This is a genomic window from Evansella sp. AB-rgal1, assembly GCF_041820985.1.
GTDB lineage: Bacteria > Bacillota > Bacilli > Bacillales > Salisediminibacteriaceae > Evansella.
In genome coordinates this window covers 115,343-173,013 of the sequence record NZ_JBGUAU010000008.1, presented here as the reverse complement: position 1 = coordinate 173,013, position 57,671 = coordinate 115,343, and the positions used below count along the sequence as shown (strand labels likewise).

General features: G+C 37.4%; 52 protein-coding genes, 1 riboswitch and 1 other annotated feature (2 of these 54 running past the window's edge). Of the genes, 3 read left to right on the top strand and 49 right to left on the bottom strand.

Going from position 1 to position 57,671, the window contains the following annotated elements; genetic code table 11:
- The 7 genes from fapR to ACERII_RS08935 all read right to left on the bottom strand — a co-directional run.
- Positions 1 to 503 carry the 5' portion of a transcription factor FapR gene (fapR, locus tag ACERII_RS08965; RefSeq protein ID WP_373641691.1) on the bottom strand. The gene continues 52 nt to the left of window position 1, outside the view, so 503 of the gene's 555 nt are visible here — the first part of the coding sequence; it begins with the start codon at positions 501 to 503; its stop codon lies off the left edge, out of view.
- A gap of 80 nt (positions 504 to 583) precedes the next feature.
- Entirely contained in the window at positions 584 to 2,617 is a 2,034-nt protein-coding gene (gene recG / locus ACERII_RS08960; protein WP_373641690.1) for an ATP-dependent DNA helicase RecG, read from the bottom strand.
- A gap of 5 nt (positions 2,618 to 2,622) precedes the next feature.
- The gene (gene sdaAA / locus ACERII_RS08955) at positions 2,623 to 3,507 is read right to left on the bottom strand and encodes an L-serine ammonia-lyase, iron-sulfur-dependent, subunit alpha (RefSeq protein WP_373641689.1); all 885 of its coding nucleotides are present in this window, start codon (positions 3,505 to 3,507) and stop codon (positions 2,623 to 2,625) included.
- Between the two features lie 21 nt (positions 3,508 to 3,528).
- Complete coding sequence (gene sdaAB, locus ACERII_RS08950; RefSeq protein WP_373641687.1) at positions 3,529 to 4,191, bottom strand: L-serine ammonia-lyase, iron-sulfur-dependent subunit beta; 663 nt, start codon at positions 4,189 to 4,191, stop codon at positions 3,529 to 3,531.
- Positions 4,192 to 4,522: 331 nt separating this feature from the next.
- Positions 4,523 to 5,377, bottom strand: coding sequence for a DegV family protein (locus ACERII_RS08945; protein WP_373641684.1), 855 nt, complete (start codon positions 5,375 to 5,377; stop codon positions 4,523 to 4,525).
- A 36-nt stretch (positions 5,378 to 5,413) separates the two neighbouring features.
- Positions 5,414 to 7,093, bottom strand: coding sequence for a DAK2 domain-containing protein (locus ACERII_RS08940; RefSeq protein WP_373641682.1), 1,680 nt, complete (start codon positions 7,091 to 7,093; stop codon positions 5,414 to 5,416).
- A 24-nt stretch (positions 7,094 to 7,117) separates the two neighbouring features.
- Positions 7,118 to 7,483 carry an Asp23/Gls24 family envelope stress response protein gene (locus tag ACERII_RS08935; protein WP_373641681.1) on the bottom strand — a complete coding sequence of 122 codons (366 nt, stop codon included), beginning with the start codon at positions 7,481 to 7,483 and terminating at the stop codon, positions 7,118 to 7,120.
- 256 nt (positions 7,484 to 7,739) lie between these two features.
- Between ACERII_RS08935 and rpmB the strand changes: the two genes are divergently transcribed.
- Positions 7,740 to 7,928, top strand: a complete 189-nt coding sequence (gene rpmB / locus ACERII_RS08930; RefSeq protein ID WP_373641680.1) for a 50S ribosomal protein L28 — start codon at positions 7,740 to 7,742, stop codon at positions 7,926 to 7,928.
- Positions 7,929 to 8,176: 248 nt separating this feature from the next.
- On the opposite strand, the gene spoVM is transcribed toward rpmB, so the two are convergent.
- From spoVM to ACERII_RS08850, 16 genes are all read right to left on the bottom strand, one after another.
- Positions 8,177 to 8,257 carry a stage V sporulation protein SpoVM gene (spoVM, locus tag ACERII_RS08925; protein WP_307323171.1) on the bottom strand — a complete coding sequence of 27 codons (81 nt, stop codon included), beginning with the start codon at positions 8,255 to 8,257 and terminating at the stop codon, positions 8,177 to 8,179.
- 162 nt (positions 8,258 to 8,419) lie between these two features.
- Entirely contained in the window at positions 8,420 to 9,064 is a 645-nt protein-coding gene (locus ACERII_RS08920) for a thiamine diphosphokinase (protein WP_373641678.1), read from the bottom strand.
- 389 nt (positions 9,065 to 9,453) lie between these two features.
- Entirely contained in the window at positions 9,454 to 10,008 is a 555-nt protein-coding gene (gene thiT, locus ACERII_RS08915) for an energy-coupled thiamine transporter ThiT (protein ID WP_373641677.1), read from the bottom strand.
- A 93-nt stretch (positions 10,009 to 10,101) separates the two neighbouring features.
- A riboswitch (TPP riboswitch) is annotated at positions 10,102 to 10,206 on the bottom strand.
- A gap of 16 nt (positions 10,207 to 10,222) precedes the next feature.
- Complete coding sequence (gene rpe, locus ACERII_RS08910; protein ID WP_373641676.1) at positions 10,223 to 10,873, bottom strand: ribulose-phosphate 3-epimerase; 651 nt, start codon at positions 10,871 to 10,873, stop codon at positions 10,223 to 10,225.
- Between the two features lie 2 nt (positions 10,874 to 10,875).
- On the bottom strand, positions 10,876 to 11,757 hold the full coding sequence (gene rsgA / locus ACERII_RS08905) for a ribosome small subunit-dependent GTPase A (protein WP_373641674.1): 882 nt from the start codon (positions 11,755 to 11,757) through the stop codon (positions 10,876 to 10,878).
- Positions 11,758 to 11,801: 44 nt separating this feature from the next.
- Positions 11,802 to 13,811 (bottom strand): Stk1 family PASTA domain-containing Ser/Thr kinase, encoded by a 2,010-nt coding sequence (pknB, locus tag ACERII_RS08900; RefSeq protein WP_373641673.1) that lies wholly within the window; start codon positions 13,809 to 13,811, stop codon positions 11,802 to 11,804.
- Positions 13,808 to 14,566 carry a Stp1/IreP family PP2C-type Ser/Thr phosphatase gene (locus ACERII_RS08895; RefSeq protein WP_373641672.1) on the bottom strand — a complete coding sequence of 253 codons (759 nt, stop codon included), beginning with the start codon at positions 14,564 to 14,566 and terminating at the stop codon, positions 13,808 to 13,810. Before ACERII_RS08895 ends, pknB begins: the two co-directional genes overlap by 4 nt.
- A 5-nt stretch (positions 14,567 to 14,571) precedes the next feature.
- Entirely contained in the window at positions 14,572 to 15,654 is a 1,083-nt protein-coding gene (rlmN, locus tag ACERII_RS08890; protein WP_373641670.1) for a dual-specificity RNA methyltransferase RlmN, read from the bottom strand.
- A gap of 275 nt (positions 15,655 to 15,929) precedes the next feature.
- On the bottom strand, positions 15,930 to 17,291 hold the full coding sequence (gene rsmB, locus ACERII_RS08885; protein WP_373641668.1) for a 16S rRNA (cytosine(967)-C(5))-methyltransferase RsmB: 1,362 nt from the start codon (positions 17,289 to 17,291) through the stop codon (positions 15,930 to 15,932).
- 1 nt (position 17,292) lies between these two features.
- On the bottom strand, positions 17,293 to 18,234 hold the full coding sequence (gene fmt / locus ACERII_RS08880; RefSeq protein ID WP_373641667.1) for a methionyl-tRNA formyltransferase: 942 nt from the start codon (positions 18,232 to 18,234) through the stop codon (positions 17,293 to 17,295).
- Between the two features lie 34 nt (positions 18,235 to 18,268).
- Positions 18,269 to 20,701 (bottom strand): primosomal protein N', encoded by a 2,433-nt coding sequence (priA, locus tag ACERII_RS08875; RefSeq protein WP_373641666.1) that lies wholly within the window; start codon positions 20,699 to 20,701, stop codon positions 18,269 to 18,271.
- Positions 20,698 to 21,903: a bifunctional phosphopantothenoylcysteine decarboxylase/phosphopantothenate--cysteine ligase CoaBC gene (gene coaBC, locus ACERII_RS08870; RefSeq protein WP_373641664.1), complete on the bottom strand. Its 1,206-nt coding sequence runs from the start codon at positions 21,901 to 21,903 to the stop codon at positions 20,698 to 20,700. Before coaBC ends, priA begins: the two co-directional genes overlap by 4 nt.
- A gap of 122 nt (positions 21,904 to 22,025) precedes the next feature.
- The gene (gene rpoZ / locus ACERII_RS08865; protein ID WP_373641662.1) at positions 22,026 to 22,232 is read right to left on the bottom strand and encodes a DNA-directed RNA polymerase subunit omega; all 207 of its coding nucleotides are present in this window, start codon (positions 22,230 to 22,232) and stop codon (positions 22,026 to 22,028) included.
- A 4-nt stretch (positions 22,233 to 22,236) separates the two neighbouring features.
- Positions 22,237 to 22,848, bottom strand: a complete 612-nt coding sequence (gmk, locus tag ACERII_RS08860; RefSeq protein WP_373641661.1) for a guanylate kinase — start codon at positions 22,846 to 22,848, stop codon at positions 22,237 to 22,239.
- 160 nt (positions 22,849 to 23,008) lie between these two features.
- The gene (gene remA, locus ACERII_RS08855; RefSeq protein ID WP_373641659.1) at positions 23,009 to 23,272 is read right to left on the bottom strand and encodes an extracellular matrix/biofilm regulator RemA; all 264 of its coding nucleotides are present in this window, start codon (positions 23,270 to 23,272) and stop codon (positions 23,009 to 23,011) included.
- Positions 23,273 to 23,318: 46 nt separating this feature from the next.
- Positions 23,319 to 24,200 (bottom strand): YicC/YloC family endoribonuclease, encoded by an 882-nt coding sequence (locus ACERII_RS08850; RefSeq protein ID WP_373641657.1) that lies wholly within the window; start codon positions 24,198 to 24,200, stop codon positions 23,319 to 23,321.
- A 220-nt stretch (positions 24,201 to 24,420) separates the two neighbouring features.
- Here ACERII_RS08850 and ACERII_RS08845 point away from each other — a divergent pair, with 220 nt between their 5' ends.
- On the top strand, positions 24,421 to 26,142 hold the full coding sequence (locus tag ACERII_RS08845) for an Rqc2 family fibronectin-binding protein (protein ID WP_373641656.1): 1,722 nt from the start codon (positions 24,421 to 24,423) through the stop codon (positions 26,140 to 26,142).
- Positions 26,143 to 26,798: 656 nt separating this feature from the next.
- Positions 26,799 to 26,987, top strand: a complete 189-nt coding sequence (locus ACERII_RS08840) for a hypothetical protein (protein ID WP_373641655.1) — start codon at positions 26,799 to 26,801, stop codon at positions 26,985 to 26,987.
- A 188-nt stretch (positions 26,988 to 27,175) separates the two neighbouring features.
- Here the strand turns inward: ACERII_RS08840 and ACERII_RS08835 are convergent, their stop codons facing one another.
- The 26 genes from ACERII_RS08835 to ftsA all read right to left on the bottom strand — a co-directional run.
- The gene (locus ACERII_RS08835) at positions 27,176 to 29,008 is read right to left on the bottom strand and encodes an ABC transporter ATP-binding protein (protein WP_373641654.1); all 1,833 of its coding nucleotides are present in this window, start codon (positions 29,006 to 29,008) and stop codon (positions 27,176 to 27,178) included.
- 12 nt (positions 29,009 to 29,020) lie between these two features.
- Positions 29,021 to 30,772 carry an ABC transporter ATP-binding protein gene (locus ACERII_RS08830; RefSeq protein WP_373641652.1) on the bottom strand — a complete coding sequence of 584 codons (1,752 nt, stop codon included), beginning with the start codon at positions 30,770 to 30,772 and terminating at the stop codon, positions 29,021 to 29,023.
- Between the two features lie 1,248 nt (positions 30,773 to 32,020).
- Positions 32,021 to 32,653 carry an orotate phosphoribosyltransferase gene (gene pyrE, locus ACERII_RS08825; RefSeq protein ID WP_373641651.1) on the bottom strand — a complete coding sequence of 211 codons (633 nt, stop codon included), beginning with the start codon at positions 32,651 to 32,653 and terminating at the stop codon, positions 32,021 to 32,023.
- Entirely contained in the window at positions 32,650 to 33,366 is a 717-nt protein-coding gene (gene pyrF, locus ACERII_RS08820; protein WP_373641649.1) for an orotidine-5'-phosphate decarboxylase, read from the bottom strand. The genes pyrE and pyrF overlap by 4 nt, the downstream gene beginning before the upstream one ends.
- On the bottom strand, positions 33,348 to 34,274 hold the full coding sequence (locus ACERII_RS08815; protein WP_373641647.1) for a dihydroorotate dehydrogenase: 927 nt from the start codon (positions 34,272 to 34,274) through the stop codon (positions 33,348 to 33,350). Before ACERII_RS08815 ends, pyrF begins: the two co-directional genes overlap by 19 nt.
- Positions 34,271 to 35,047, bottom strand: a complete 777-nt coding sequence (locus tag ACERII_RS08810) for a dihydroorotate dehydrogenase electron transfer subunit (RefSeq protein WP_373641644.1) — start codon at positions 35,045 to 35,047, stop codon at positions 34,271 to 34,273. Before ACERII_RS08810 ends, ACERII_RS08815 begins: the two co-directional genes overlap by 4 nt.
- A complete protein-coding gene (gene carB / locus ACERII_RS08805) occupies positions 35,044 to 38,256 on the bottom strand; it encodes a carbamoyl-phosphate synthase large subunit (RefSeq protein WP_373641642.1) in 3,213 nt (1,070 codons plus the stop codon). The genes ACERII_RS08810 and carB overlap by 4 nt, the downstream gene beginning before the upstream one ends.
- Positions 38,249 to 39,343, bottom strand: a complete 1,095-nt coding sequence (locus ACERII_RS08800; RefSeq protein ID WP_373641640.1) for a carbamoyl phosphate synthase small subunit — start codon at positions 39,341 to 39,343, stop codon at positions 38,249 to 38,251. The genes carB and ACERII_RS08800 overlap by 8 nt, the downstream gene beginning before the upstream one ends.
- Complete coding sequence (locus ACERII_RS08795) at positions 39,340 to 40,635, bottom strand: dihydroorotase (RefSeq protein ID WP_373641639.1); 1,296 nt, start codon at positions 40,633 to 40,635, stop codon at positions 39,340 to 39,342. The genes ACERII_RS08800 and ACERII_RS08795 overlap by 4 nt, the downstream gene beginning before the upstream one ends.
- Positions 40,619 to 41,524 carry an aspartate carbamoyltransferase catalytic subunit gene (locus ACERII_RS08790; RefSeq protein WP_373641638.1) on the bottom strand — a complete coding sequence of 302 codons (906 nt, stop codon included), beginning with the start codon at positions 41,522 to 41,524 and terminating at the stop codon, positions 40,619 to 40,621. Before ACERII_RS08790 ends, ACERII_RS08795 begins: the two co-directional genes overlap by 17 nt.
- Before the next feature lie 197 nt (positions 41,525 to 41,721).
- On the bottom strand, positions 41,722 to 43,053 hold the full coding sequence (locus ACERII_RS08785) for a solute carrier family 23 protein (RefSeq protein ID WP_373641637.1): 1,332 nt from the start codon (positions 43,051 to 43,053) through the stop codon (positions 41,722 to 41,724).
- Positions 43,054 to 43,172: 119 nt separating this feature from the next.
- Entirely contained in the window at positions 43,173 to 43,718 is a 546-nt protein-coding gene (gene pyrR, locus ACERII_RS08780) for a bifunctional pyr operon transcriptional regulator/uracil phosphoribosyltransferase PyrR (RefSeq protein ID WP_373641636.1), read from the bottom strand.
- Between the two features lie 263 nt (positions 43,719 to 43,981).
- Positions 43,982 to 44,905, bottom strand: a complete 924-nt coding sequence (locus tag ACERII_RS08775) for an RluA family pseudouridine synthase (RefSeq protein WP_373641635.1) — start codon at positions 44,903 to 44,905, stop codon at positions 43,982 to 43,984.
- A gap of 1 nt (position 44,906) precedes the next feature.
- Positions 44,907 to 45,368 carry a signal peptidase II gene (gene lspA, locus ACERII_RS08770; protein WP_373641634.1) on the bottom strand — a complete coding sequence of 154 codons (462 nt, stop codon included), beginning with the start codon at positions 45,366 to 45,368 and terminating at the stop codon, positions 44,907 to 44,909.
- A 281-nt stretch (positions 45,369 to 45,649) separates the two neighbouring features.
- Complete coding sequence (gene ileS / locus ACERII_RS08765) at positions 45,650 to 48,418, bottom strand: isoleucine--tRNA ligase (RefSeq protein ID WP_373641632.1); 2,769 nt, start codon at positions 48,416 to 48,418, stop codon at positions 45,650 to 45,652.
- A 72-nt stretch (positions 48,419 to 48,490) separates the two neighbouring features.
- Positions 48,491 to 48,735 (bottom strand) — a binding site (T-box leader).
- A 163-nt stretch (positions 48,736 to 48,898) separates the two neighbouring features.
- Positions 48,899 to 49,405 carry a DivIVA domain-containing protein gene (locus tag ACERII_RS08760; protein ID WP_373641630.1) on the bottom strand — a complete coding sequence of 169 codons (507 nt, stop codon included), beginning with the start codon at positions 49,403 to 49,405 and terminating at the stop codon, positions 48,899 to 48,901.
- A gap of 102 nt (positions 49,406 to 49,507) precedes the next feature.
- Positions 49,508 to 50,275: a YlmH family RNA-binding protein gene (locus tag ACERII_RS08755; RefSeq protein WP_373641629.1), complete on the bottom strand. Its 768-nt coding sequence runs from the start codon at positions 50,273 to 50,275 to the stop codon at positions 49,508 to 49,510.
- Between the two features lie 39 nt (positions 50,276 to 50,314).
- Positions 50,315 to 50,578 (bottom strand): YggT family protein, encoded by a 264-nt coding sequence (locus ACERII_RS08750; RefSeq protein ID WP_373641627.1) that lies wholly within the window; start codon positions 50,576 to 50,578, stop codon positions 50,315 to 50,317.
- A 27-nt stretch (positions 50,579 to 50,605) separates the two neighbouring features.
- Positions 50,606 to 51,019 (bottom strand): cell division protein SepF, encoded by a 414-nt coding sequence (locus tag ACERII_RS08745; RefSeq protein ID WP_373641625.1) that lies wholly within the window; start codon positions 51,017 to 51,019, stop codon positions 50,606 to 50,608.
- A 37-nt stretch (positions 51,020 to 51,056) separates the two neighbouring features.
- A complete protein-coding gene (locus ACERII_RS08740) occupies positions 51,057 to 51,740 on the bottom strand; it encodes a YggS family pyridoxal phosphate-dependent enzyme (protein ID WP_373641624.1) in 684 nt (227 codons plus the stop codon).
- Between the two features lie 449 nt (positions 51,741 to 52,189).
- A complete protein-coding gene (locus ACERII_RS08735) occupies positions 52,190 to 52,462 on the bottom strand; it encodes a YlmC/YmxH family sporulation protein (protein ID WP_373641622.1) in 273 nt (90 codons plus the stop codon).
- A gap of 352 nt (positions 52,463 to 52,814) precedes the next feature.
- Positions 52,815 to 53,678 (bottom strand): RNA polymerase sporulation sigma factor SigG, encoded by an 864-nt coding sequence (sigG, locus tag ACERII_RS08730; RefSeq protein ID WP_373641619.1) that lies wholly within the window; start codon positions 53,676 to 53,678, stop codon positions 52,815 to 52,817.
- A gap of 50 nt (positions 53,679 to 53,728) precedes the next feature.
- Positions 53,729 to 54,448, bottom strand: a complete 720-nt coding sequence (gene sigE, locus ACERII_RS08725; protein ID WP_373641617.1) for an RNA polymerase sporulation sigma factor SigE — start codon at positions 54,446 to 54,448, stop codon at positions 53,729 to 53,731.
- A gap of 34 nt (positions 54,449 to 54,482) precedes the next feature.
- On the bottom strand, positions 54,483 to 55,394 hold the full coding sequence (spoIIGA, locus tag ACERII_RS08720; RefSeq protein ID WP_373641615.1) for a sigma-E processing peptidase SpoIIGA: 912 nt from the start codon (positions 55,392 to 55,394) through the stop codon (positions 54,483 to 54,485).
- 607 nt (positions 55,395 to 56,001) lie between these two features.
- Positions 56,002 to 57,147 carry a cell division protein FtsZ gene (gene ftsZ / locus ACERII_RS08715; protein ID WP_373641614.1) on the bottom strand — a complete coding sequence of 382 codons (1,146 nt, stop codon included), beginning with the start codon at positions 57,145 to 57,147 and terminating at the stop codon, positions 56,002 to 56,004.
- 51 nt (positions 57,148 to 57,198) lie between these two features.
- A protein-coding gene (gene ftsA / locus ACERII_RS08710) for a cell division protein FtsA (RefSeq protein WP_373641613.1) crosses the window boundary here: on the bottom strand, positions 57,199 to 57,671 show its 3' portion. The gene runs 814 nt beyond the window's last position; 473 of the gene's 1,287 nt are visible here — the last part of the coding sequence; the start codon falls outside the window, past its right edge; it ends in the stop codon at positions 57,199 to 57,201.

Sequence of the window (57,671 nt, the reverse complement as noted above, 5' to 3'; positions counted from 1 at the left end):
TCCACAAAGCTTTTTACTTCTACAATAGTTCTATCTTCCCCTATTTCTTTTACATACGCTTTCGCTACAACACGTTCCCCAACCTTAACTCTTCGTTTAAACGAAACATTAGCCTTAACTGTAAGGGCAAGCTCATCATCAATAATAGCTACAGCCAATGAATTGGCTTGTGCAAATAAATGATGTCCACGGGCAATACCTGTTCGTGAAAAAACATGTTCCTCTCGGATATCTAAAATGGAGATAGCATGCTTATCTAGTTCTAAGTCAATAACTTCACCAATTACTTCTTCAATTGGTAAAGCTTTCACTGTGTCATATTGTTGCTGAGCAACGTTTTTAATCCGTTCCCTTACTTCTGGGATATTTAGTTCTAGACGATCTAAACGAATCGTTTGTACACTCACTTCAAATGCATCAGCTAAGGCTTCATCTGTTATGAATGGATTTTCCTCTATTTTTGCTATTAATAATGGTTGACGTTGTTTTTTCGATACTTTCATCTTCATCACTTCCAAGCTAATATGACTAGGTACTAATAGTAGTATATAGTTGAAGGACTGTATTTTCAACCATTGATTTATTAATCTAATTTTTCTTCGTTAAAAAGTGCTTGTTTTTTCAAGTAATCTCGTAATTTTTTATATTGATCATTTTTCCAAAACGCTTCTGATTCTATTAGCTTTACAGCGTCTTGTCTGGCAACTTCTAATACTCGGTAATCTTCCACAATGTCTGCAACTTTAAACTCAGGAAGTCCACTTTGCTTGGAACCGAAGAAATCTCCAGGACCTCGCAATTCTAAATCGCGCTCAGAAAGCTCGAATCCATCCGTTGTATCAGTCATAATTTTCATACGTTCTTTCCCAACATCCGACTTAGGATCAGCTAGCAACACACAATACGATTGTGTACTGCCACGTCCAACTCGTCCACGGAGCTGGTGGAGTTGAGACAAGCCAAAACGTTCTGCATCGTAGATGACCATCACTGTAGCGTTTGGTACATTTACCCCTACCTCGACCACTGTTGTAGAAACTAATGCTTGGACAACATTAGAGGCAAAATCATTCATGACCTCATCTTTTTCTGCAGCGGCCAATCTACCATGCATAAGTCCCACTTGAAAAGGAGCAAGCTCCACTTGTAATTGTGCATGAACATCGATCGCATTCTGAACATCTAGTTTTTCTGATTCTTCGATTAAAGGACATATAATATATGCTTGATTTCCTTGAGCTAAATGTTTTTTAACAAACTCAATCACTCTTGGAAGCATATTTGGCTTTGCCCAGCGTGTGTCTACTGGCTTTCTTCCTTTTGGCATTTCGTCAATAACAGAAACATCCATATCTCCAAAAGCAGAGATAGCTAATGTTCGTGGAATTGGTGTTGCGGTCATAAAAAGAACATCTGGTCTTAGCCCTTTTTTGCGTAATATTCTGCGTTGCTCTACACCAAAACGATGCTGCTCATCAGTAATAACTAAACCAAGTTTATGAAAAGTAACACTATCCTGAATTAAGGCATGTGTACCAATAAGTATATTTATCTTTCCCTCTTTTAAATCTTCTAAAATCACTCTACGCTCCTTCACTTTTGCAGATCCAGAAAGTAGTTCTACACGAACACCTAAGGGCTCTAATAAAGAGACTAGTGATTCTTTATGTTGTTCCGCTAAGATTTCTGTAGGCACCATTAGCGCTCCTTGAAACCCTGCTTGAACAACAGATAAAAGGGCAATTCCAGCGACGATCGTTTTCCCCGATCCCACATCGCCTTGTAACAACCGGTTCATTCGATGCTCAGATTGAATATCTGTCATAATTTCTCCAAGTACTCGTTGCTGTGCATTGGTTAATGGGAAAGGAAGAGTTGTGATGAAAGCATCTATTTTTTCCATCTGGATTACTTTTTTTTGACCAATGTCACCTTCACGTTCCTTCTTTCGGAAAAATTGCATTTTTAATTGAAACAAAAGAAGTTCTTCGTATATCATACGCCGCTTGGCTTGTTTAAGCATATCAATAGAGGTAGGAAAATGAAGCTGGCGTAACGTTTCCTTTCGTTCCATGAGTCTATATGTAGCCATTAACTGTGGCGGTAAAAACTCTTTTATTTCTTCATTAAATTGAACAAATGTTTGACGGATCAATTTGCGTAATGCAGTAATTTTCATATCACCTTTTAATGAGTAAACAGGCTCTAAACCTTCAGAATTTTCATCCCGGTTTTTTAATATCGTACCACCAGAAATGACAAGGCGATGCTTATCCAGTTTCCCATTTATCACAACCGTATCACCTAAAGAAATTTGTCGCTTTAAATAAGGTTGGTTAAAAAATATCGCTTGCACCAAGAGACCGTCCACGAGCACGCGAACGGTCAAACGAGCCTTATTTTTACCATAAAAACGTAGTTCTGGTTCACTATGAACGGTTCCACGAATAGTAATTCTTTCGTCGTGCTGTGCTTCCATAATTGGTCGAACAGCCTTGTCTTCATATCGAAAAGGATAGTGCTCCATTACTTGTTGGATTGTGAAGATTCCCATTCGTTCAAGCTGTTCCATCATTTTAGGTCCTACTCCAGTTATGTCAGAGACAGGTCGATTCATTATTATCACACCTTTTTTGCAGTACCAAATAGTTGCTCTTGAATTCTTCGTCCCGTTGGTGTCGCTGCCAGTCCACCTTCTGCAGTTTCTTTTAGTGTGGAAGGCATTGACTCACCGATTCGGTACATAGCATCAATTACCTCATCTGTTGGAATAATACTTGTTATCCCTGCTAAAGCTAGATCCGCTGCTACTATAGCATTGGATGCACCAAAAGCATTTCGTTTGACACATGGGATTTCCACTAAACCAGCAATAGGATCACATACTAGTCCAAGCATATTTTTTAAAGCGATGGACATGGCTTCCGCAGATTGTTGCGGTGTTCCCCCAGCCATCTCTACAACTGCAGCAGCAGCCATTCCTGTGGCAGACCCCACTTCAGCTTGACACCCTCCTGCAGCTCCTGAAATCGAAGCATTATTCGCTACAACGAACCCAAATGCTCCGCTTGTAAATAAAAAACGAACCATTTGTTCCCTTGTAGGCTTAAGCTTATTTTTTATCGTAAATAATACACCTGGAACAACTCCAGCAGACCCTGCAGTGGGTGTTGCACAAATGGTTCCCATGGCTGCATTAACCTCATTTGTTGCCATTGCCTTTGCAACTGCTTCTAATAAAAATGGACCAGCAAGCGTTTCGTTGGATTGGATATACTCATACAACTTTTTTCCATCTCCACCAGTTAAACCAGAAACAGATTTCACATCCTCTGTTATACCACGCTCTACAGCCTTTTCCATTATTTCTAAATTACGTTCCATTTGATGCATGATATCTTCACGAGATCGACCATAATGCTCCATCTCTTGTAAAATCATTACTTCAGAAATAGGAATTTGTTTTTCTTCTGCACTGGTAATTAATTCCTCAACATTTCGAAACATGATGCTCCTCCTAGATGTATATTATTCATGGATCTTTGTCACTTTCGTCACATGATCAAGAGCTTCCACTTGTTTCATTATATTTCCACCAATATTTTGATCTATTTCAATAACCATTAACGCTTCTTTCCCCACCTCTTTACGTGAAACTTCCATATGTCCAATATTTATTTCGTTTTTCGCCAAGATGGTTGAAACAGATGCAATAGCACCGAAACGATCATCATGTACTACGAGTATTGCTGGATGATTCCCGCTTAATCGCAGCTCAAAGCCATTTAACTCTTTTATTTCTACTTTCCCCCCACCAATGGAAATACCAACTAGTTCCATCTCATGAGAATCGTCACCTAAGTGAATTTTTACGGTATTTGGGTGATCCATATGTGCTTCTTCCTCATGAAAAGAAACTGTCAGGCCACTATTTTTAGCTATCTCAATAGATTCCGTTATTCTATTATCAAAAGTATCAAATCCTAATATACCACCAACTAGAGCAACGTCCGTACCGTGCCCCCGATAAGTTTTGGCAAACGAACCATATAAATGAAAAGATACCCATGTAGGAGCTTTTTGAAAAAGCTGTCTTGCAACTAATCCAATTCTAGCCGCACCTGCTGTATGAGAACTTGAAGGACCAATCATGACCGGACCGATAATATCAAACACACTTCTATATTTCACTGTTGTACCTCCTAGATGAAATAATTTACAGGAAACATTACTCTCTTTCTATATTAACAAATAGATATAGAAACAGCTATGGAAAACATTCATATTCACAGATTCCATCATAACTTACCTATTTATTCTATTAATTAACGATAAATAGCTTGTTGCTTTTAATTAAGCATGTTATTTGGCACGAGGTGATGTCTCCTGTAGCTAGATAATATACTAGTCAGTATAGTTATGCTTTCTTAAACGGAGAAAAAACCTACCTCAAGTTTCCAAAAGGTAGGTTTTTGTCATTTTATCTAGAAACTGCTTATACACGGATAATAAAAATAATTGCTTATACCTTTGTTACAGAAATTGCAATTGTTCCTGGACCAACATGTGTACCGATTACTGGACCAATGTCAGTAATAACTTGATCTTTCACATGAAAATTATCAGTAAGTTTAGACATCATTTCTTCTGCTTCTAAAAGACACTGAGCATGAGAAATACCAATATTAACATCTTCTTTCCCATATCTTGTTTCTAACTCCTGTATAATTCGACTAACCGCTTTTTTCTGGCCCCTTACTTTTTCAAAAGGAAATACTTCTCCATCGTTGTTCAATGAAAGAATTGGCTTAATTTTTAATAAAGACCCTAATACAGCTGATGCTTTTCCTATACGACCATTCTTTTCTAAAAACTCTAATGTATCTACCATAAAAAATACAGAGGTATCCTCTAAAAGAGAGTCCAAACGTTTCATACATTCTTCTTTTGTTGCTCCAGTTTTCGCCATTCTTGCTAATTCTACGACGATAATCCCAATAGCATAAGAAGCTCTTTTTGTATCAACTACAGATACTGGTACATCGGTCCCTAATGTTTGTGATGCAATATACGCAGATTGAAACGTACCACTTAATTTTGAAGATAAATGCATGGATATAATATCACTGTCAGAATTCTCATCAAATATACTACGATATACTGTCTCAAATTGATAAGGGGTTGGTTGAGACGTAGTAGGAATTTGATTGGCAGATTGCAGTTTTTCATAAAAAGCGTCTGGAAGTAAATCAACACCATCCTCAAATGTTTCTTCACCAAAATGAACTTTCAGTGGTACAACAGTAATGTTTAATTCCTCTTGTAACGATTTCGGTATATCTGCTGTCGAATCAGTAACAATGCGTACATTTCCCATGAACACACAACCCCCTTTTATTAATTAACTTCATCATTATTCTACAGAAACAATATAAGAATATAGTGGTTGATTTCCTTGATGAATCTCTACATCAATATCTTCAAAATGTTCCTCTAGGTACTCAATTAATTCCTCTGCCTCTTTTTGAGTGCGATCTTCTCCAAAAATGATAGTAACGATTTCGCTATCCTCGTCCACCATTTTATATAGTAGATCTTTTGCTACTTCTTGTACATTTGGCAAAGTAGTGACGATATCTTTTTCAAAGATACCCATAAAGTCACCTTTTTTAATTTGTACGCCATTTAAACTGGTATCCCTAACAGCATACGTTACTTCTCCAGTTTTCACAGAAGCTAATGATTCCAACATACCTTCTTTATTAGCCTCTAAAGAGTCTGCAGGATTAAATGCTAGTAGTGCAGCTAAACCTTGAGGAACAGACTTAGAAGGAACTACAATTACTTCAGCATCAGAAACAGATGCCGCTTGTTCCGCGGCCATCACAATATTACTATTATTTGGTAATAGTATGATTTTATCTGCATTCGCTTCTTCCATAGCTTTTACAAAATCTTCCGTTGAAGGATTCATAGTCTGTCCACCAGCAATCACTTTTTTCGCACCTAAACCCTTGAACAAATTTGCTATTCCTTCCCCCATGGATACAGTGATAATAGCATATTCTGTTTTTTCATTCTTCTTTGAACTTGCTGAAGCGTTTGCAGCTTGCTCTAGTTCTAAAATACTAGAGTGTTGTTCACGCATATTCTCTATTTTAACGTTTACAAGGGATCCAAACTTTTGGGCCTCAGTGATTACATTACCTGGATACTCAGCATGGATATGTACTTTTAAAAGGTCCTCATCAGAAACAACAAGTAAAGAATCACCATACTGACTAAGTGTGTCTCTGAACGCCTCTTCAGTAAACGGGTTCTCTTTCACTTTCTCATCTTCAAATTTAATCATCACTTCTGTACAATAACCAAATTCTAAGTCTTCAATAGATAGATGAGCTTGCATAGATTGATGGTGTTCAACTTGAACGAGTTCGTTCATACTAGGTTCTTGTTGAATAAGGTCAACAATTTTTTCCCCTTTTAAGACAGCTAAAAACCCTTCATAAATAGTCAAAAGACCTTGTCCACCTGAATCTACAACACCAACCTCTTTCAATACAGGAAGAAGGTCCGGAGTTCTTTTTAATGAAGCCTTTGCTTCTTTTACAACTGCTTCCATTAATTCAACAGGGTTATCATTACTCTTAGCAAATTCTACCGCTTTTTTTGCAGAATCTTTTGCAACAGTTAAGATTGTTCCTTCAACGGGTTTCATGACAGCTTTATAAGCCATATCTACACCGTATTCAAAAGCTTTACTTAAATCTTTTGCTGTCAGTGTTTCTTTTCCTTCAACTGACTTCGAAAAACCTCGGAAAAGTTGTGATAAGATTACACCTGAATTACCTCTCGCTCCCATTAGTAAACCCTTAGCAAAGGTACCTGCTACTTTACCAACGTGATCTGTTTTTTGCCCTTTTACTTCCTTTACTCCTGAAGTAATTGTTAAATTCATATTTGTTCCTGTATCTCCATCGGGCACAGGAAATACATTTAATGCATCAATTTTTTTCGAATTATTAGATAAGTTATTTGCACCTTCAATTAACATATGTGCAAACTTTTCACCATCAATTAAGTTGATCGTCACAAAATGTTCCTCCTTACGTACGTACTATGGGTTAATAACGCGCACACCTTGTACGAAAATATTCACAGAATTCACTTTTAAACCTAACATCTTTTCAAGTTGATATTTTACTTTTGACTGAACATTATGAGCTACTTCGGAAATTTTTGTTCCATAGCTTACAATGATGTACATATCAATGTGAATTTCTTCATCTTCTAGTTCACGAATAACGACGCCTCTTCCCAAATTTTCCTTCCCTAAGAGGTCCGTGATGCCGTCCTTTAATTGCTTTTGTGATGCCATGCCTACTATCCCATAGCAGTCAATAGCTGCTCCTCCTGCAATAACAGCAACCACTTCTTTTGAAACATCAATTTTTCCATAATTCGTTTTCATTTCGATGGTCATTTTTGAATCGCCTCCTTAGGTCGTTACCTTATAGCTAAAGCCATTTTACTATAAATGATTTCAATTTAAAAGAAAAGCTCTTTTTTTCATTATGATTATTTTTTTTTTTGACTGTCAAGTAAATTCACTTGAAAGTTTATATAAAATCACTTGAAATCTTTTGAACCATATGCTAAGATTACGTAGTGTTTTTATTTGTGACCGTATAAAGAAGACAGCAACTGTTCTTCTCGTATTGTGTGAAGGAGGGAAAACAATGTCACGTAAATGTGTAATTACTGGTAAAGGACCACGTTCTGGTAACAAACGTTCACATGCTTTAAATTCAACGAAACGTCGTTGGGGCGTTAACGTTCAAAAGGTCCGCATTTTAGTAGACGGAAAACCAAAACGTGTATACGTTTCTGCTAGAGCATTAAAATCAGGGAAAGTAGAACGTGTATAATTTTATACCCTAATCATTGTACTAAAAAACGGCGCTTATGCGCCGTTTTTTTACTAGTATGCGAATGATGACAAATTTTATCCTAATAAAGGAATCCACTTCAAAAAAACATAAAGAGTAATTGAAAAGGTGGAGGAGACTGCCTCTCACCCTCCCCTCTTTACCGATTTGTTTATAACACCTGACTTTAATGTTCCTTACAGTTGACTAGATAAAATAGTACAAAGGTTTCCTAAAATTGTATATGTCTAGCCTTTTTTAAACGCGCCTAAACACGCTTTTACAAAGCCTCCGATGAACTTTGGTAGTTTGATCGTATAAAACTTCATATTTCCCCCTCCTCGAAAATGAGCTGTCCCTGCCACTAAAGGACATGTGAGTTAAAAGATAAACGTGCTTCGTTATTACCCATTATATTCATGGAGTCAAAAATAGTACCAATTTTCTTAGAAAAAACTCGGAAAAAAATACTAAACTGTTTCTTACTTGTTCTAATCTCTCGTTTGAAATAATAGTAAATTACCTGATGTAAAAGAAATAGTACCTTTATTACTCACTAGTTCATTACTAATACATAAACTAGAAGATTGTGTTATCGTTCTGTTTTCCAACGGATACCGGAAACCAGTCAGCGTCAGACCCTCAACTTGAATAGACATGGGCAAGAATGAATTGTATGGAAATTCACTTTCATGAATAGTGTATTCTCCAGGTTCTTTTACTGTGACTCGATTATAAATATCCTCAATAACTATATTTACTCCTTTTTCAAGGCCTTTTGTTAAAAACTGAATGTTAACAAGCATATGATCTAACCTTCCACCTGTTGCACCTAGAAGAATGATTTCATCTGGCTTTTTGGATATAGCCCAGTCTAACGCAAGTTCCATGTCTGTGGCGTCTTTTTCTTTTGGATAGACAGAAAGGTGCACAGTTTGACTGTGCACCCATTCACCTTCTTCTACTGTTAAAGAATCAAAATCACCAAATGCATGGAGAGGGGTTATTCCATGTTTCAATAAATGAAAGGTTCCTTTGTCGATGCCGATCCATTGTGCATCGTTATGTTTCATTTTGAGTTCACTTAATGGAGGAACATATTCAAATGGACCTGCTGCAAGTAAGATATACTTCATGGATTTCCTCTCCTTTACGGCTACTAAAAATACGCGAGTTAGCGGTAGTTAAACTTATCTTGTATTACTAACTATGTTTGTTTGTATTCCATTCGCTTCAGCCTGCTCGCTTTGCCAGGCGAGCTTCCGAGGTACCTTCGAGTGTAAACAATCTCCGGCATCTCGCCTTCGCTCTGCTTCCCACAGGACTTTGATTAAGCTTCCTGAAACCACACCGTACGCAGAAAAATGTGTTAGCATATTTCAAGGAGTCTCGCTGGCTTACGCTCATTGCATCGGAAATTTTTAGTACTAATCTAATTCATAACGTATTTTTAATCCCATGATGCAGTTGTCCACTTGCATGGATGTTTACCCTGGAATTTTCCACAATGGAGCAATCTTAAACGTTACGCATTTGGGTGTAAAATTCGTTTGTTTACGTTTGCTAATAGTAGTATTGCTCCTAAGCAGACTAAGAATGTTGGTCCTAAATAGGAGATGTTATACGTAAATGAATACCAAGCTACTGGCGTTCCTTCCGGTGCATAAATTCCAAACCATACAATTCCACTTGTAAATGCAGCAGCAAAACGAAGGACACTACCGATTAATACAGCAAGAGTAATATAAAGTGCTTGCTTCCATCTAGGCATTTCTTCTTTCACTGTTATTAGTCCTGCAAAACCAACAACGAAGAAAGCGATTGGGTAGTCAATTAATCCTTGTAACCAGTGAACAATATAAGGATCATAATTCCAGTTTAGTATTCCATAGATTAACCCTGTTAATAAGCCTGGCTTTAATCCTCTACGTAGAGCCATAACGAATATTGGCAACATCGCAAGGGATATGGATCCACCTTGTGGCCAAAATTTTAGAAGCGTTAATAAATCAAGAATAAATGCTAATGCGGCCATAATTGCTATTTCTGCCATAATTACTACCGGTCTTGTCTTTTGCATAAAAAATTCCTCCTCTTTTGATTGTAGGTTTCCCCATAATCAAAAACACCGATACATAGAAAAAGCCATTGCAGGTGCAATGGCACATAGATCTAATATAAGCATCCACATCCCTACGTAAGTACGAACTTACAGGTTCAAAGGGTCGAAGCGTATAGCTTCCTCTCAGTCTATCATAAGACTCCCCTCGTGGTATTTTCAATTAGTTTTCATTTTACAATGCCCCTCGTATAGAATCAATAGCTATTTTTCGGTTACGACTATTGTAAATAGCAGATCCTGCGACTAACACGTTTGCACCAGCTTCGACACATAGTTTCGCAGTATCTGGATTTACCCCTCCATCGATCTCTATATCAATAGATTTCCCAGTTTGAACTACAAGATCTTTTACTTCCCTAATCTTAGGTAAAACAGATGGGATAAATGCTTGTCCACCAAATCCAGGGTTAACTGTCATTAGTAGAATTAAATCTACATCTTCCACAATATGCTGAATAGAAGATACTGGAGTAGCAGGATTAATTACAACTCCTGGTTTTACCCCAGTTTCTTTAATTAGTTGAATCGTACGATGCAAATGGGTACAAGCTTCTACATGAACACTTATGATATCCGCCCCTGCTTTTGCAAATTCAGGAATATAGCTATCTGGGTTGTTAATCATTAAATGTACGTCAAGAGGTAGCTTCGTTATCGGACGAATTGCATTTACTACTAGCGGTCCTATCGTGATGTTTGGTACAAAGTGTCCATCCATCACATCTACATGAATATAGTCCGCTCCTCCATTTTCCACATCTATTATTTCTTCCCCAAGCTTTGCAAAGTCAGCTGATAATATAGATGGTGCTATTTTAATCAACACTAGTACCTCCGTTTTTGTGATTTAATTTCTTCAAAGAATTGCAAGTAATGTTCATAACGGTAAGAGGTAATTTCTCCGCTTGTTACTTTTTCTCGAACAACGCACTTCGGTTCATTCACATGCGTGCAACCTCTAAATTTACAATCGTTTATATGCTTGCGCATTTCTGGGAAAAACAAGGTTAACTCTTCAGCTTCAATCCCTTCAAAATCCAATGCACTAAATCCAGGAGTATCCGCAACATAACCACCCTCGTCAATCGGTATTAATTCCACATGACGAGTTGTATGCTTTCCTCGGCCCAAGCTTTTCGAGATAGGAGCAGTTTCAATATTTAACTCTGGCCTAAGTGCATTTAACAAGGAAGATTTCCCAACACCAGATTGTCCGGCAAATACAGATATCTTATTTTGTAGATAAGGACGCAGTTTCTCAATTGTTTCTTCCACAAAAATAGAAGTTGAAACTACCTCATATTTTAATTGCCTATAATCGTCTTCAAAAGCTTGAATTTGTTTTTGATTTTCTTCAAGTAAGTCAATCTTTGATAAACAAATAATTGGTTCAATATCATGCGCTTCAACATGAACCAGAAACCGATCAAGCAATAAAGAACTAAAGGATGGTTCTTCCGTAGAGAAAACTAATATTGCTTGATCTACATTTGATATCGGAGGGCGATTTAATTCATTTTTTCTTTCAAACACTTCTAATACATAGCCATCTGTTCTATTTTCCGCTTCAAAATGAACATTGTCTCCGACTAATGGAGTTATGTTTCGGTTTCGAAAGTTTCCTCTACCTCTACATTGAAAAATTCCATCTTCATTTTCAACATAATAAAAACCACTTAGTGCTTTTACAATTCTACCTTGAGCCATTCTTACCTCCAAGAGTTATCAACAAAACTCCTCCTTTGTATTTATTATTCATATTGTTTCAGTTCCTCGTACTCATATTCATAAGGAGAGTCTCCATACTCTTCGTTATCCAGATAGACTAAAATATATCCTCTATCTCCTGGTGCAACAGTTAATGGAATTTGGAATGTTTCCGTAGATGAAATATCACGATTCACTACCTGTCTAGGAGTACTATTAAATAAATCCATTACTTGTATTCTCAAACGATACTCAGGTGTAGTTTCTTCTTCGTTTTCCGTTTCTCCTTGTTCAATCGTAACAGTAAATGGAACATTTACTGTAATAGGTTCGTCTTCGGGTTCTTCCACTGGTTCTGGACCTATTGAAATTACAACTGTAACTGTTGTTTTCTCTCTAATCTCCGTGTTTCTTGGTGGGTCATGCGAAATTACTTTCCCCTCTTCCACTGTTTCATGATATTCTTCTACAAAGTTCAATTCCAATAAGTCATTGTCTCTTAATAGTTCCCTTACCTCATCAATCGTATAACCAAGTAGATTATCCATGTAATATGTTGGTCGCTCACTCACAATAAGACGAACAACCGTTTCAGATGGAATAACTAAATCTCCTGCATTTGGAGTTTGCTGTAAAACGGTGCCTGCTTCATAGTCCGAGGTTACCCGTTTTTCTACCTCGATTTCTTGATATCCTTCAAGTAATCGTCTTGCAAATTGTTCTGTTTCTCCAACAACATCTATCATTTCAACAGGCTCCGTGCCTTCACTTATAACTAATGTTACTAGTGTACCTACTTTTCTTGTTTCTCCAGCACGTGGTTGATGGCTAATAACCAATCCTTCCTCTACCTCATCATCGTAGCGAAGCTCATTCTCCACCTCAAAACCTAAGTCTGTTAGGGTTTCTTCCGCTTCTTCTAACTCCATTCCAATTAAGTCAGGAATAGATTTTTCATCTACATGTAACCAGCTAGGAATCAATGAAAACGCAACATACAGACCCCCACCTAAAAATAGTAAAATAGCTAACGAGAGTGTAACCCAAAACTTTGCCGTACGTTTCTTCTTTTTCGGTTGTTCCGTATTATTTGGATTAGTAGGAGAGATCGTACCTGTTGTTTGGTTATGAATCATCGTTTGTTGTTGATCATCTACATTTACATTTCCTACAATTGGTACTGCCTTCGTAGCTTCATCATCGTCTATTGGTAGTTGAATTCTCGTTTCACCGTTTCTTCTTGCATCAAAAACAGTTGCTAGGTCTTTTTCCATATCATCTGCAGTTGCGTAGCGATTTAACGGATTTTTTGTTGTTGCTTTTAACACAACATTTTCCACACTTTGTGGTATGGCTGGATCCTTATCTCGCAAAAAAGGAACAGGATTTTGAAGATGTTTTATCGCTACAGATACTGCTGTATCTCCATTAAACGGAACTTCTCCTGTTAACATTTCAAACATTACAATTCCTAAAGAATATATATCTGATTTATACGTTACATGTCCACCTCTTGCCTGTTCAGGTGACAAATAATGAACAGAGCCTAGTACGGAATTCGTATGAGTAATTGTGGCCTCACTAATGGCACGAGCTATTCCAAAGTCTGTCACTTTTGCTGTTCCATCTTTAGCAATGAGAATATTATGTGGTTTAATATCCCGGTGAATAATATGATTTTCATGTGCATGTTCAATTGCAGATGTAATTTGCTCCGTAATATGAACCGCTTCATGGACATGTAGTTTTCCTTTTTTTTGAATATAATCCTTTAGAGTGTAGCCCTCAATATATTCCATTACTATAAAATACAAATTGTCTTCTTCACCAACATCGTAAATATTTACGACATTTGGATGTGATAAGCTTGTGGCTGCCTGTGCCTCTCGTCGGAACCGCTTAATAAATTCCTCATCTTCTGAAAATTGGGGTTTAAGAACTTTTACAGCAACTTGACGGTCCAATATGATATCACGAGCTAAGTAAACGTTCGCCATTCCTCCGCCACCAATTGGCTTTATGATTTCATATCTATCGTTTATACGTTTTTTCATTCGTCTGTCACATCCTTGTGTTCTTCATGGTGACAGACAATCACTACGGTAACATTATCTTCGCCACCGCGATCATTGGCTAGTTCAATCATCTGCTTGCCTATTTCTTCAATGGATTTTTTCGACGAAAGCAGTTCATTAATTTCATCGTCATTCAATTTATCAGTTAACCCATCAGAACATAATAATAAACTTGACCCTTCATCCCAATGAATTGTAGAAGTATCTACTTTAATAGACTGTTCAGTACCTAACGCACGAAGGATTACATTTTTTCGAGGATGAAACATTGCTTCGTCTTTTGTGATTTGTCTTGAACGAACAAGCTCCCCTACTAATGTATGATCATTCGTTAGTTGTCGCATTTCTTCTGGTGTTTTCAAATAAATACGAGAATCGCCAACGTGAGCAATAGAAACAAACTGATCATTACAAATAGCAACGACGACAGTTGTTCCCATCCCTTCACATTCGGGATTGTCTGAAGCATGCTGAAACAATTGTTTATTTACTTCATAAATTGTATCTTCTAACCATTGCTCTGCTTCTTTCGCAGTGAAGGAACTATCTCTGTCATTCCATTTCGAAAGAAGTATTTCTTTCGTCATTCGACTTGCAACATCACCAGCTCGGTGGCCTCCCATACCATCTGCAACGAAAGCGATAATTTGTCCATGCTTGTCCTGTAAAAAAGCTCCATCATCTTCATTTTGAGGACGTATAAGCCCTACATCGGTAAGAAATACTGCATCCATTTCCGTTATCCCCTCGTTTCTTCTTTACGCTCCTTTGCCCGAAGTTGACCACAAGCTGCATCTATATCATGGCCTTGTTCTCTTCGGATCGTAACGTTGATACCTCGATTTTTTAATGTTCGTTCAAAAGCAAAAATTTGCTCCTTCGGTGTTCGAACATAGTTCCTCTCCAAAACATCATTTACCGGAATTAAATTAACATGACATTTTACATCTTTAATTAAGTCTGCTAATAACTCAGCATCTTCTATCGAATCATTTACTCCACCAAACAATCCATATTCAAAAGTAATTCTTCGACCTGTTTTTTCAATATAATATTTAATAGAGTCCATTAGTTTTTCTAATGGATATGCACGATTAATCGGCATTAATTTAGAGCGTGTTTCTGTATTTGCCGCATGTAAAGAAATAGCAAAATTTATTTGTAGTTGTTCATCTGCAAATTGATAAATCTTAGGAACAACCCCACTTGTGGATACAGTGATATGTCTCGCTCCAATATTTAACCCATTATCATGATTAATTGTTTTTAAGAAACGTAATAACTCCTCATAATTATCAAATGGTTCTCCAATACCCATGATAACAACAGAATCCACCCGTTCTTCTTTTTCATCTAAAAACTGCTGAGCTTTTAATACTTGTGCGACAATCTCTCCTGCTTCTAAATTACGTTTTAATCCACCGAGTGTTGATGCACAAAACGTACAACCTAGACGACAGCCTACTTGAGTAGTAACACAAACACTATTCCCATAATTATGTCGCATGACTACCGTTTCGATAGAATAACCATCTTGTAATTCAAATAAAAACTTAATAGTTCCATCTTTTGACACTTGTTCTGTTACTGTTTTTAAAGTTGTTAATGAATATTCATTCGCCAACAAAGAACGAAAATCCTTTGACAAATTTGTCATTTCATCAAAAGACGTAACTCGTTTAATATAAAGCCAATCATATAGTTGTTTTGCTCGAAATGCTGGTTCTTTTTTTTCTTTTAACCAAGAAGCTAATTCGTCAAAGGTTAATGAATATAGTGAAGGTTTTTTTTCTAAATCATTTTTCTTTATATCAGATAACATGTAATAACCACCTTTATTTGAGTTTTTGATAAAGTACCTACCTGAAAATACGACTACCATCACTATATTGTAATACTAACTTTGTTGGTTGGTATTCATTCGTTTCAGCCCATTCGCTTTCCTAGTCTCGCATCTGCATCCCACAGGAGTCTCATGGGCTTCCACTCATTCAATAAGTTCTAATCTACTTCACTGTGTATTTTCATCCGTCATGGTGCAAATTTCAATTGCATGGAGGTCTACCTATCTCTTAACACTCTAACTTTATCTCAACTCTAATCTTCTTTATATATTTTCATAACAGAAGAAATAAAAAATCCGTCTGTTGCATTTTCACCAGGAAATAATTGTATCATGCCTGTTTCTTTATTTTCGCTACCATAGAATTTCGCAGGTATACGATCCAATAATGCTTCATCTAACTTTGCATCATGATTATCATTGACAAATGAGGATATTACATCATTATTCTCTTCTTGATCAATAGTACAAGTACTATATACAAGTCTACCACCAGGCTTTAATAGTGGCCAAACAGATTGTAATATTTCCCTTTGAATCGTTGATAAACGATGAATATCTTCTGGTTTTTTCGACCATTTTAAATCAGGTTTGCGTTGGATAACCCCTAAACCGGAACATGGTGCATCCACTAAAATTTTATCAAAACTCTCCTGAGAGAAATGTTCTGATGTACGTCTTGCATCCAATGCTTGTGCATGCACATTGGTTAGCCCCAATCTTTTTACTTGTTCCTCAATTAACCCTACTTTATGTTTATGAATATCAAGTGATACGATTTCACCTGTATTTTCCATTTTTTCAGCAAGATGTGTTGACTTCCCACCTGGTGCAGCACAGGCATCAAGAATTCTTTCGTTTTTATTTGGTGCCATAGCATAAGCAACTAACATAGAACCTTCGTCTTGAATAGAAAGCCACCCGTTCTTGAATGGTTGAGTAGCACTAAGAGAACCTTTTGTAATAACGATGCTTTCTGGAATGTGCTCACTTTGTCTTGCTTCTAGACCCTCTTCTCCTAATGCCTCTATCACTTCTGGAACAGATGCCTTTAGTCTATTTACCCTTGCTGTATGAACTGGATAAAGAAGATTTCCTTCCGCAATTCTTAACGCTGTTTCATGACCATATTGTTTTTCCCAACGAGCCAGTAGCCATTCAGGATGACTTGTTTTCACAGCCATCTTCTTAATGGGATCTTCAATAGAATCTGAGCTTGGAAGCTCACTACGTAAAATAGAGCGAAGAATTCCATTCACCATCCCTGATATACCTTTATGGCCACGTATTTTTGCAATTTGTACCGCTTCATGAACTGCTGCACGCTCAGGAATTCTATCTAAATATACTATTTGGTATAGAGTGAGACGTAATAAAATATGTACCCATTTCTCCAATTTTTCCAATGGTCTTTTTGAAAAGGGGGTTAAATAAAAGTCCAATGTTTTTTGACGTTGTATTGTTCCATACACAATCTCTGTTAATAATGGTACATCTTTTTTTGATAGATTTGACCGTTTGATTGTTTCATTTAACAGTAGATGACTATATGCTTGTTGTTGTTCTATTTTTAATAATACATCTAACGCTGATTCTCTTACATTTCCTTGTTTCATTTCATTCTCCTAATTTCATTCCAGAGGTCCAGTCTTTTCCTGCTCCATGAAAAAATGTTTTCATATCCAATCGTTTTTTTCCTGAAGGTTGTATTTCAAGTAACTTTAATACAGTACCTTCTCCACAAGCTATATAAACATTATCGTCGTTTATCTTAATGACTGTTCCTGGGTTTTCATTTGTCTTTTCTTCTATTATCTCTGTAGCCCAAATTTTCATTCGCTGACCTTCCATCGTTGTATATGCTACAGGCCATGGTGCTAAACCTCTAACTTGATTAAATATGTCAATCGAAGTTTTATCCCAGTGAATTAATTCTTGTTCTTTCGAAATATTTGGCGCATAGGTTACTCCATCTTCATCTTGTTCTTCTGCTACGATAGAGCCTTCTATTAACTCAGGTAATGTCTCTAATAATAGCTCAGAACCAAGCTCGCTTAATTTATTGTGCATCGTACCTGTTGTATCACTGTTTTCAATCGGGATAGCTTTTTGTGATAAAATAGCTCCTGCATCCAGCTTTTCTACCATGTACATAATCGTTATTCCCGTTTCCTTTTCTCCATCAATAATTGCTTGATGAATTGGTGCGCCTCCACGGTATTTAGGAAGAAGAGACGCATGTACGTTAATACAACCTAAAGGAGGAACATCCAATAATCCTTTTGGGAGGATCTGTCCAAATGCAGCGGTGATAATGATATCTGGATTGATCTCCTCTACCTTTCTCCATTCCTCTTCGTTCTTTATTTTCTCTGGCTGGAAAACAGGGATTCCGTTTTTTTCAGCAGCCACCTTAACAGGAGGTGGAGTTAACTGCTGTTTTCTCCCCTTAGGACGATCTGGTTGAGTCACTACTAGTTGAACGTCATAATTCTCTTCCACAAGTCTCTCTAGAATTGGAACTGCAAAATCAGGCGTACCCATGAATACTACTTTCATAAAAAATACCTCTCTTTCATAACACTCGTAAGTATTACATCATCATATAAGGATTTGTATCAATCATAATAGACAAGTCTGTTTTTGCCATTTCATTTTGATATGTTTTCATCACTTCTTGTAAAACCTCTGTTAAGTTGGGTTCAACTTTGTATTTTATCATGCATTGGTATCGATATCTATCTTTGATCCTTGGTATAGCAGAAGCTACAGGTCCATAAACAACTGTATTGGGAGATAATTTCCCTTTTATAAAATGACATATTTTTTCTGTCACAGTGACTACCTTTGTAAGATCCGTATCGCTCACATGGATAAGTGCTAAATAAAAATATGGAGGATATCCTGCCTGCTTACGAAGCAGCATCTCTTTTTGAAAAAAGGAAACGAAATCATGTTCCTTTACATCAAGGATACTGTAATGGTCTGGCGTATATGTTTGAACAATTACTTCTCCTTCTTTGTCATGTCTTCCCGCTCTTCCACTAACTTGGGTTAACAACTGAAAAGATCGTTCTGCTGATCGAAAATCAGGAATGTGAAGCATGGCATCAGCTGCTAAAATTCCCACTAAAGTAATATTAGGAAAATCAAGACCTTTTGCTATCATTTGTGTTCCTAACAAAACATCTCCTTCCCCACGTCCGAACTTCGATAAAAGCTCTTCATGGGAGCCCTTCTTCCGTGTTGTATCCACATCCATTCGTATGATGCGAATTTCTGCAAAAATCTTCTTTAGTTCTTCTTCCACCTTTTGCGTTCCTGAACCAAAAAATCGGATAGAATCCCCTTCACAGCTAGGACATCTAGAAGGGATCGTTTCTGTATGACCACAATAATGACATTGTAATGATTGGTTCGTTCGATGATAGGTTAACGAAATATCACAATGAGGGCATTCCGCTACATAACCACAGTCTCGACAAAGGATAAAGGTGGAATACCCCCTTCGGTTTAAAAATAAGACAATTTGTTCTTTTCTTTCTAACCTTAGTTTCATTGCCTCAATTAACGATTCGGAAAACATAGAACGATTTCCTTTTCGAAGCTCTTCCCGCATATCCATAATGGTCACTTCTGGAAGTTTCACATTATTTACACGATGTTCCATCGTAATTAACTCATATACACCTTTTTTCCCTCTTGCATAACTTTCTAAAGAAGGGGTAGCACTTCCGAGTATAACTGGGCATTGATAATACTCTCCCCGTTGTATTGCCACATCCCTCGCATGGTATCTTGGTGCTTCTTCTTGTTTATAACTCGTTTCATGTTCTTCATCGATAATAATCATCCCGATATTTTCAAAAGGAGCAAATATAGCAGATCTCGCTCCAACCGCCACCTTTACTTTTTTATCTCGGATTCTTCTCCATTCATCATACTTCTCCCCCGTGGACAAAGCACTGTGAAGTACAGCTACTTCCGAACCGAATCTCTCCTTAAAGCGAGTCACCATTTGTGGAGTTAACGATATTTCAGGAACGAGCATGATCGCTTCTTTCCCCTTGGAAAGTACCTTATCAATTGCTTGCAAGTAAACTTCTGTTTTTCCACTTCCAGTAACACCCCGTAACAGAAATGTTCTATGCTCCACTGTTTCGATGGAGTGCAGGATTGGCTTTATAGCCTTTTCTTGTTCGGGCATCAATGGTAACGGATTTGTTTTCTGGAACTCTCTCCCAGCATAGGGATCCCTTCTTATTTCCATTTCTTCTTGATGCAAGATCCCTTTGTCAACAAGGGAAGTAATAGAGTTTCTTGAGACATTTATTTTTTCTGAAAGTTCTACGATCGGTATTTCTTCTTTATGATGAATAAAATAGTCAAGAACATCGCGTTGTTTTTTAGCATTTGCTTGGAGGTGTGACCGAAAATCGATCATACCTTCCTCTGAAACTAGTGGTTTTACAACCGTAAGAAGTTTTTTCGTCTCTCTCGTTCCTACTACAGGTTTAATTAGCAACTCTTTTGTCTTTAGAGCATGAAGAATATCTTTTTTCTCCTCTTCAGAAACTCTTTTTAATAGCTCTTCCCAATCTTGTGCACTATCCTCATCTGGGAACCACTTATTTATTGTAGAAGGTAGTAAACCTCCAAGGTCCTTCTCCCGATTCACAACTAGTTTCTTTTTATACTTTGCTCGCATTGCAGCAGGAAGCATCACTTTTAGCACAGCAATGTGAAAAGACAATGTATTTTCCTTTAACCAAGAAGACAGAGAGAGTAATTCCTTTGTAAGAGGGGCTTCCATATCAATGAATTCCTCCACATACTTTAACTTTTTCGTCGAGTACTCACTATCTTTTGTCACTTCAATAACAAAACCCTGTACCTTCCTTGGTCCAAATGGCACTACAACTCTCATACCAGGGGTCACAAGCTCTTGAAAATCCATTGGCACAAGATAATCAAATAGACGGTCTGTTTGATTGGACGCTACGTCTACAATCACTTTTGCAATCATTGTTGCCTCTCCATGTGTATATTCATCGTTGCATCTAAAATAGATTTGGCTGCTTCCACTTTCTGAGTCATTGGAATATGTATTACATCGCCAGTCTTTTTATATAAAACTAGTTCATTTGTATCCCCTTGAAAACCAGATCCCGGTTCCGTGATAGAATTGGCACAAATCATATCTACTCTTTTTTTCTCTAATTTCCCCTTAGCATACATTTCAATGTTCTCTGATTCTGCCGCAAATCCTACTAGTGTTTGATGGGTACGTTTCTCTCCCATTGTTTTTAGTATATCTGCGGTTCTTTCCATTTCAATAGTCCATTCTCCCTCTCTCTTTTTCATCTTCTGATCATATGTTTGTTTCGGACGATAGTCTGCAACTGCTGCTGCTTTAATTACAATATCTGCATCACCAAAGTTCTCCATCACCGCTTCGTACATATCATTTGCTGACTCTACTGAAACAAATTCCACCTGATTTGGAGGTTGTAAATTGGTAGGACCAGAAATGAGCGTTACATCTGCTCCTCTAGTTGCTGCTTCTTCCGCAATGGCATACCCCATTTTTCCAGATGAACGATTTGTAAAGAAACGAACAGGATCTATATTTTCTCTCGTAGGTCCAGCTGTGACTATTATTTTTTTCCCTTGCCACACTGCATTAGTTTGTTTGTAAAAAAAATGTTGAATTTTTAGCAATAAATCCTCTGGTTCAGCCATTCTTCCTTTCCCCTCATACCCACATGCTAGATACCCTTCATTCGGTTCTACAAAAGAATATCCATATGAACGAAGTGTTTCCATATTTTTTTGTACAGCTGGGTGTTCATACATATGTACATTCATTGCAGGTGCTATGAATACAGGAGCGGTTGTTTTTAGTAATACAGTTGAAACCATATCATCAGCAATTCCATTAGCAACCTTTCCGATAATATTTGCTGTTGCTGGTGCCACCATTACGATATCAGCCCAATCTGCAACATCAATATGAGATATCTTCGTTGGATCTGCTTCTTCAAATGTATTGGTATAGACTCTATCTCGAGACAAAGCTTGAAATGTTAAAGGTGTTACGAATTCAGTTGCTGACTTTGTCATTGCTACTTTCACATTAAATCCATTTTGAACTAATTTACTTGTTAATGCAGCAGCTTTAAATACTGCGATTCCCCCAGTTACACAAAGCAATACATTCTTTTTCATGAACAATCTCCTCCGGGCAATTAAACTCTAAATACTCTAGTTACACGATACCGAAAAATACGTCGAAAGACAATGATGAACAATCTCCTCAAAGAAAAAAAACAACCTAAGAAAAAGGTTGTTTACTGTTCACGTCTGTTAAATGTGATTTTTTCCGCTTCAATTTCTTCTAAAGCCATTCCTACATAGTTTACAGACTTCGATTTTGCTGTTTTTTCATAAAGGTCTGGCTTTTCCCGCAATTGTCTCGCACGATGTGCAGAAACAGTAACAAGTGTGTACTTGGAATTAATCTTTGTCATTAATGAATCGATGGATGGATTTAACATCCTATCACTCCTCTACTAATTCTTTATAAAGATGAATAAGTCGCTCTTTTCTACAGTTTTCCGCTGTAACGATGGATTTAATTCTTTCCACTGCAAGCTCCACTTCATCATTTTCTACTACATAATCATATTTGTCCATTAATTCAATTTCATCTTTTGCAACCGTCATACGGCTATCAATAAGATCCTGGGACTCTGTTCCCCTACCTTCTATTCGATTACGTAGCTCTTTTAAACTTGGAGGCATCAGAAAAATAAAGACTCCTTCAGGGAACGTTTTCTTCACTTGGAGTGCACCTTGAACCTCAATCTCCAGTATAACATCTTGCCCTGCGGCAATTGTCTGTTCCACATATTGCCTTGGCGTACCGTAATAATTATCGACATATTTAGCCCATTCTAAAAGCTCATCATTTTCAATCATGTATTCAAACTCTTCTTTTGACTTAAAAAAATAGTTTATACCATCCACTTCTCCAGCACGAGGATTTCTCGTTGTTGCAGAAACAGAGTATTGAATATGCGTATCATGTTTTCTAAGTGCACCACAAACAGTTCCTTTTCCAACTCCAGATGGACCGGATAGAACAATTAGTAATCCTTTTTCTCTTCTCATAAAAAACCTCCAGCAATCATAGTACCATTAATCTCTTCTTCAAGTTTTATCATACTTTTAGTCTATTGTTCAAGGAACTTTGTAAAAAAAAGTAATAATCGAATGACGAGGGTGTGTAAATAGGTTCCAATCTCCCTTCTACACACCCCCTAAAAATTCTCTATTCTTCTGATACTTCATCACGGTTATTGAATACTCGTTGTGCCACTGTTTCTGGCTGAACAGCTGATAAAATCACATGGTCACTATCTGCAATAATTACAGCTCGAGTTCTTCTCCCGTACGTTGCGTCAATTAGCATATTTCTCTCTCTTGCTTCCGTAATGATCCTTTTTATTGGAGCTGATTCTGGGCTAACGATGGAAATAATTCGATTTGCTGAAACGATATTTCCAAAACCAATATTTATTAGTCGGATGTCCATGTTCATTCCCCTAACTTTATCTTAAATTGTGAAGCTATTATCAAATTTATTCTACATTTTGTACTTGTTCACGAATTTTTTCTAATTCAGACTTCATATCAACAACGAGTTGGCTAATAAATACATCGTTCGCTTTCGAACCAATCGTATTAATTTCTCGATTTAACTCCTGAACGAGAAAATCAAGTTTTCTACCAACAACCTCATTTTGATTTAAAATATGTACAAATTGTTTTAAATGACTTTCAATCCTTATTAACTCTTCTTGAATGTCCGATTTATCCGCATAGATGGCAACTTCTGTGACGATTCGTGCCTCATCTACATCCAATTGACCTCCTAGAAACTCTTGAACTCGTTTTGTTAGTTTCTCACGGTAATTGTTTTGTACAGTTGGACTATATTGCTTTAATTCAGCTGCACCCTGGCTCATTTTTTCTATTCTTACCTGGAAATCTTCATATAGCATTTGCCCTTCTTTTTCACGCATTTGCCGCAACTGCTGCACGGCCTCTTCTGTCGCCTTCACAACCATACTTCGGAGTTCTTCCGTCACTTCATCCGATTCCTGAACATCTACAACCTCTTCATGCAAAAGCAAACGGTCAATCGGTAAAGCTTGATCAGATTCAAATGTTGTTGCCATTTTTTCAAAGGTTTGTTGATATTGATTTAACAAATCCCAATCAACCGATAATGTACGATTAACAATACCTTCTCCTTGCAAATTAATAAAAACATCTACTTTTCCTCTTTTAATATAACGAGAGATTACTTTTTTTAATTGATCTTCAAAAAAGAAAAATTGACGCGGCATCCTTATATTGATTTCGCAAAATCGGTGATTTACGGCCTTCATCTCTACTGTGACGTGACGGTCGCCACTTTCCTTTGAAGATCGACCATATCCTGTCATACTTATTATCATTTCTATCACATCCACATTTATATTCTAAACAATTTTACTCTTTACAACAAGAGAAATAAATTAGATTTCACTGTTTTATTATTTTACTAATATTCTAACATTCTTCCCTTCTATAAACTTCTAATTCATTCGTCGTTATTTTCTACAGTAGTCATTAACCTTTCTAGGCAGTACTACCTCTGATATAATAGGAAGGTATGAAGAAACGGAGGAATCCCATATGTCTTTTGACGGAATTGTAACAAGAGCAGTTACACATGACTTACAACAAAAACTTCCTACAGGAAGAATTGTAAAAATACATCAACCTTTTAAAACAGATTTAGTTATAACAGTGCGTGCTCGGGGGAAAAATCACACATTATTTTTATCAGCAAATCCATCCTTTGCTAGGTTTCACTTAACGAATGAAAAATTTGATAATCCACAAGAACCACCCATGTTCTGTATGCTCCTACGCAAACATTTAGAAGGAAGCTTTGTTGAAAAAGTGGAACAACATGGGCTTGAACGTATTGTAACCTTCTCTATTGTTGGAAAAAATGAACTTGGAGACGTTTCGAAAAAGACGTTAATTATCGAGCTGATGGGAAGACACAGCAATATATTATTTGTTAATAACGATGATAACAAAATTATAGATAGCATTAAGCACATACCGCCATCACTGTCTAGTTATCGCACAGTGCTCCCCGGTCATGAATATAAGGAACCTCCTTATTTAGATAAATTGAATCCATTAGAAGTTTCCTTGGAGGAGGTAACAAGAAAGCTTTATTTTAATCAAGGAAAACTAGATAAGCAACTATTGAATACGTTTAGTGGTTTATCCCCACAGATCATTCAAGAAATGATGAAGCGCGCAAAACTCGTGAATCAAGAAACACTACCTTTAGCCTTTATGGAAACGCTAGAACCTGTGAAAAATCATGACTATACCCCTCAAATTATTGGAGAATCCGAATCATTTTCTGTTATAAATTTAACCCATAAGAAGGGAACAGTTCAAACATTTTCCACTGTCCATGAAATGCTAGACCGCTATTTTCACGGAAAAGCTGATAGAGATAGAGTAAAGCAACAGGCAAATGATTTAGAGAAGTTTTTGCGAAATGAATTAAATAAAAACAAAAAGAAAATAAAGAAACTAGAAATAACGTTAAAAGATGCAGACAAAGCGCAAAAACAACAACGATTTGGTGAGTTATTAACCGCACATATGCATCTTATTAAAAGTGGAGATAATGAAATCGAGGTAGTAGATTATTATGACCCAGAGCAAAAAGCAGTTACTATTCCTTTAGAACCGAGAAAATCTCCCGCCGAAAACGCTCAACTTTATTTTAAACGGTACCATAAATTAAAAAACTCCGTTGCAGTGGTTCAAGAGCAAATCGTGAAAACAGAGGAAGAGATTGTATATTTAGAACAAGTCATTCAGCAAGTAGAAACTGCATCACCAAGAGATATTGAAGAAATTCGGGAGGAACTATCGGAAGAAGGTTACATAAAAAAGCGGGTGCAGAAAAAGCAAAAGAAAAAAGTAGACAAACCTGTATTGGATCATTATGTATCTGCTGAAGGCCTTGATATTTATGTAGGAAAAAATAACAAACAAAATGAATATTTAACAAACCGCTTTGCGCGTCAATCGGATACGTGGCTCCATACGAAAGATATTCCTGGTTCCCATGTCGTCATTCGTGGAGATCAGTTTAGTAATGAAACATTACTAGAAGCAGCAAATTTAGCTGCATACTTTAGTAAGAGTCGACAATCAAGCCAAGTACCTGTCGATTACACACTTGTACGTCATGTAAAAAAACCAAGTGGTGCAAAGCCGGGATACGTCATTTATGAACAACAAAATACATTGTATGTTACACCAAATGAAAATCTAGTTCTAGAGTTGCGGAATCGAAAAGGCACAGTGAAGAAATAGGTAGCTACTTTTCTAGTTAAAACGATCTATAGTTAGTTGGCTGGTATAAGGTAGGAAAATCAAAGTTGGGGAACTATGAAGGGCCTATGGTTACCGAAACTGCTATGAAGGCTGGAGTTCGGTCACTTTGAACGCTCTATGGTGACCGAAATAGCAATGAAAACTGGAGTTCGGTCACTTTGAACGCCTCTTGGTGACCGAAACTGCTATGAAAACTGGAGTTCGGTCACTTTGAACCCCTCATGGTGACCGAAACAGCTATGAAAGCTGGAGTTCGGTCACTTTGAACGCTCTATGGTGACCGAAACAGCTATGAAAGCTGGAGTTCGGTCACTTTGAACGCTTTATGGTGACCGAAACTGCTATGAAAACTGGAGTTCGGTCACTTTGAACCCCTCATGGTGACCGAAACTGCTATGAAAGCTGGAGTTCGGTCACTTTGAACCCCTCATGGTGACCGAAACTGCTATGAAAACTGGAGTTCGGTCACTTTGAACGCTCTATGGTGACCGAAACTGCTATGAAAACTGGAGTTCGGTCACTTTGAAACCTCTACTCTATGGCGACCGAAACTGCTATGAAAGCTGGAGTTCGGTCACTTAGTAATAATATTTGTTTACTATTAACTGATACACGTATTTTCTGAGTAGATATCCATGCAAGTGAACATTCTCACCATGACGGATGAAAATACGTTATTAGATGTTTTAGAAACATCAACTTCATATGAAAGAGCGAATGCCCACGGAACTCCAGTGGGAAGTAGAGTAGAGGCGAGACACCGCAGAGCGGAGACAGGATGTCGACATGACGCCGTTGCCCACAGGACGTGGGCACGTACTTAGGCAGAATTCCTCGAGGAGGCTTGCCAACTAGGGAGTGGGCAGTAGCGAATGGAATACAAACAACAAAGTTAGTATTCCATATTAGTCTGATACACGTATTTTCGAGGGTAGACTAAATAAAAGAACGCACAAATTTTCCAATTAAGGAAAATTCCGTGCGTTCTTTTTGTCAAACTAATTTGTAACTCTTACCCCGCATCCAACACTTTAAACTGTGCCTTCACAAGGGAGTAATACTCACCTTTTTCCTTCATTAACTCATCGTGATTTCCTTGCTCTAATATGTTTCCATGCTCTAACACGATAATGTTATCCGCCTCACGAATAGTGGATAAACGGTGAGCAATCATGATCGCGGTACGTCCATGTAATAAACGTTTTAATGCAGCTTGGATGACTTGCTCTGTTTCTGTATCGATAGAAGCAGTTGCTTCATCTAAGATTAGGATTTGTGGGTCTGCTAACAGTGCTCTCGCGAATGATAATAGCTGTCTTTCACCGACAGAAAGGACATTCCCTCGCTCTTCCACTTCTGTTTCATACCCATTTTTCAATTGCTGAATAAATTTATGTGCTCCTACAGTTTTAGCTGCCTCTATTACCTGTTCATCTGAAGCACTAGGATTACCGAAGCGGATATTCTCCATAATCGTACCAGAGAAAATAAACGTTTCTTGTAGTACAATACTTACTTTTTCTCGTAAACTATCAAGAGTTATGTCACGTAAATCATGTCCGTCAATGGTTACCCTTCCCTTCGTTGGATCATAAAATCTAGTAATTAAATTAACAATCGTTGTTTTACCACTACCAGTATGACCAACTAAAGCAACCGTTTGACCTGCGTGCATTGTCAAATCAATGCCTTTTAATGCTTTTCTTTCTTCATCGTAAGCAAATTCTACATTTTCAAATCGAATTTCACCTTTAATGTTTTTCAGCTTTTTCGCTTTCGTTTTTTCTGGTACGGATGGTCTTTCATCTAAAAACTCAAAAATACGTTCGGATGAAGCCATACCTACTAATAACTGGTTATATACTTGCCCTAAACGGGAAATTGGCTCCCAAAACATGCCAATATATAATGCAAAGGAGAAAAACTGACCAGGAGTTAATGGTGTTGTTTGAATAAGGAATACACCATAAGATAGAAGAACAGCCGTTCCAATAGCACCACTCATTTCCACGAAAGGACGAAACATTGCGTTCTTTTGTGTTGCATTTCTCCAAGATTCAAAGTTTTCATAATTCATTTTATTAAAGAATCCGATGTTCTCTTTTTCTTGTGTATAGGATTGAGTAACACGAATCCCTTGAATACTCTCGTTTAAGTGAGAGTTAATCATGGACTGTTTAATACGAACGTCCTGCCATGATCGTCGAATATTTCGACGTAACTTTGTTGAGATAAAAAACATGATTGGTAGAACCACCATAATGGCTAAGGTAAGTTCTGGACTAATCATGAATAGGATGAAGATAATTCCGAAAAGCATGATAATATCCATTAAAAGGTTAATTACCCCATTGGTAAATAAATCTTGTAACGAGTTAACGTCATTTGTAATCCGAACAAGAATGGAGCCAGCAGATCGTTGATCAAAGAAACGATGTGACAGTCTCTGAATATGATCAAATAATGCTTTTCGTAAATCAAATATAATATGCTGACCTACTTTATTCATATAGAAGATTCTAATAACATTACCGATCCAGGATATCACATACATTCCAGTAAGAATTGCTACCATTAACCATAAAAAGTTAATATCTCGAACTTCAATTAAGTTGTCTAATGCATAACTACCAATTAACACAGGCGCTAATAGGCGAACCGCCGTTGACAAGATCATACCTAAAATAGCTAATGGCAATAGATTTTTTGAATAAGGTTTCATATATCCAAAGAGTCGTAGCATTTGCTTCCAGTTAAACGGTTTTTCGATTGCTTGATCCGTGGAGTAATGGAAACGCTTCAGTGTACGATCCTCTGATTTCTTTTCTTGATTTTCTTGTGACAAGCTGCTCACCTCCTATTTTGCTTCCTGTAAAAATGTATTTCTATCTTTGAATTGGATGTCGTAAATGTTTCTGTAATTGCCGCCAAGAGCAACTAATTCATCGTGTGTTCCTCTTTCTACAATATTTCCATTATCAAGTACGATAATTTCATCTGCATGCATTAACGACGAAATACGATGGGCAATAATAAACGTTGTTCGCCCTTTCATCACTTCTTCAAACGCAGCTTGGATCTTAGCTTCTGTTTCCATATCTACCGCACTCGTAGCATCATCTAAAATGAGAATACTAGGATCGATACATATCGCTCTTGCTATTGCAATACGTTGTTTTTGACCCCCAGAAAGTCCCATTCCTCTCTCTCCTAAAACGGTATCATATCCATTAGGAAGCTCCATAATGAAGTCGTGTGCTTGTGCTCTCTTTGCAGCATCAATGATTTGTTCCATCGTTGCTTCAGGCGAGCCATAAGAAATATTATCCTTTATAGAGGAAGAGAACAGGAATGACTCTTGTAAAACAACACCAATATTATGGCGAATCGATTTTAACTTATATTTCTCTAATGGAAATCCATCTATTAAAATCTCCCCACGACTTGGTTCATAAAAACGAGATATTAACTGAGTAATGGATGTTTTCCCCGAACCAGTTGCCCCGATTAATCCGATGGTTTTTCCTGGAGGAGCATCAAACGTAATGTTCTTGAGTGCAAGTTCATCTTCACTATCATAACGATGTGTAACATCTTTGAATTGTACGTGTCCTTCTAAACGCTCTACTTCCCTTGCACCTGGCTCATCAAAAATATCTTCACTTTCGTCTAACACTTGTAATAAACGTTCCCCTGATGCTTTCGATTGAGAAAACATGTTAATAATAAAACCAAGGTTCATAAGTGGTCCAACGATGTACCAGATTAAACTAAAGAACGCACCTAGTACCCCAGGTGTTATGTCACCCTGAATAACGAGAAACCCACCATAGCCAAGTAAAACTACGACACAAATATGACCGATAAGTTCCATCAACGGGAAGAATTTTGCCCAAATTCCAGAAGTATAAATAAACTTATCTTTGTAGTCATTGTTTTTGTCATCGAAACGACCTATTTCATAGTTTTCTTTCGAAAGTGATTTAACTGTATTCATTCCACTAATGTTTTCTTGAACCTTCGTTGTCATGCTTGCAAAAGACTTTCGAATATCCTTAAATGCTGGGTGAACCTTTTTATCAAACCGATATACTGTAACAACTAGAAACGGCATTGCAGCAAGCGTTAACAATGCTAACGAAGGACTGTAATAGAACATAATACCCATACTTAAACCTACAAGCATTACTAAGTTAATTAACTGCGCACATCCGAAAGACAAAAAGAAACGGAATCCCTCTACATCGGCAGTTAACCGTGACATGAGGTCCCCCGTTCTTGCGTTATCGTAATAGCGAAATGGCAAAAATTGCAATTTACGGTATAACGCGTTACGTAGTTCATAAACTGATCGAATTCCAAAAAGATCACCTAAATATTGGTGGAAATAAACTGCCACACCTTTAAGTGCCATTAACACTAAAAATCCGATCGATACGTATGGAACGAGATGAAAGTTTTCTCCTAAAATAATTGTATCCAATGTTATCTGTAAAATTATTGGATACACTACCGTGATACCTGTTACCGCTAGTAAAGTTAAAATAGATACAAGAAAATACCGTTTATACGGCCAGTAAAATTCCTTTAAACGCTTAAATGTATTCAATCGATACACCTCCTATAATTTCAAACGACTGAAATACCTTAAATTCATAAACATAAAAACATTCTGAGAATTGTACACAAAAAAAATTAGGGAATAGTAATAATATATCGGTTTCCGAAATAATTTTCTATGTCGTATAACCCTCTAATTCGTTCATATAAGACTAAAATTTATGAATTCTCTTCAGTTATCCAATTCAATGCTACATTTTCTTACAATATCACTGCTTTATTACATATTGCGTTTTTTTATGTAAGACTTCATATCAACATAACTTCATTTTATACTTATATGAAGGGATATTTTAGATTATTCGACTCACCTCTTTTACTTTTACTTTTTTGGGGGATAAAATTTTTAGAAGATTGAAAGAAGAATGTAGAAAGTAATTATTTATTATAGACTCTTAGATTTGAATGTCAAGAGGAAGAGACTAGAAATATTAATGTCTACCTTGAAAATATGTAATCTCAATTGGTGGTTAACTTATCTAGTATTCCTAATATTGTTGGTTTCTATTCCATTCGCTTCAGTCCACTCCTTTCCGTGGGGAGCTGCCGAGCCACCTTCGCGACTTCGTCTGCTACGGTGTCTCGCCTTTACTCTGCTTCCCACAGGAGTTCGTGGACTTGCGCTCATTCCATATAAAGTGAAGAGTACTAACTATACTCATAACGTATTTTCATCCGCCATGGTGAAAATGTTCACTTGCATGGGTGTCTACCCTCGTAAAATATGTTTTCTTCATTAGTGGGTAACTTATCAAGTTTTTCTTACTTTGTCGGTTATTATTCCATTCGCTTCAACCCACTCGATTTATTGACTGGCTTACACTCTTTGCTTTTTTTGAAAGCTCTTACTATTCCATAGTTATCGGACTCCCGCGACATTCCAACCTATTCTCCTTTCCAATATGTCGCGCGGACGGCTCTCCCGCGACATTTTAACCTATTCTCCTTATCCAAATGTCGCGCGGACGACTCTCCCGCGACATTTTAACCTATTCTCCTTTCCAATATGTCGCGCGGACGGCTCTCCCGCGACATTTTAACCTATTCTCCTTATCAAAATGTCGCGCGGACGACTCTCCCGCGACATTTCAACCTATTCTCCTTTCCAATATGTCGCGCGGACGACTTAACAGCATTATTTCATCTCCAAGCTATCAAAGAAAAAACAAAAGGCTACAGAAATAGAGCATTCCCTGCTCCATATACTGTAACCTTCCAACATTCCTACTTCACATTCTTACTCGTGAACACTACTCCATGCCTTTGGATCTGCACTCCATGTTTTTAATACTGGAACATCACTCTCCGCGATCTTTCCTAACGCTAAAGCCTCTTCTAATAAAACGGAATAGGAAGTTAACGTAGATACAGGTATTCCTACCTCTTCAAACGCAGTTGTTGCCGCTCCTAGCTCATACGTAAAAATAGCACATACTCCAAGTACGTTACCGCCAGATTCACGTACTGCATTTGCTGCTTGAATAGAAGAACCACCAGTAGAAATTAAATCTTCAATAACCACTACCTTCTGATCTTCAGCTAATGCACCTTCAATCATATTTTGCTTTCCGTGGCCTTTTGCTTTGGAACGTATATAAATCATTGGTAATTTAAGACGATCCGCCACCCATGCTGCATGAGGAATTCCCGCAGTTGCTGTTCCTGCAATGACTTCCACATCTGGATATTGTGCTTTAATCATCTCAACAAATTGTTCTGCAATTTCTGACCTTACCTCAGGAAAAGACATTGTTAAACGGTTATCACAATAAATGGGAGATCGTAAGCCTGAGCTCCAAGTAAACGGATCATTCGGTTGTAACGAAACCGCCCCTATCGTTAATAAAGATTTAGCTATATTTCCACTCATCGTCCACGTCTCCATTCTTGTTCATATTGGTCATACGCTAGTACAGGATTATCAGCGCGTGTTATTCCACGTCCCACAACAATCGCATCAGCACCGTACTCAGCCGCTAAAAATGGCGTTACAACCCGCTGCTGGTCATCTGCTGCATCTTCTTTTCTTCGAATGCCAGGAGTTAATGTATAAAACGAAGATCCAATTTCTTCACGAATTCTTTGTACTTCTTGTGCAGAGCACACTACTCCATCAAGGCCAGCTTCCTTCACTAGCCCACATAAGTGAATGACGTGATCATTCAAGCTTGCGGAAATCATAAACTCCTTTTGCATCATTTCTTCCGAAGTACTAGTTAACTGTGTTACTGCGATACAAGTAGGCAACTTTCCACCAGCTGGAGTTCCAGCAACAAGCCCCTCTTTTGCAGCACTCATCATCTGGACGCCACCCATCGCGTGGACATTCACGATATCTACTTCCAAAGAAGCTAACTGCTGCATTGCTCGCTTTACAGTATTAGGAATGTCATGTAGCTTTAAATCTAAAAAGATCGAGTGCCCTTTTGACTTTAAGTCATAAAGAAACGGTACACCTTCCCTGTAAAACAACTCCATTCCTACTTTTACAAATAACTCTCTATTTTCAAATGGAGTTAGAAACGAAAGTACATTTTCCTTTGTTGGAAAATCAAGGGCAACGATTAACGGATGCTTTTGCATAATGAACTCCTCCCTACGATAGAAGATAACGTTTCAATACCTAGCTCATCCATACGTTCTTCTAATTGATCTATTAAATTCGGACATGCAAATGGATCAATGAAGTTTGCTGTTCCAACTGCAACCGCACTCGCACCTGCCATCATAAATTCTAATATATCATCCACTTCATAAATCCCACCCATTCCAATAATCGGAATAGATACCTGTTGGCTCACATCATAAATCATTCGGATCGCAACTGGCTTAATCGCCGCACCTGACAAACCACCCGTACGATTTGCTAATATAGGTAAACCAGTTTTTAAATCAATCCGCATTCCCAACAACGTATTAATCATACTCAATCCATCCGCACCAGCTTCTTCTACCGCTTTTGCAATTTCAACAATGTCCGTAACATTTGGTGACAACTTTACATATACAGGCACATCAGAAACTGATTTCACCTTCTCCGTTAAATGGGCTGCAGTGGCAGCATCCGTACCAAATGTAATTCCACCTTCTTTTACATTCGGACAAGAAATATTTAATTCAAGAGCATTCACATTACGTACCTTAGATATTTCTCTTGCAACCTGAACATAATCCTCAACAGAATACCCTGCAATATTAACTACAATAGGAGTATCGTATTTTTCTAACCAAGGTAATTCATGCTGTAGAACATGCTCAAGCCCAGGGTTCTGAAGGCCAATTGCATTGAGCATTCCCCCTGGGGTTTCTGCAACACGAGGAGTTGCATTCCCTCTGCGCTCCTCTACCGTAACAGCCTTCACACATATAGCACCTAATCGATTCAAATCATACAACTTCCCATATTCTTGACCAAACGCAAAGCAACCTGAAGCAGGCATAACGGGATTTTTCATTTCTAACCCAGGAAGACTCACTGCTATCCGACTCATAAAACCACCTCTCCCGCTAAAAATACAGGGCCATCAGTACAAATTTTCGCATAAGCCTTCCCTGTCTCTGCATCACGTTCCTTCAGATCACAAACACACGCTAAACAAGCACCAACACCACAACCCATTCTCTCTTCCAATGAAATATATCCAGGAGAAGTAGCAACCTGCTCTACAGCACGGAGCATTGGCTTCGGCCCACATGTATAATACAAATCATATCCATCTAACTTTTTTAACGCATCAGTAACAAACCCTTTGATTCCCTGCGATCCATCCTCTGTAGTAATTATGACTTCACCAAGAGAAGCAAATTCTTCTTCTAGAAAAACATCATTTGCTGTCCGGAAACCAAGTATAGTGATAACACGTACACCCATCGCAACTAGCTGCTTTCCTAAATAGTAGAGTGGGGGAATTCCCACTCCACCCCCTACTAATACACATGTGTTTCCTTGGTTTGCCGCTTCAACAGGAAAACCTTGTCCAAGTGGACCTAGAACATTTACTTCTTCCCCCACGATCTTTTCAGATAGAAGCTTTGTACCTTTTCCTTCCACACGGTAAATCATCGTCAACATTTCGTTCTCTAAATCTACATCACAAATACTAATAGGTCTACGTAATGTTGGATCTATCCCCTTCGAAATACGAAGATTCACAAACTGACCTGGATTCTTCATTTCTTTACTTAAAGGACCACGAACTTCAATACGGAATATTTTCGGTGCTATTTCCGTTTGTTTTGTTATGGTCATGTTGTCCATGATCATACTGTTATCCCCTTTTTCCTCGGAGTTTCTTGTCCCATTGGCTCAGCAGAGAATGTAATTAACTCCATAACTCTAAGCAATGCTTCTGCAGTATCCATAGAAGTTAAACAAACAATTCCATGCTCTACCGCTTCTCGTCGAATACGGAAGCCATCACGTGCAACCTGCTTCCCTTTCGTTAATGTGTTAATGATAAACTGTGCTTGGCCTTTTTCAATTACATCTAACATATTTGGTGATTCCCCACCTATTTTGGATACAACTGTAACAGGAATGTTTTCATCTTGGATTGCTTTTGCAGTTCCTTCTGTAGCTAATAAATGATAGCCAATTCGGTGGAATCTACGCGCTAAATTCATCGCTTCTTCTTTGTCTTTATCAGCTATTGTAAATAGAACAGAACCGTGCGTTGAAATCTTCATTCCTGATGCAATAAGACCTTTATATAATGCTTTTTCAAGTGTATAGTCTCTACCCATAACTTCTCCAGTAGATTTCATCTCAGGTCCAAGCGTAATATCTACGCTACGTAATTTCGCAAACGAGAATACTGGAACCTTAACGGAAACAAGCTCAGGCTCTGGAAGGCAGCCTGTCTGGAATCCTTGCGATTGTAAGCTCAGTCCTAAAATCGCCTTCGTTGCAATATTCGCCATATTTACACCTGTAATCTTACTCAAGAAAGGTACAGTACGGCTGGAACGAGGGTTAACCTCTAATACGTATATTTCATTTCGATGAATAACGAACTGAATATTCATTAAGCCTTTAATTTGGAAGCCCGTAGCTAAACGAATCGTATAATCAATCAGCTGCTTCTTTAATGCTTCACTAATGTTTTGTGTTGGGTAAACAGCAATGGAGTCACCAGAGTGAACACCTGCGCGTTCAATATGCTCCATAATCCCAGGGATAACCACTGTCTCTCCGTCAGAAATTGCATCTACTTCAATTTCTTTTCCAGTTAAATATCTATCAATTAATACTGGATGCTTTTCATTCACTTTTACAGCACGATCCATGTATTTTAATAGATCCTGTTCGTTATAAACAATTTCCATCGCCCGTCCACCAAGGACATAAGAAGGTCGAACAAGAACTGGGTAGCCAATTCCATTTGCAATGGCAACTGCCTCAGATACTGATGTAGCTGTTTTTCCTTCTGGTTGAGGAATTTCTAGTTTCATTAACGTTTGCTCAAACTTATCTCTGTTTTCTGCACGGTCCATATTTTCTAACGTTGTACCTAAAATATTTACACCACGTTCTTCTAAATCAGATGCTAAGTTTAACGCTGTTTGACCACCGAACTGAACAATAACTCCCATTGGTTTTTCGTTTTCAATTACGTGCATCACATCTTCAATTGTTAATGGCTCAAAATACAACTTATCGGAAATTTGGAAATCAGTAGATACCGTTTCTGGATTATTATTAATAATAATTGCTTCGTATCCTGCTTCACGAATTGCTTTCACTGTATGAACCGTAGCATAGTCAAACTCAATTCCTTGTCCAATTCGGATTGGACCTGAACCTAACACTAGTACAGACTGTTTCTCTGTAGGTAACGATTCGTTTTCATCTTCATAGGTTCCGTAATAATACGGAGTTTCTGAAGCAAATTCTGCAGCACAAGTATCAACCATTTTATATACAGGTTTAATATTATGCTCTGTACGGAATGCTTCCACCTCACGAATATCTGCTCGTAATAATTGTGCTATTTCTGTATCGGAAAAACCGTATTTCTTTGCTTCACGAATGGTGTCAACATTCCATCCATTCTCTTCTACTACTTTCTCAAGAGCGATAATTTGTTTGATTTCGTAAAGGAAATAACGATCTATTTTTGTCATATTATATAATTCTTCCATATCGTAGCCTAAACGGAACGCTTCTGCTACATAAATAAGACGCTCATCGTCCGCATGAACTAATTTCTGTCTTAGCTCTTCATGTGAGATGTCTAAAGGCTTTGCAAAACGAAGATGGGATAAATCCACTTCTGTAGAACGAATCGCCTTTAGTAATGACTCACCTAATGTTCTACCGATCGCCATTACTTCCCCAGTTGCCTTCATCTGAGTACCAAGTTTTCTGTTAGCAGAATCGAACTTATCAAAAGGCCATCTTGGAATTTTCGTAACAACATAGTCTAATGCTGGCTCAAAGCTTGCGTACGTTGTTTGTGTAACCGGATTTTTACATTCATCTAAACGATAACCTACTGCAATTTTTGCCGAAAGCTTTGCAATTGGGTAGCCAGTTGCTTTCGATGCTAATGCAGATGATCGACTTACACGTGGGTTTACTTCGATTATAAAATAATTTTCGCTGTACGGATCTAAAGCACACTGAACGTTACAGCCACCTTCAATTCCTAGTGCACGGATAATTTTTAACGAAGAGTTTCGTAAAATTTGGTACTCACGATCTGTTAACGTTTGAGATGGAGCTACTACGATAGAGTCACCAGTATGAATACCCACAGGGTCTATGTTTTCCATATTACAAACAACGATTGCTTGATCATTTCCATCTCGCATTACTTCATATTCAATTTCTTTAAATCCAGCAATACTTTTTTCAATTAAGCATTGATTAACTGGGCTTTGATGTAACCCACCAGCTACGATTTCACGAAGCTGTTCTTCATTATATACAAGTCCTCCACCAGTTCCTCCAAGAGTATATGCAGGACGAACGATGATTGGATAACCAATTTCCTTTACGAATGCTAACGCTTGTTCTACCGTTGTTACGATATCACTTGGTGGAACTGGCTCATTTAATTCGTTCATTAATGTACGGAAAAGCTCTCTGTCTTCCGCCTTTTGAATCGCATCAAGATTTGTTCCTAGGAGTTCTACTCCATACTCATCTAAAATACCAGACTTCGATAATTCAACTGCAAGATTTAAGCCTGTTTGTCCACCTAACGTTGCTAAGATCCCGTCTGGCTGCTCTTGACGAATAATACGACTAACAAAATCTACAGTAAGGGGCTCAATATACACACGATCTGCAACAGACTCATCTGTCATAATTGTCGCTGGGTTGGAGTTGATTAATATAACCTCATACCCTTCCTCCATTAAGGCTTGACATGCCTGTGTTCCAGCATAATCAAACTCCGCTGCTTGACCAATAATAATTGGACCAGATCCAATTACGAGTATTTTTTGTATATCTGTACGTTTAGGCATTGTAAATCCCCTTTCTTGTTGCGTGTTCATTCAGCATTTCGCGAAATTCTTTAAATAAACCTTGTGCATCCTCAGGTCCAGGTGATGCTTCTGGGTGATACTGTACGCTAAAGGCTAACTCTTCTTTATGTCGAATCCCTTCAATGGAACCGTCGTTTACATTGATATGGGTGATTTCTAATTCTGTATCGATCAAGCTTATGGGTTCCACTGTATAACCATGGTTTTGTGCAGTAATTGCGATATATCCTGTACGTAAATCCTTAACTGGGTGATTACTGCCTCGGTGACCGAACTTCATTTTCACCGTTTCTGCTCCACACGCTAGTGCTAAAAGCTGGTGACCTAAGCAAATTCCAAAAATCGGTACTTCCCCTATTAACTCTCTGACCGTTTCAATACATTCTGGAACATCCTTTGGATCTCCAGGTCCGTTACTTAATACGATACCATCCGGTTGAAATAAACGGATTTCATCTGCAGTAGTATTATGAGGTACTACCATTACTTCATAACCTTCTGCAACTAAGTTTTTAACAATCCCTTTTTTCACTCCATAATCAATTAAGACAACTCTTTCTTTTGAGCCAGGATTAACAAAACGCGTTTTCGTTGAAACGGTTGCTACTTGGTCTGTTGGGAACGGGATTTCCTTTAAATGTGCAATTACTTCGTCAATGTTTGCATCTGCTGAGCAGATTCTTCCTTTTAACGTACCATTTTCACGAATCATACGTGTTAGTTTTCGCGTGTCGATTCCTTGAATTCCAGGTATATCGAAATGCTTTAACCATTCATCAAGCGTTAAATTAGAACGGAAGTGGCTTGGATATGCCGAAGCCTCTTTTACAATTAAGCCATGGATATTAGGTATGATGCTCTCAAAGTCATCACGGTTGATTCCATAATTGCCGATAAGAGGATAAGTCATCGTAACAATTTGTCCACAGTACGATGGATCAGACATAACTTCTTGATATCCTGTCATCCCCGTATTGAAAACTACTTCGCCATCTCTTTCTCGTTCACTACCGATACCTTTTCCTTCAAAGATTTCACCATTTTCTAATACTAATAACCGCTTCATGACATGACCTCCTCGTTTTTCCATGCTGTTTTCCCTGCTGCTACTGTGTGTACAGGCCAACCGAGTAATTTCTCTCCACCAAATGGTGTGTTTTTCCCTTTTGACGCAAACGATTCTACATCCACTGCTTGTTCTAGCTCTAAATCAATAATTGTAAAATCTGCATCACGACCAACCTCTAATGTTCCATAAGGTAATTGGAATGTTTCAGCAGGCTTATTTGTTAACCATTCAAGTAATTGTTGTAATGTTATCATTTCCGTTTTCACAAACTTTGTGTATAAAAGTGGAAATGCAATCTCAAGACCTACAATTCCAAATGGAGCTTCTTCGATTGGAAGAGCTTTTTCTTGCTTCGTGTGAGGCGCATGATCTGTTGCGATAAAATCAAGTGTTCCATCCAACAAGCCATCAATTAGGGCTTTACGATCTTCTGGTCCACGTAGAGGTGGATTCATTTTGTAATTAGTGTCTACTCCTGGAATATCTTCATCACATAAGATTAGGTGATGTGGAGTTACCTCAGCAGTTACATTGATTCCTGCACGTTTCGCATCACGTATAACACGTACCGATTCCTTCGTACTAACGTGACAAACATGATAATGTGCACCAGCTGTTTCCGCTAATAAGACATCTCTGGCAATATGTACCGATTCCGATGCAGATAGAATACCAGGCACATTATGTTTTTCAGCAAAGCTCCCTGCATGTACCGCTCCACCATATAGAAGACTATTATCTTCACAGTGAGCGACGATTGCTCTGTTAACTTTTGCAGCTGCAACCATAGCTTCGTACATTTTCCCAGCTTCTTGAACACCTACACCATCATCTGTAAAAGCAAAAGCGCCAAGGTTTGCAAGCTCCTTCATATCTGTTAACTCTTTTCCTAATTGGCGCACCGTAATCGAGGCATACGGTAAAACTCGTACATGTCCTCTTTCCTTCATTGCACTAAATATATTTTGAAAGTTCTCTGGAGTGTCTGGAACAGGTCTCGTATTTGGCATTGCGCAGATTGTAGTATAGCCACCTCTAGCAGCAGCCATTGTTCCTGTTTCGATTGTTTCTTTCTTTTCTCCACCAGGCTCTCGTAGGTGAACGTGAGGATCAACAAATCCTGGAGCTACAAGCAATCCTTTCATATCTACTACTTTATCTGCTTGAACTTCCTCGTTGCTTGTAAAAATGTTCTCGATTTTACCTGAATCCGTATTTACTAAAATAGAAATTGTCTCTTTTTCCCCGTTTTCTGTAAGTCTCCAACCATTTTTATATAACACGTTCATATTTTTTTACCTCCATCATGTTTAGTGCAAATGCCAGTACCGCTTTTCTTACTAACACACCATTTCTCATTTGCTTAAAGATTCTAGATCGTGAGCATTCAACTAGCTCACTAGCTAATTCAACATCACGATTTACAGGTGCAGGGTGAAGTATGATTGCATTTTTTTTCATTACTTTCTCTCGTCGTAATGTTAACCCAAATTCTTCATGATATGTTTCTTTCGTCCATCCTTCGCCTGAATCATGTCGTTCTGTTTGAATGCGGAGCATCATCATCACATCTGCGCTCTTTACTGCTTCGTCCATAGAAATAACGTTCCCTAGTGTTATGTCTTCATCCATCCATTCCGCAGGACCAGCAAAGGACACTTTTGCACCTAGTTTACGAAGGATATTCGCATTCGTTCTTGCTACTCTGCTATGGCGAATATCGCCGCAAATTACTACATGAAGCCCTTGGAACACTAGAAACTCTTGTTGAATGGTAAGTAGATCTAATAATGACTGTGTTGGATGGTCTCCAGCGCCATCTCCTGCGTTGATGATTGGGATATTTATATTTTCAAGCTCTTTGTAATAAGCTTTCTGAGGGTGGCGGATAACAACAGCTTCCACTCCGATTGATTCTAAAGTTTTCACTGTGTCATATAATGTTTCACCTTTTTGTACACTAGATGAATCTACATCAAAGTGGAGAGTATGAAGCCCTAATTCTTTTTGTGCCATTTCAAAGCTGCATTTTGTACGAGTACTAGGTTCAAAAAACAAGTTAGCAACAGTCTTTCTGTCAGATGAAGCAAAAAGCTTCTTTTCCATTTTGTTTGCTTCGTACAAAATTTTCTCCAATTGTTCAATCGACAAGTCTTCTAAGGTACGTAAGTGTTTCATGCTACCCGCTCCTTTTCTTTTTAAGTTTTTTGGAGTGTTAGGGTGCAAAAAGAGCACCCCTGAATAATTCATGGGTGCTCATGAGCTCTACCTTAGTACTGATAGAGATGAGGATTCAAGGAGTCATCCTAACTCCCTAAAGAACCTCTCATGTACCACCCTTGTAAGCCTCTCTGGACTTAGTTAAAGGATGAAAATTATTTTTCTTTATCTACTTCTACCTGTATACCCTTAAACATTTCGTCTGATTTTTTTATAATTGTTCGACCTGGTAGAAGTAGGTTTAATAAAACTCCGATAATAGCAGCAAGAGCCATACCCGGTATTTGGACATCCTCATTTACTTGAATAAAAGCTCCTCCAATTCCAATTACTAAAATTACGGAAGAAATAATTAAATTACGTTTCTCACCAAGATTGATTTTGTTATCAATTAACATTCTTAAACCACTGGAAGCAATGATACCGAATAGGAGAATGGAAACTCCCCCCATTACCGCTGTAGGAATTGTTTCAATTAATGCTGACACTTTCCCTACGAAACCAAATATAATTGCAAGTGTTGCTGCACCACCAATTACGAATACACTAAACACTCGTGTTAATGCCACAACTCCGATATTTTCCCCATATGTTGTATTCGGAGGTCCACCTAAGAATGAACTAATGATTGTTGCTACTCCATCCCCAAAGATAGAACGATGTAAACCTGGTTTTTCCACAAAGTTTTTCCCTACCACTTTAGATAATACCATCTGATCACCGATATGTTCTGATAATGTTACTACAGCTACTGGAACCATGATAGCTATGATCGCCCAAGAGAAGTTCGGTGTAAAAGTTACAAAAGGAATATAAAATTCAGGTACTGCAAACCAAGCTGCTTCCCTTACTGTTGAAGTATCTATAATTCCAGCAAATAATGAAATAACATATCCTCCAGCTATCCCTATAAGGATTGGGATTAGACCAAAGAACCCTCGAAAAAATATAGAACCTACAACCGTTATTAATAATGTTATTAGAGCTATTGTGAATAGTTTTCCGTCCCAAATAGGGTTATCACTACCTATTGTCTCAGGTAGGTACATTGCCATTTCTAGCGCAACAGGTGCCAAGCCTAAACCGATCACCATGATTACTGGGCCAACAACGATTGGAGGGAGTAAGTTCATCAACCAACGAACTCCTGCACCTTTTATAAATAGAGCTACGATACCGTACACGATACCAGCTACAAAACTTCCTACTAACATCCCTTCGATTCCACCAATAGAAATTGCCGTTATCATTGGCATAATGAATGCAAAGGAAGAACCGAGATATGCTGGAATCTGACCTCTTGTAATTAATAAGTAAGCAAGTGTACCTAGACCACTTGACACAAGCGCAACTGCTGGGCTAATTCCTACTAGGATTGGTACTAAAATCGTTGCACCAAACATTGCAAATAAATGCTGAATACTTAGCATAATCCATCTATCAAATCTTGGTTTTTCTTGAATTCCGACTGTTTGTTGTTCGTTCATTCCTAGTTCCTCCTATTAAAGTCATCAACATGGTATAGGGCTCTTTCTTCTAGTATGAGTACTACAAATACTTTGTATCCATTTGGTAAAAGTAAAACCCTACTGCAATTCTGTTACATTTAGAAACTGCTTTTTTGCTTGATGATAACTTCATCTTCTTTATCGATTTCTGTTAATTTTGCTACGACTACTTCTGATTTTGATGTTGGAACGTTTTTCCCTACAAAGTCAGGTCTTATCGGTAATTCTCGATGGCCTCTATCAATGAGTACAGCTAATTGTATTTGTGACGGTCTACCTAGATCAATTAATGCATCTAGTGCTGCTCTCACTGTACGTCCTGTGTATAGTACATCATCCACTAAAATCACCGTTTTGTTAGCAATATCTACTTCAATGTCTGTTCCTTTAATTTCTGGCTCTTCATCTTTTGTTTTCATGGAAAGATCATCTCGGTAAAGAGTAATATCTACTTCACCTACTTCGATTTTCTCCCCTTCAATTTGTTCAATTCTTTCTGCTAACCGATTCGCCAAGTAAATTCCTCTTGTTTTAATACCTACAAGAATACAATCTTCAATTCCTTTGTTTCGCTCAATGATTTCATGAGCAATGCGAGTCAGTGCTCTTCTAATTGCTTGTTCATCCAATATTGCCTTTGTCATCGTAAACCCCCTTCTAGGATTAATCGATGGAACCCTTTGAAGTCATAAAAATACCCTCTCGCTTGGCAGCGAGAGGGTACATTGGGCACACTTATCCATACGTGTCCAAATACACATTTTCTCCTCGAAAATGCATGTCCCTTCACAGCCTCACAGGACTGATGTTAAAGGTATTCCGTATTTATTTCTTTGTAATTATGTCACTATTGTCGGACTTTGTCAACGGATTTTCACCTATAAATTTAAGACAGATAATTCTAAATTTAAGTTAAATCCATCTTACGTAGTTGCTCTAGGCAATTTTCCATGTCTTCTGGTAATGGTGCTGTAAATGTCATTATTTCTTTCGTTCTTGGGTGTTCAAAACCCAGTAATTGTGCATGTAATGCTTGCCCCTCAATTGGGAACCTTTTACGTTGTCTTCTTGGTCCATATTTTGGATCTTCGATAATCGGAAATCCTATATATTTCATATGCACTCGAATTTGATGCGTTCTTCCTGTTTCAAGTTCACAAGCAACGAGCGAATGACTTTTAAATCGTTCCATAACTTGAAAATGGGTTACTGCGTCTTTACTATTTTTATCTGTTACCATCATACTTTGTCGGTCATCGGGATTTCTCCCAATAGGAGCATCTACCGTTCCTTTGTCATGACTAATGACACCTGACACGATTGCAACGTATCTACGCTTCGTTTCTTTGTTTTTTAATTGCTCTACGAGAGATTCGTGAGCGATATCATTTTTTGCTACCATTAGTAAGCCTGATGTATCTTTGTCAATTCGGTGGACTATTCCTGGTCGTAACACGCCGTTAATGCCTGATAAATCTTTACAATGAGCCATCAAACCATTTACAAGTGTTCCCGAATAATTTCCTGGTGCTGGGTGAACTACCATTCCTCGAGGTTTATTCACTACTAAGACGTCACTATCTTCATAAATGATATCTAAGTTCATTTCTTCTGCCTCGGCATTTAATGGTATTAGATCAGGTTCAGTAATGGCTATCTTATCGCCAGCTGCAACTTTATAGTTACTTTTGATTGATTCACCATTCACTTCAACATGTCCTTCTTTAATCCATTGCTGAATAAGAGTCCTAGACCATTGAGGGTAGTAATCTGTTATAAATTTGTCAATCCTAATTCCTTTTTCTTCTGCTGTTAATTCATATGTTTGCATATTATAACTTCCCTTGTTTTTTTTCTTCTTTAAAGACATAAATCACTAACATTATTACACCTACAACTAATGCAGAATCGGCAATATTGAAAATTGGGTAATTGTAAGCAAATATATATACATCTAAAAAGTCCACTACTGCCCCAAATAAAACTCGATCAATAAAGTTTCCGATTGCTCCACCTAACACTAGCCCTAACGAAATACCAAACCATCGATTTCCATTAACATGTTTTTGTATGTAATAAACAATTACTCCGATAACTATCACAGTTGCAATATAAAATAGCCACATTTGCCCTTGTAATATCCCAAAGGCTGCCCCTGCATTGCGATGAGACGTAATATGGAATACTCCTTCAATAACTGAAATACTTTCTCTTAGCTCCATATTTTGAACAACAAGCCATTTTGTAAATTGATCAATTATAATAATGACAAGTGCAATCACGTAATATATCACGTAGTTTATCCCCCATTCGAAGTTTCTATCTGTCCTTTTGAATTTTAGCATATAAGTTCATGGACAAACAATTTATTTCTGTGAAGTAATTATATTTTGGTTTTTGGCCATGGAGGATTAGTAAATTACTTTTTATTATAGTGACGCTCTTTTCATTTTTTATTCTAAAATGATTTTACATAAAAACACCACGAGCATATTCTACTGGGCCCTGAAAAAAGTTGATTGGTGCTTTTTCAGGGCTTCCATACTTCCAGCTCGCGGTGTGTTTTCAATTCATATTATTTACTCAACTCATAATGATTTACAACAATATCTGTACAACTATCACATAACCCTCGATGCTGTTCGTTTTTACCTAAAGAAGGGGCTACTACCCAGCAACGTTCACATTTTTCACCTTCTGCAGCTTCCACTTTTACCGATAGGAATTCATATGCTTTTGCGTCAACAGGAGCATCAGCTTTTGATGCAACTACTGCATTAGATGTAATAAACAGTTTGTGTAATGCTGAAATTCCTTGTAATAACTGTTTATCACTATCATCTGCATATAATGTGATAGAAGTTTCTAAACTCTTTTTCAATCCTTTTTCACTTCGAGCTTCTTCTAGCGCTTTTAATACGTCATCGCGAAGATCCATGAAGTGATCCCACTTTTGAACTAATTCTGTTGCATTACCATAATCCTTAGCATCAGGAATGTCCGTTAACTGAACACTCTCTTCTGTCACCCCTGGAATATGAGCCCATACTTCATCAGCTGTGTGAGAAAGAATTGGTGTCATAAGCTTTGTTAATGTTACAAGCGTTTCATACATTACTGTTTGAATGCCTCGACGCTCTGGATGATCCGCATGTTGGATGTAAAGAGTATCCTTTGCAATATCCATATAAAAGGAACTTAACTCAATCGTACAGAAGTTGTGGACCTTATTATAAACCGTACCAAATTGATACTCGTCATACCCTTTTCTTACATCACGAACCACATTGTTTAGCTTTACAAGCATATATTGATCTAGCTCTGACATATCTTCAAATGCAATTGCATCTTTTGCTGGATCAAAATCATGAATGTTTCCTAACATAAAGCGGAACGTGTTGCGGATTTTGCGATACACTTCTGCTACTTGTTTTAAGATATTATCAGAAACACGTACATCTGCTTGATAATCAACGGAGGATACCCATAACCGTAAGATGTCTGCACCGAGTTGCTTCATCACCTTATCAGGGATTACAACGTTTCCGATCGACTTACTCATTTTTCTTCCTTCACCGTCTAATGTGAAACCGTGACTTAGTACTGTCTTATAAGGTGCTTTTCCAGTAACTGCTACAGAAGTGGATAAGGAAGAGTTGAACCATCCACGATATTGATCCGAGCCCTCTAAATACATATCAGCAGGTCGTTGAAGGTCATCTCTTTCTTCTAGCACTGCTTGATGCGAAGAACCTGAGTCAAACCACACATCCATAATATCCATTTCTTTCGTGAATGTTCCGTTCGGACTATGTTCTGAAGTATAACCTTCTGGAAGTAAATCCTTCGTTTCCCATTCGAACCAAATATTTGATCCATGCTCACGGAATAATGCAGAAACATGATCGATTGTTTCATCGGTAATAATTGGTTCACCGTTTTCACCATAGAAAACAGGAATCGGAACACCCCATGCACGTTGTCGAGAAATACACCAATCACCACGATCTCTTACCATGTTATAAAGTCGAGTTTCTCCCCAATGTGGTACCCATTGAACATTGTTGATTTCACGAAGTAAGTCCTCTCGGAAATCCTTAATAGAAGCAAACCACTGTGCCGTTGCACGGTACATTACAGGCTTTTTCGTTCTCCAGTCATGTGGATAGGAGTGAGTCATAAACGCTAAATGAAGGAGAGCTCCCGCTTCTTTTAGTTTTTCTGTAATAGGTTTATTTGCTTCGTCGTAGAACAATCCTTCAAACAGCGGGGCTTCCTCTGTCATAACACCCTTATCATCTACAGGGCAAAGTACGTCTAAACCGTATTTTTGTCCAACAATAAAGTCATCTTCTCCGTGTCCAGGTGCAGTGTGAACACACCCGGTACCAGCTTCTAACGTTACGTGTTCCCCAACCATTACTAACGATTCACGATCGTATAATGGATGTTTTGCTACTGTATACTCGAGCTCAGAACCTTTCACAGTTTTCACAATTTCATAATCGCTCCAGCTAAGTTCACTCTCCAAATGCTCTAACAACCCTTTTGCAACGATGTATTTATTTGCATCTACTTTAACAACAACGTACTCTAATTCAGGGTGAACAGAAATCCCTAAGTTTGCAGGAATTGTCCATGGAGTTGTTGTCCAGATTACGTATTTTTCGTCTCCGTCTAAAACATTTTTGCCATCTTTTACATCAAACGCTACATAAATAGATGGAGAACGCTTATCATGGTACTCAATTTCCGCTTCTGCTAGTGCCGATTCAGAAGATGGAGACCAATATACTGGCTTTTTCCCTTTATAAATATAGCCTTTTTTCGCCATATCTCCGAAGACTTTAATTTGTTGAGCCTCATAACCATGCGTTAACGTAACATACGGATTATCCCAATCACCACGAACTCCTAAACGCTTAAATTGCTCACGTTGACTATCGATTTGACCAAGAGCGTACTCTTCACATTTTTTTCTAAACTCTGCAACACTTAACTTTTTACGATCAACTTTTCCATTTTTTGTCAAAGCTGTTTCGATCGGTAAGCCATGAGTATCCCACCCTGGAACATATGGTGCATGAAATCCAGTCATTGATTTATATCGAACGATAAAGTCTTTTAAAACTTTATTTAAGGCATGACCCATGTGAATATCACCATTTGCATATGGTGGTCCATCATGAAGTACAAACATTGGACGTCCTGCAGTCCTTTCTTGTACTTTTTCATACATTTTTTTACTTTCCCACTCTTCTTGAATCTTAGGTTCCCGATTTGGAAGATTCCCACGCATAGGGAATTCCGTTTTCGGCATAAGCAGCGTATCTTTATAATCCATGCCGCTTTCCTCCTTTAATTATGAAATTTTTTTTGCTATAGTGACCCTGAAAATAAAAAAACCCCCTCATCCGAAAGGGACGAGAAGGATAACCCGCGGTACCACCCTAATAAATAAGTTTTTTTACTGTTAACCAGTACTACTTATTCACTCAGCATTTCGTAACGTGAAATGAAACGACATAGCTTACTTAGAAAACTCCGTTCAGTTATGTGACTCTAGGGTGATATTCCATACGTCGCTAGTATCAGGCTTTCACCGCCCCTGACTCGCTAGACTAGAAAAACACATGTACTTATCCCTGTCATCGTCTTCATTTAGAATTATAAGTGTTACTATTATAGCATCATTTTGACCTTTCTTTTCACTTTTCAATCATAAGTGAAGAAGAAATTCATAAAATCTTATTAAAGTATATGATAAGAACGTTTTAAGCGTCAAGAAATTTTACATTACATTGTGTGAAACTAGTTACATTATTTAATACTTTGTTGCATCATTTAGTTGTAAATCTTCGAGTTCTGTTTTTTTACTTAGGTCATCCCAATCATCATTTTGAAGCATTTCTAGCTGAGCTTCAAGAAGCATTCTAAAGCGAGTACGGTAAACAGATGCTTGTTTCTTTAACTCTTCAATTTCAAGGGCAATCTTACGTGATCTGCTTAAAGCTTCATTAATGATACGATCAGCATTTTTTTCAGATTCCTTAATAATTAGTTTTGACTCTTTTTCTGCGTTTCGTTTTACTTCCTCCGCAGTTTCTTGTGCAATCAAAATGGACTTATTAAGTGTTGTTTCAATGTTAGAAAAGTGGCTTAGCTTTTGTTCTAGGTCATGAACTCGATCTGCTAAATCTTTTTTTTCTCGAATAACCATTTCATAATCTTTTATAACTTGATCTAAAAATTCATTTACTTCATCTTCATCATAGCCGCGAAATCCTCTTGTAAATTCTTTATTATGAATATCTAAGGGCGTTAATGGCATAAAAATACCTCCTCTAAGTTTGTTTTCTCAATCAATCATTATAAGTTTTATAATAGTAAATTATTTCGACATGACCACCAAACATTCCTGCTATTACGACAATTATTTTGGAATTCTAACTGAAATTCGTATTTTATCTTTTTTAGTATGACCTTCGTTCGATATGAATTCAAAACGTCCTTTACCTCGAACAGATACAATATCACTCTCTTGAAGCTGAAAACTTGGATCTTCAATTACCTTCCAATTAACTTTTACAAAACCACCTTCAATGAGTGTTTTTGTTTTGGATCGAGAAAGGTTATATACTTCAGCGCTTACAGTATCTAAACGTAGAGATGATACAGTCAGTTGCATAAAAGTAAAGTTATCTTCGGTTTCTATCATATCGTTCACTTCAATAAGATTCACTTTCGCTTTTCCTACAGAAGTAAAGTTCCACGAGACGAAATCGGATACTTCTTTAGCTAAGACAATTTGATATCTTTCCCCATCAGTTAAAATATCACCGAATTTCTCTCTCCGTAACCCAATGTTCATTAGTGCCCCTAGAATTTGACGATGTTCAATGCTTACAAATTTACTAGGATACTCTATCTCATAGCATGCTAACTCAAATGCATCTAATTCTGGTTCCATATAAGGTGGGTAAAGTAAACAGCGTTTTCGCTCTGCCTGCTCTTGCCCACCGTAGAAAGAAAGCTTAATTTCTTCTTGTTTTCCAATCACAGATGTGACTATTTGTTGTTGCCTAGGATCCAAGAAGTCTGTGAGTTTTGCTCTGTATTGCTCTTCAACTGTATTTTTCCATTCGAGAACCTGGTCCACAAATGTATGCTCTTCTTTTCGAAAGTGTTCATACACACTCATTCTTCTTCCACACTCCAAGTTACCTATACTAAAAATACATTAAATAAACATGTTGAATAAGAAAAATACACCAGACCTGGCCATATGTAGCGCAAGTATAGCAACTATTGGAGAAATATCTATCATTCCAAGAGGTGGAATTATTTGTCTAAATGGTTGTAAATATGGCTCCACAAGTCTACCAATAATTTGTCCGAAAGAAGATTCCCTAGCATTCGGAAACCACGACATAAAGATGTAAATAATCAATAAATAACTATAAAGGGTAAGGACTTGCATAATAATATCACGTAACAACATCATAAAAATCGTTCACCATCCTATTTTGTTCTAATCTTGAAGCATTTCTGATATGGTTCCAGACACGTCAACATTATCTGGTGTACAAAGAAAAATATTATACCCCAGCTTTTGTATGTCTCCACTTATAGCATATACTGTTCCGCTCATGAAATCTACAATACGTTTTGCTTGTTCGTGTGGTAAACGTTGTAAATTAATAACAACAGACCTTCTGTTTTTTAAGTGATCCGCTATTTCTTGTACTTCATCATAATTATGAGGTTCTACAAGAATTACCTTTGCTTGATTTTGGATACTCGTTAAACTAACTACATTGCTTTTTTCACGATCATTCCGTTGATGAAATGGTGCTTCTAATTCCTCATGTACTGTTTCATTAACGTTAACATCATCATAATCTTCTAATTCAAAGAACTTTTTAAATTTCCTTTTTAAACTCATATTACTCACCTCACAATTTCACTTTTTATGTACATTTTTACGATTCATTTCCTACTAAAGAAGATCCTATTCTAATGAATGTTGCGCCTTCTTCTACTGCAACTTCATAATCATTCGACATTCCCATGGATAGTTCATGACAAGGCGCATGAGGCAATTGTAATGCTTCAATAGTGTCCTTTAATTCTTTTAGTTTTCGAAAGACAGGCCTTGTTTCTTCCTTGTTTTCCACAAAAGGAGCCATAGTCATTAATCCAACTACTTCTATTGCTTCAAATTGCTTCAATGATGTTACAAACTGAATAGCATCACTAGGGTTAATCCCAGATTTGCTTTCTTCACCAGACACATTTATTTGGACAAAGCATTTTATTGATGTACCATGTGGTGCACGTTTATTTATTTCCTTCGCCAAAGATAGTCTATCAAGAGAATGTAAATAGTCAAATTGATCAATCATTTGTTTGACTTTTTTGGACTGCAAATTTCCGATAAAATGCCATATGGCTTTATCACCAAGAGCTTCTCGTTTTTCCAAACCTTCTTCTACACGATTTTCTCCTAAGTGAATCACACCTGCAGCTAATGCTTCAGAAGCTCGTGGAATGGAGACATATTTTGTAACTCCAATGATTTTAACCTCTGTGGACTTTCGGTTTACCTTTTCGCAACTCTGTTCAATTCTTTTCATTATGTGTTGTAAGTTATCCTTTACATCCACTACTAAAGCTCCTTCCACGTTAATCCATTCTTTTTCATATTACTATCATAATGAATCTTTCTTTATCAAGCAATGATTATCCAAGAATACTAACAAAATTTTATGTTCTTTTCTTAAAAATAGGTATTTTACTGCAACTTTTCTCAAATTATATCGAACTATAGTATGCAATATTTCGGCCAACATAACAATTTCCGCTTGAGCGTTATAGAGTAATGTTGGCTCAATATAACTTAAACCTTTCTCCTCGCTATTTTTTTTTATAATAAGGATCTGTTAAAAGATAAGATTATTTTTTGGAAGCAGTCTTGTGGAACTTCCCTAGGATAGTGAGCATTCTGGAGTAAAAATTAGCAATTACGTTTAAAGTGCAAAAAATTTAAAAGTTATTTATAGTAGGATTTTTTCAAAGCTTCAAGAATGAAAAAGCCTCCACCACATGGGGAGACTTAATCATCGTCGTCATCATCATCTAAGTCTACGTTTCCTGAAGAAGAATATCGAACGAGAACAACATCAGACCCTATCTTCACAACATTTTTCCAGGGGATCACAATCTCTTGTTCTCTATGAAATAAATTCATCATCCTACCACCGCCAATAATCAATGCTTCTACCGTACCCTTCTCTAAGTTAATATCCAAATCCGATATGTGGCCCAACAACCGTCCATCTGATAAATTCACAATATCCTTCGATTGAATATCTGAAATTTTTAACATACAAACGCCCTCCTCTACCACTTCAATAAATTGTATGCATGACTTGTTCAACATATATCCTTCATAAGAGAAAAATCGTAATACTTTTCTCTATCTAAAGGTTAGCCTGGAGAATTTCAAGTGCTTTGGCAGATAAAAGCTGTTTAATTGCCAGTTCTAGATCGTCTGATACACGTCTATTCGAGGGTAAACCTCTATTCTAAAATAGAAATGTAAAAATTGATTCAAAATAAAAAGCACACGAATCCTACCATCTGGTAAAATCCATGTGCTCCATATGAAATTTTATTTGTACATCACCTAAGTATAAGAATATTAGTTAAGCATCTTTTATTGATAGCTACCGACTTTCTTATTCTTTCGCATGTTTATTCATTTGCTGAATTGCGGCTTTTTCTAAACGAGATACCTGTGCTTGAGAAATGCCAATCTCATCTGCCACTTCCATTTGCGTTTTCCCTTGGAAAAACCGCATATCCAAAATCATTTTTTCTCTGTCATTTAATCGAATCATTGCTTCTTTTAATGCAATTTCTTCAATCCATTGAATATCCTTTTGCTTGTCATCACTAATTTGATCCATTACATAGATTGGATCTCCACCATCATTATATATTGGTTCGAATAATGATACTGGATCTTGAATAGCATCTAATGCAAATACGATATCCTCTTTAGGAACATCTAAAACTTTCGCAATTTCTTGTACAGTAGGTTCACGCTCTCTCGTTTTTTCACTCATTAAGTTATCTCTTACTTGTAGTGCCTTATAGGCAATGTCTCTTAATGACCTAGAAACACGTATAGGATTATTATCCCGTAAGTATCTCCTAATTTCTCCAATAATCATTGGAACAGCATAGGTCGAAAACTTAACATTTTGACCTAAATCAAAGTTATCAATTGATTTCATTAAACCAATACAACCTACCTGGAATAAATCATCCACGTATTCACCACGGTTGTTGAACCGCTGAATAACACTTAAAACTAAACGTAAATTCCCATTTACAAGTTTTTCCCTTGCAAACTCGTCCCCATTTTGCATTTGATCAAAGAGGACTCTCATTTCTTTGTTCTTTAGTACTGGTAATTTTGATGTGTCTACTCCACAGATTTCTACTTTATTGCGAGTCAATGTCTTCCCTCCCAACAGGAGTTGATGTACATGAGTAAGTATCTCCTTGAGAGGGAAATTTATGCAGAGCTTCCACATGAAAAAAGACTTGAACTGTGTTCAAGCCTTGTCACACACGGGAAAAAAAATTATAGCATTTTATTAAATTCTTTTCGTAACCGTTTTATTATTCTTTTTTCCAAACGAGATATATAGGATTGTGAAATTCCTAGCATATCCGCTACATCCTTTTGTGTTTTCTCCTCATCCCCAGCTAAGCCAAAACGGAGTTCCATTATTTGTTTCTCTCGATCGTTTAGTGACTCCAAAGCCTTTACCAGTAACTTTCGATCAACTTTATCTTCAATGCCTTTCGTAATAATATCCTCTTCTGTTCCTAATACATCCGATAAGAGTAATTCATTACCATCCCAATCAATATTCAAAGGCTCATCAAAAGAGACTTCGGAACGAATTTTATTATTTCTTCGTAAATACATAAGAATTTCATTTTCAATACAACGGGACGCATATGTTGCTAACTTTATTTTCTTCTCAGGATCAAATGTATTTACAGCTTTTATAAGTCCAATTGTTCCGATACTAATTAGATCTTCTATGTTAATACCTGTATTCTCAAATTTTCGTGCTATATAAACGACAAGTCGCAAATTCCGTTCAATTAGCACAGAGCGAACAGCATCATCCCCAGAAGGTAATTTACTTAATAAATAAGCTTCTTCATCCTTAGTCAAAGGTGGGGGTAAGGCCTCACTTCCACCTATGTAAAATACTTCGTTTGATTTAATTCCCAGTTTACCTAATAGTTTATACCACCAAAGTTTACATTTCAGTTTCCAATTCGTCATTTTATTTCCCCCTTAAAACATTTTTAGTCACAAATTACGAAGATTGCTTCTTCTGTTGCATCATCTTAGGGTTTAATAAACAATTAAAATCTTGGCGGTCTGACAATGGTGTATAACTTAACCCTAGTAGTACATTTCTACAAACATAAGGACTTTCTTTATCATATACAATGACTTCATCTGGTCGTAAAGCCCACAAGAACTGTTGTTTAGCACCAACTGTGCGGAATGGAACCATCGTTAGTTTTCCCTCAAAATTATCCGGTAGTTGTCCTTCAGAAAATACAGGCTTTTTCGTAAATTGAACTACAGGTTCTGGGAATTGATCTCCCACTTCCGTCATATCTATAATCATGACAGATCTTCCTGTTAATGGGTCCTCTAATCGATTCCCACTATCTACAAAACCATGTAACTTCAATTGAAGTCCTGCTACGCGAACAAAAACAGGATAAATTTGATCATATCGTATTTTTGCTGTTTCAATTGATTCCAAACGTTGTTTTGAATACCAATACATTATAGGAAAACCAACAAGAACAAAGATCCAACTTATTGGACTACCAAATCCGCTCGTTTGTGTTGCAAAAGTTCCCTTAATGAAGCTTGTATCGGTCTGAAGAAAAAAATGTAAACCTAATAGACCACCTCCTACAGCAAAATTCACAAAGAAAAAGGTTAGCCAAGCTTGAAAAAACAACCGAAATTGATAAATTCCAAAACTGACTAAAATGATAATTACTGAATATAAACTCTTGACAACAGGGTTTAATGCCACAGCTTCTAAAGGAGTAAACAGCAATATGATATACAAAGAAGCAATAAAAGCCCCTAAAAACAACCGTAACTTGCTTATATTCCTTTTCAGTATGACGGCTGTTAAATAGATTAATAATATATCAATCAAAAAGTTTAGTAGCCAAATAATATCTAAATATATTTTCAAGATATCCACCGTCCGAAAGGGAATTTGACCATAAGTATATCCTATGAAAGATTGTAAGTCTGTCACTTTTTGATACGAGAGAGGGACTTATTTTGACTGTTTTTCTTCCCTTTTGTCACCTTATTTTTTTATTGATATGCAGTGTAAAAAGATTATATGTTATGCATTTTAAATTGCTTTGTGTTATTTCTACCAATGTAAAGGTCGAAATAATATAAAACAAGGAAACATAATCTCGGTAGACATGTATCCAAGGTTGGGTTTGATAGAGTCTAGGAAACAACTAAAATGTGTATTTTCGAAGATAGACTTTCATGCAAGGAAAAGCTACACCATGCCGGATGAAGATATTTTATGATGCATATTAGTATTGAGGCATTTAACTTGATATTGGAATGAGCGAACGTCCACGGAACTCCTATGGGCAACAGAGCAGTGACGAGCCACCGAAAGGATTGGACAGAACCGAATGGTGTACAAACCATCAAAGTTAGTATTACTCTATAGACTGTTACACGTATTTTCAGGGGAGATCAAAATAAAAAAGCCAATGGAGGGGTCACTACCTTCCATTGGCTTTTACTGTTTACTATTGATGATTCATATATTACGTACGTCTACGACGATTTCTTAAGAATGTAGGGATATCTAAAGTATCCAATTCTTCATCTGAAGTAGATTTAGCTACAGGTTGTTTCGTGGTACTTGTTTTTTCTTGTTGTGGCTGCGTTCCTTCCACTCGTTGAGCAGGCTTTGAACGTTGCTGTAACGTTGGTCTAGCTGTTGTTTTTTCGTTTGCCTGATCTGCAAAACCAGTAGCAATTACTGTTACAACAATTTCATCTTTTAATTCTTCGTTAATAACAGATCCAAAGATCATATTAACTTCACTATCTGAAGCTGAAGAAACAATTTCAGCAGCTTCATGAACTTCAAATAAGCTTAAATTAGCTCCACCTGTAATATTCATAAGCACCCCTTGAGCACCATCGATAGATGTTTCTAATAAAGGAGACGAAATTGCTTTTTTTGCAGCTTCAGCAGCACGATTTTCTCCTGTTGCAACACCTATTCCCATTAAAGCAGAACCTTTTTCACTCATGATTGTTTTAACATCTGCAAAATCGAGATTGATAAGTCCTGGTACTGCAATGAGGTCAGATATACCTTGTACACCTTGACGTAATACATTATCTGCTTCTCGGAACGCTTCTAACATTGGTGTGTTTTTATCTACGATCTCTAAAAGACGATCGTTTGGAATCACAATAAGCGTGTCCACTTTCTCTTTTAAAGACCCAATTCCTCCACCAGCTTGCATCATACGCTTTCGTCCTTCAAACGTAAAAGGACGAGTGACAACACCAACCGTTAAGGCACCTAAATCTCTTGCAATTTCAGCAATAACTGGAGCAGCACCAGTTCCTGTTCCACCACCCATTCCAGCAGTGATGAATACCATGTCTGCACCACCTAAGACCTCTTCTAATTGTTCTCTGCTTTCTTCAGCAGCTTTTTTTCCAACTTCAGGATTGGCACCTGCACCAAGACCTCTTGTTAATTTACCACCAAGTTGAAGCTTTATTTCTGCTTTGGATAAATGCAATGCTTGAGCATCTGTATTTACTGCAATAAAGTCTACCCCTTGTAGACCATTTTCTATCATTCTGTTAACGGCATTACTGCCTCCACCACCGACACCTATTACTTTAATCGTTGCCAGTTGATCTGTATCCATTTCAAATTCCAACATTGTACGATCCCCCAATCCATCTTGGTTCACATTTGACATCAAATTAATTATTTACTCAAAAAACATTTTAAACAAGTTCGTAACTTTCTTTTTTACCCCTTGTCCTTCAGGAGTCTGCTTTGCTTTAACAGGCTTTTCTTTTCGCTCTTTTCGTTCATGTGTAACCTCTGTATGAACACTCACCGCAGCTGCGACTTCTTTGCCTTGAATTCGCATATTACGATGTGCAAAAGTAATGATTCCTACACCATTTGTATACTGTGGCTCACGAACTCCTATATAATCAGGAATAGCGATACGAACATTTTTTTGAAGAACATCTCTTGCTAATTCTAACACACCCGGCATTTTTACAGATCCGCCTGTTAGTACATAGCCACCAGGCAAATCGTTATAACCTAATCGCTGAATTTCCTTATGAGCCAAATGTAACATCTCTTCAATTCTTGGTTCAATTATGTTTGCTAATTGCCATTGAGAAAACTCTTGCTTTTGATCACTACCAATCTCCGAAACTTCAAAAG

Coding starts and splice junctions, on each gene's coding strand:
- ACERII_RS08935 (WP_373641681.1), bottom strand. CDS start 7,483: ATGACCATCGAAATGAAAACGAATTATGGAAAAATTGATGTTTCAAAA.
- rsgA (WP_373641674.1), bottom strand. CDS start 11,757: ATGGCTCAAGGTAGAATTGTAAAAGCACTAAGTGGTTTTTATTATGTT.
- ACERII_RS08850 (WP_373641657.1), bottom strand. CDS start 24,200: ATGATAATAAGTATGACAGGATATGGTCGATCTTCAAAGGAAAGTGGC.
- remA (WP_373641659.1), bottom strand. CDS start 23,272: ATGGACATCCGACTAATAAATATTGGTTTTGGAAATATCGTTTCAGCA.
- pyrE (WP_373641651.1), bottom strand. CDS start 32,653: ATGAGTGGAAATATAGCTAAATCTTTATTAACGATAGGGGCGGTTTCG.
- ACERII_RS08800 (WP_373641640.1), bottom strand. CDS start 39,343: ATGAAGCGGTTATTAGTATTAGAAAATGGTGAAATCTTTGAAGGAAAA.
- ACERII_RS08920 (WP_373641678.1), bottom strand. CDS start 9,064: ATGAAGTATATCTTACTTGCAGCAGGTCCATTTGAATATGTTCCTCCA.
- recG (WP_373641690.1), bottom strand. CDS start 2,617: ATGAATCGACCTGTCTCTGACATAACTGGAGTAGGACCTAAAATGATG.
- ileS (WP_373641632.1), bottom strand. CDS start 48,418: ATGGATTATAAAGATACGCTGCTTATGCCGAAAACGGAATTCCCTATG.
- carB (WP_373641642.1), bottom strand. CDS start 38,256: ATGCCTAAACGTACAGATATACAAAAAATACTCGTAATTGGATCTGGT.
- ACERII_RS08775 (WP_373641635.1), bottom strand. CDS start 44,905: ATGCAAACATATGAATTAACAGCAGAAGAAAAAGGAATTAGGATTGAC.
- rpoZ (WP_373641662.1), bottom strand. CDS start 22,232: ATGTTAAATCCATCCATCGATTCATTAATGACAAAGATTAATTCCAAG.
- pyrR (WP_373641636.1), bottom strand. CDS start 43,718: ATGACAAAGGCAATATTGGATGAACAAGCAATTAGAAGAGCACTGACT.
- ACERII_RS08945 (WP_373641684.1), bottom strand. CDS start 5,377: ATGGGAAATGTACGCATTGTTACTGATTCGACAGCAGATATACCGAAA.
- ACERII_RS08895 (WP_373641672.1), bottom strand. CDS start 14,566: ATGGATGCAGTATTTCTTACCGATGTAGGGCTTATACGTCCTCAAAAT.
- spoVM (WP_307323171.1), bottom strand. CDS start 8,257: ATGAAGTTTTATACGATCAAACTACCAAAGTTCATCGGAGGCTTTGTA.
- sdaAA (WP_373641689.1), bottom strand. CDS start 3,507: ATGTTTCGAAATGTTGAGGAATTAATTACCAGTGCAGAAGAAAAACAA.
- ACERII_RS08790 (WP_373641638.1), bottom strand. CDS start 41,524: ATGAAACACTTACGTACCTTAGAAGACTTGTCGATTGAACAATTGGAG.
- ACERII_RS08735 (WP_373641622.1), bottom strand. CDS start 52,462: ATGTTAAAAATTTCAGATATTCAATCGAAGGATATTGTGAATTTATCA.
- ACERII_RS08745 (WP_373641625.1), bottom strand. CDS start 51,019: ATGAGTTTAAAAAGGAAATTTAAAAAGTTCTTTGAATTAGAAGATTAT.
- sigG (WP_373641619.1), bottom strand. CDS start 53,678: ATGTGGAAGCTCTGCATAAATTTCCCTCTCAAGGAGATACTTACTCAT.
- gmk (WP_373641661.1), bottom strand. CDS start 22,848: ATGAGAAGAGAAAAAGGATTACTAATTGTTCTATCCGGTCCATCTGGA.
- pknB (WP_373641673.1), bottom strand. CDS start 13,811: ATGAAAAAACGTATAAACGATAGATATGAAATCATAAAGCCAATTGGT.
- ACERII_RS08760 (WP_373641630.1), bottom strand. CDS start 49,405: ATGCCATTAACGCCCTTAGATATTCATAATAAAGAATTTACAAGAGGA.
- fmt (WP_373641667.1), bottom strand. CDS start 18,234: ATGAAAGTAGTATTCATGGGTACGCCTGATTTTGCAGTTCCAATTCTA.
- rlmN (WP_373641670.1), bottom strand. CDS start 15,654: ATGTTATCTGATATAAAGAAAAATGATTTAGAAAAAAAACCTTCACTA.
- pyrF (WP_373641649.1), bottom strand. CDS start 33,366: ATGCAAAAGCATCCGTTAATCGTTGCCCTTGATTTTCCAACAAAGGAA.
- ACERII_RS08750 (WP_373641627.1), bottom strand. CDS start 50,578: ATGATGTTGTTACGTGATATTATTATGCAAGTCCTTACCCTTTATAGT.
- rsmB (WP_373641668.1), bottom strand. CDS start 17,291: ATGAAACAAGGAAATGTAAGAGAATCAGCGTTAGATGTATTATTAAAA.
- ACERII_RS08755 (WP_373641629.1), bottom strand. CDS start 50,275: ATGAGTGTGTATGAACACTTTCGAAAAGAAGAGCATACATTTGTGGAC.
- sigE (WP_373641617.1), bottom strand. CDS start 54,448: ATGACGAATTGGAAACTGAAATGTAAACTTTGGTGGTATAAACTATTA.
- priA (WP_373641666.1), bottom strand. CDS start 20,701: ATGATTGCAAAAGTGATTGTAGACGTAGCGTCCAATCAAACAGACCGT.
- rpmB (WP_373641680.1), top strand. CDS start 7,740: ATGTCACGTAAATGTGTAATTACTGGTAAAGGACCACGTTCTGGTAAC.
- thiT (WP_373641677.1), bottom strand. CDS start 10,008: ATGCAAAAGACAAGACCGGTAGTAATTATGGCAGAAATAGCAATTATG.
- ACERII_RS08845 (WP_373641656.1), top strand. CDS start 24,421: ATGTCTTTTGACGGAATTGTAACAAGAGCAGTTACACATGACTTACAA.
- ftsZ (WP_373641614.1), bottom strand. CDS start 57,147: ATGTTGGAATTTGAAATGGATACAGATCAACTGGCAACGATTAAAGTA.
- ACERII_RS08810 (WP_373641644.1), bottom strand. CDS start 35,047: ATGATCATGGACAACATGACCATAACAAAACAAACGGAAATAGCACCG.
- ACERII_RS08840 (WP_373641655.1), top strand. CDS start 26,799: ATGCAAGTGAACATTCTCACCATGACGGATGAAAATACGTTATTAGAT.
- ACERII_RS08815 (WP_373641647.1), bottom strand. CDS start 34,274: ATGAGTCGGATAGCAGTGAGTCTTCCTGGGTTAGAAATGAAAAATCCC.
- ACERII_RS08795 (WP_373641639.1), bottom strand. CDS start 40,635: ATGAACGTGTTATATAAAAATGGTTGGAGACTTACAGAAAACGGGGAA.
- coaBC (WP_373641664.1), bottom strand. CDS start 21,903: ATGAAAAAGAATGTATTGCTTTGTGTAACTGGGGGAATCGCAGTATTT.
- ACERII_RS08785 (WP_373641637.1), bottom strand. CDS start 43,053: ATGAACGAACAACAAACAGTCGGAATTCAAGAAAAACCAAGATTTGAT.